The sequence below is a fragment of the Gramella sp. MT6 genome, assembly GCF_019357415.1.
Classification (GTDB): domain Bacteria; phylum Bacteroidota; class Bacteroidia; order Flavobacteriales; family Flavobacteriaceae; genus Christiangramia.
This window is the reverse complement of record NZ_CP048410.1, coordinates 1-57,671: the sequence shown is the minus strand read 5'-3', so window position 1 is coordinate 57,671 and position 57,671 is coordinate 1. Positions and strand designations below refer to the sequence as shown.

Here is a 57,671-nt window from a genome sequence, read left to right as displayed (position 1 = left end):
TTGGAGACCTTTCAAATTCAAAAGTTTTAGATCTTGGGTGTTACGCAGGGAATTCATTGTCTTATTACCTGGCAGAACATTCTAGTTCCTACCTGGGAATAGATCTTAGCGCACCGGCCATTGAAAATCTAAATAATCGAATTTCAAAATTACCTAATGCCGAAGCAAAAGCTATAGACTTTCTTTCTGAAAACTTTAAAGAAAAGGAATTTGATCTAATATATGCTTATGGAGTCCTGCACCATTTCAAGGATACTGATGAATTAATTTTAAAGTTAAAGGAGAAATTAAAGGCTGGTGGTAAAATCGTAAGTTATGATCCCCTTGAAACAAGTTTGCCAATAAAGTTAGCCCGTACCTTATACAGACCATTTCAATCTGATAGGGACTGGGAATGGCCATTTACCAAACGGGTATTCAATAAGTATGATAAAGAATTCGAGATTTTAGATAGAAGAGCGGTTTTTGGAAAATCTAAATGGATTTTTTTATTGAATTTTTTACCAATTTCAGAGGAAAGGAAAAATGAAATCGGGAGAAAATGGCATAATGATGACTGGGAAAGGTCCAGACATTCTGAAGCTCATCTATATAGGTGCATGCACCTAACCATGTTTATGCAGAAAAAAATTGAATAGCATGAGATTTTCAATATTTACCCATGCTGAGCATAAATGTTTTCGGGGGAGGCTGTATTCTTATGCTCCTTATGTAAAAGAAATGAATCTCTGGATTTCTCATTTTGATGAAATATGTGTTTTAGGTCCGGTTTCTAAGAAAGATCCAGCCTCGATCGATTCAGCCTACACCCATGATAATTTAAGGTTTAAACCTATCCCTGGGCTACATTTTAAGAATAAAAAATTATTTTCTAAGAGCGTTCTCAACTCGTTCAGGGTTATCCGCGAAATATTCCTGGAAATGAAAAAGGCAGATCATATTCATATACGCTGTCCCGGAAATATTGGACTTCTGGCATGTTTGATCCAGATATTTTTTTCATCAAAACCTAAAACGATCAAATATGCCGGGAACTGGGCCCCGGAGGCTGAACAGCCGAGAAGTTACCGGTTTCAGAAATGGCTTGTTTCAAACACCTTTTTGACCCGCAATGCCCATGTCCTTGTATATGGAGAATGGGGAAATCAAAGTAGAAATGTTATCCCATTTTTTACGGCTTCTTATTCGGAAGAGGAAAAGATAGAAATCCATAAGGAATTTCGATCTCCTTTTAAATTCGTTTTTGCTGGTTCCTTGGTGGAAGGGAAACGTCCGTTTTTCGCTTTAGATTTAATAAAAGCTTTAAAGAATAAAGGATTTGATGTGGAATTGGAAATGTATGGTAATGGTATTTTGAAAGTTTCCCTTGAGGAGTATATTGATGAAAATAAACTGGAAGATATAGTTACATTGCACGGTAACCAACCTCAGGAAACAGTTAAAAAGGCTTATTTGTCCGTCCATTTCTCAATTTTGCCCTCTAAAAGTGAAGGCTGGCCTAAAGCTATAGCAGAAGCCATGTATTTTGGATGTGTCCCGATAGCTACAGAAATTTCCTGTGTTCCCTGGATGCTTGGTGAGGGAACAAGAGGGATTTTAATTAAACCGGATATCGAATCTGCTGTAGGAAGAATTATAAGTATGTTAAAAAAGCCAGATTTACTTCAATCTATGTCTGAGGAATCGAAAAGCTGGTCTCAAAGTTATACCCTGGAAGGATTTGATCGGGAAATTGAAAAGCTTTTATGAATATACTTCAACTTATAGATACCTTGCATCCCGGAGGAGCTGAACGAGTTGCCTTGAATTATGCAAATTCCTTATTGCAATACGGAGTGCAATCCCATATTTGTGCAACTAGGGATAAAGGTATTCTGGTAGATAACATCCAGGAAGGAGTGGTGTTTCATTTTCTAGGAAAGAAAAATACCTTAGACCTATTGGCACTGAATAAATTACGAAATATAATTAGGGAAAATAAAATAGATGTTCTTCATGCCCACGGGACCTCTTGGTTTTTTGCTGTATTATGTAAAATTTCTGGAGCGAAATTCACATTGATCTGGCATGATCATTACGGAAACAGCGAATTTTTGGAGGATAGAGAAACCAGGCTCCTGAAATTTTTCTCTGCTAAGTTTGACGGAATTATATCGGTAAACAAAAAATTAAGAGACTGGGCGATAAACAAGCTAAAAGTTGAAAAGGTGATCTTTCTGAATAATTTTATAAAGATCAGGGAGGAATCAGATAAAATGCCTGTTAAACTCAAAGGTAATTCAGAAATTAAACTCATATGCGTTGCGAATTTGAGAGCACAAAAAGACCATCGAACTCTTTTAGAGGCTTTTCAGATCTTAACCAGTGAAGGTAATAGTATATCTCTGCATTTATTCGGTAAAGAATACAATGATCAATATTCAGAGGATATTAAAAGTTCAATTAAGGCTATGTCTTCAGTTTATTGGTATGGTGAGCAGAAAGAAGTCTTTTCCTATCTATGTCATGCCGATATAGGAATATTGTCTTCGGTTTCAGAAGGTTTACCTTTAGCTTTACTTGAATATGGGATGGCTAGATTGGCAGTAGTTAGCACAGATGTAGGAGAATGTAGAAACGTTATTGGAGATTACGGAATATTGACTAATCCCAATAACCCAGATGAAATAGCTAAAGCAATTAATATATATATTCAAAATCCTATAAAATTAAAGGATGATTCTGAAAACCTTCGAGTAACAATAAAACAATTATATTCGGAAGAGTACGTAATCCCTAAATATCTTTCTTTCTGTCGCGATCTATGTTAAGGAGTGATAAAATAAATAACCAGTTTTATATCAAAATGTTATTGCTTCATTTTGGTTATGGATTTATTATCTATTTAATGCCATCGCTATCTAAATTAATACTTTTAGGAATTATGGCTTCATTTATTTTTGTGATACTAGATCGCAAAAATAGGGGTAATGAAGCCTTAATGGCAGCAGCCTACATAGCAGGGGGTGAGGTTTTTTTTAGGCAAACCAGCGCAGTGATATTTTATGAAACAGGAAAATATGCCGTAATTATCTTTCTCTTAATCGGGATGTTTTTTAAAGGTGCTAGTTCTAAAACGATTCCATATTGGATTTATTTATTGATCCTATTCCCGGGAGTAATTGTTGCATCAATGACCATTAGTTATGAAGCGGATTTCAGGAAACTAGTTGCATTTAATATTACTGGTCCGGTTTGTCTTGGAGTTTCCGCCTTGTATTGCTATTATAAAAAAATAAAAAAAGAAGATTTCCAAAGGGTTTTATTGATGTTGTTAATGCCTCTTGTGGCACAAATGACTTATTTATATTTCTATACACCTAGTATGAGTGATGTAAGTATCAGTCTTTCTGGTAATTATGCGGCAACGGCAGGATTTGGTCCTAATCAAATATCAACAGTTTTTGGTCTTGGTTGCTTTTTAATTTGTACCAGGTTGTATACAATCAGGCATAAGATCATTAATATGATCGATATAATATTATTAATTCTAATGGGATACAGAGCTGTAATAACTTTTTCTAGAGGAGGAGTTATTACTGCCATTATTTGTATAATAAGCTTTTTAATATTCTATTATTATAAACAAGAAGCGAAGCGAATAGAAGGAACGAATCTTCGAATAATCGGGATGATACTAATCTTTGCAGTTGTGTGGTTTATTTCCTCTTCTCAATCCAGAGGTCTAATTGGAAACCGATATACTAATCGCGATGCAGCAGGGCAATTGAAGAAAGATATTTCTACCGGAAGAGTAGAGTTAATAGAAACGGAACTAACGGCATTTTATAAAAATCCAATTTTAGGAATTGGCGTTGGAAAGGGAAGGGAGTTTAGGGAGGAGAGTATGGGGATTGAAATAAATACGCATAATGAAATAAGTAGATTGTTATCTGAACACGGGATTCTAGGTATTTTTGCCTTAGCAATCCTTATATTTGTTCCTTTAGTTTTCTGGTTTAAGTTTAAAAATAATTTCTATTTTCTAGCTTTTGTAGCCTTTTGGTTTATGACCATTAATCATTCTGCCATGCGTATTGCCTTACCCGCTTTTATTTATGGACTTGCATTATTATATATAGTAGATGAAAAAAAGAATCCTATACATAGGAAACGACTTGCAGGTCAATAGTTTTACGGTTACCTATATTTCTTTTTTCAGTAAAATGTTAAGGAAGGAAGGATATAAAGTTAAAACAGCCTCAACCAGAAATAATAAAGCACTCCGGCTGGCAGAAATGATCGGCCTTATCGCAAAGTATAGAGAGGCCACAGACATCGTGCTTATAGATACTTATGGAGCGATGAATTTTTATTACGCCTATCTGGTTAGTAAGACCTGTAATTTGTTCGATTTGGAGTACATTCCTATTCTTCATGGGGGGAACCTTCCGGAAAGGCTTGAGAATTCTCGAAAATTAAGTGAAAGTTTATTCGGGAACGCAAAAGTCAATATAGCACCATCACGGTTCTTGCATGATATTTTCCAAAATCACGGGTTCGATAATACTGAGATCATCCCGAATGCTATAAAATCTGATAACTACCCTTTTAAAAAACGCTCTTCTTTCAGACCTAAACTTTTGTGGGTGAGACGTTTTCAGAAAAGATATAATCCATTTATGGCCTTAAAAGTGTTACGGATTTTAAAGCAATCATATCCTGATGCCAGTTTATGTATGGTAGGGCCAGAAAAGGATGGCACTATGGCAAGTTGTAAAATGCTGGCTGAAAAGTATGACCTGGATGTTCGTTTTACTGGTAAATTAAGAAAGAAACACTGGGCTGAGTTGTCCCGTAATTATGATTTCTTCATTAATACTACTTCTGTTGATAATACTCCAATAAGCGTGATTGAGGCGATGAGTCTGGGGCTTGCTATCGTCAGTACTGATGTAGGGGGAATGCCAATGTTAATTGAAAATGGTCATGATGGAATCCTGGTGCCAGAGGATGATGAAAAAACCATGGCAAATGAAATAATTAAAATTATTGAAGACCCGATAAAAGGAGAAAAAATATGTTTGAATGCCAGGAATAAAGTTGAACAATTCGACTGGGATCTGGTTAAGGAGCAATGGAATAGAGTTCTTAATTAATGAGGCGAATTCTTTATATAGGTAATAAGCTTGAAAAACATGGTGCAGCTCCTACCAGTGTGGATACGCTTCCTGCCTTAATCGAAAAAGAAGGATTCAAATTTAAAAGTGTTTCATCCGTTAAGAATAAGCCCTTAAGACTCCTGCATATGCTTTGGAGTGTTCTTATGAATATTCAAAAAAAGGACCTAGTATTAATAGATACCTATAGTACATTCAACTTTTGGTACTCAGTTTTGTGTGGTCAGGTCTGTTTTATATTTAATATCCCCTATATTTTTATTCTTCATGGAGGTAATCTTAAAAGCAGGTTTGATAGATCTTCCAATTCTATTTTGAAGATCTTCCGGAATGCAAATTTTTGTGTAGTTCCGTCAAATTTTTTAAAAGATGAACTAGCAATTTTTTCTTTCAAGAATCTTAAGTACATACCGAATTCTATCGATCTATCGTTTTACAGTCATAAATACAGAAAAAATTTAGATCCTAAACTAATATGGGTGCGTGCATTCGATGAGGTATATAATCCAGGGTTAGCTATTAGAGTTCTGGAGAGATTATTAAAGTCTTACCCGACGGCGGAATTATGCATGGTGGGACCTGAAAAGGATGGGAGCCGAGGGAGGTTGGAAAAAATAGTGAAAAAGAGAAATTTACCGGTAAAATTAACCGGAAAATTATCAAAAGAAGACTGGACTACCTTATCTAAGGGATACGATATTTTTCTGAACACCACATCAATAGATAATACACCTGTGAGTGTCATGGAAGCAATGGCGCTGGGTCTGCCGGTGGTTTCTACAAATGTTGGTGGAATTCCCTATTTGATTCAAAATGGCGTGAACGGACTTTTAGTTGAATCAAACGATTGTGAAGATATGGCTACTGCTGTTGAAGCTTTGATCTCAGACCCTGAATTAGCTCATAAACTTAGCAGTAATGGAAAAAAAAGCGTAGAATCTTTTGACTGGGAAAAGGTAAAACCACTTTGGTTAGAATTGCTTGCCTAAAAATTATATATTTATCCGGGAGGAAACTTAACCAGTAATGTCTCAAAAACCCCTGTTCCATTTTGAAATTTCCGAGCGTAAAGTGTTACTGCGGCTCTTCGATATGGTGGCGGTTCTACTTACTCTTTCCGTAGTCGGAATTATCTTCAGATTTGATTATTTCCAGATCGATGCAAATAACTGGAGCTGGACTCTAGTATTCCTAATCTATCTAAACCTCTTCGGAAATATTTTCGAACTTTATGATCTCCAAAAGGCCGATCGATTTGATAGTGTGGTCAAGAACGTGCTGTTAACTACCAGTCTTACTGTGCTATTCTATATGTTAACCCCGTTTTTCACGCCTAGCTTGCCCGAGAACAGACTGCAGATCCTATTCTTCTTTATCTCTGTTGCTGGAGCTCTGTTGGTATGGAGGTCATTATATATAAGCTTAATTTCATCACCGAGATTCTATAAAAGAGTTCTGGTCGTTGGAGATTCTTTCGATATCAAATTGATCGCCGAATCACTTCAGAAGTCAGATCCCAATTATTTTGTAGTGGGTTACATAAATACAGATCTAAAGATAAAAACAGAATTTGAAAGAGCAGATCTTATGCATTTTGAGGTAGAGGAACTTCAGGAAGCAATTAAAAAACATCATATCAATGAAGTGGTGGTTGCAAGCGCTTATCAAAAAGGTTTGATGCTCACCTTGTACAACCAGTTAAGTGAACTTCTTAAGAAGGGATTTCCTATTCGCGATTATACTCATGTTTATGAAGAAGTTACCCGTAGAATTCCGGTTCAGAATGTAGATAAGGATTTTTACAGATACTTTCCTTTCAGCCGAAGCAATCAGAATAAATTCTATATGCTAGTGTTTCGTGTTTTCGATATAATAGTAGCTATTGTTGGAATTTTTTTTGGAATACTAATTTCACCATTCATTCTTATTGGAAATTTAATAGGAAATCGTGGTAAATTATTTTATTCGCAGGAAAGAGTGGGTAAAAACGGGGAAGTTTTTAAAATTGTAAAGTTTAGAACCATGACCAAAGATGCTGAAGCATCGGGTCCGCAATATGCGCAAATTAACGATTACCGAATTACAAAATTCGGAAGATTCCTGAGGAGGTCAAGGCTGGACGAAATACCGCAGTTTTATAATGTTCTAAAAGGAGATATGAGTATGATAGGCCCAAGACCTGAAAGACCCGTATTCGTAAAGGAACTTTCCGAGCTTATTCCATTTTATGATACCAGGCATATCATAAAACCCGGGTTAACTGGCTGGGCACAAGTAATGGCCAATTATGGTGATTGTCACGATGATAGCCTGGAGAAATTACAGTATGACCTCTATTATATCAAGCACCGTGGCATTTTTTTAGATCTAAGTATTCTGTTAAAAACTCTAAGTACCGTATTATTCTTCAGAGGACAATAGAGTAAATCAAGGCCTTTTTCTTTTGAATTTCACTACTGAAAAAAGAAAAATGAACAAGGCAAGAAATTGTGCGATACGAGGTATATAATTTCCATATTTCACATAGAATGTTTTTTCATCGCTCAAGCCAACTTTGCCGGTTATTGTCCCTTGTTTTTCGTAACCTAAACTCTCAATAATATCACCCCTGGCATTTATGATTGCTGAAATCCCTGTATTAGCACTTCTTGCAACATATCTTCTTGTCTCCACTGCTCTTAATCTGGCATAGCTCAAATGTTGTTTATGCCCTTGTGTGTTACCCCACCAGGCATCATTAGTGATAATACTTAAAAAATCAGCGCCGTTATTCACATAACCTGTAACATACTCTCCGTAAACTGACTCATAGCAAATAATGGGCGCTGTACTTAAACTCTCATCTAATCGTAAAACCTCACGGTTTTCCTGGGTGGTTTTCATCGCTACGGTACCCCCAAGGTCTATCATAATATCCCCCAATATCGGTTTCAGTAAACTTTGATAGGGAAAATTCTCAACTCCTACTACAAGTTTGGATTTATGATATAACTGAGTACTATCTATGGTATTCCTTACCAAAAAAGCGGAATTATAATCATCATACCAGTCATTAACATTAGGTCTTATCTGATTACTTTGTTTCCGTACTTTTGCGGGATCCTGAAATCTTTCGAACATACTTACACCGCCAAGAAAACTAAGATCAGGCTTCATCCTGCTAATTTGTTGACCATAGAAAACTGCCTCAGATCTTTCGAAATTTGGTAATTGAGTTCCATCGGCAAAAACTGTTTCAGGAGCTAATACAAGATCGGTAGAGTCGGTAACCGATTGTTTGCTAAGCTGAAGTAGGAGTTCTCCAATTCGGGTATCTGTAGTATTATACTTTTCGGTATAAGGATTTATATTTGGCTGAAGGATCACCACGTTGATAGTTTTCTTCGGCTCTTCATAATTGTAAAACATGACCAGAGATATGGTGATCGGGATAAGAATAAGTAGTCCAACTTTTAATATGCCCCTATAAATAATTCCTTTATCCTTAAATTCCCTGAAAAGAAGAATCGCCTTGAAAATCGCAATGTTACATAGTAAGATCCAGAGGGTTCCTCCAAAAGTTCCGGTGTATTCATACCATTGTACCCAGCTAATGTATTCGGAAAATACATTTCCTAAGTTCAGCCAGGGCCACGAAAAATCCCAGTTGAGATGAATCTTTTCGAAGATCATCCATACACTTATGAAAAAGGCCGAAGCAGCACTAAAACCTGTTCTTGTAGCAACGATATGATATAGTAAAAATACTGTCGACATTAATAGTGAATTGGCAAGAATCGCAAAAACTCCTCCAAACGGCGTAGAGAAGTAGATCCAGTAAGTAGTGATCAAATTCCAGATAAAAAAGCTGAGATAGGCGTGACCAAAAACCTTTAATTTGATCCATTTACTAGAACTATTCCTTATCTGAAATTCACTAAATAGAAGTGGGACGAAAGCGAAAAAAATAAAAAGAGCAAACCCATAAGTTGGCCATGAAATGGCAAACAGGATTCCGCTTAAAATGGCAAATAAAATATTCTTCATAGAAATCTGGTCTGCCCAAAAATAGGAAACTTCTTTGTGAACTCTGTCAATAAAAAAGTTTGAGATCTTTATCAAATGGACAATAACATTATTTTTGGAGCTTTTTAAATTCAAAATAGTAGATTAGTAAATTCTAACTAAACTAGATACATGGGTATTAAAAGGCACATCCCGAATATTATAACACTTTTAAATCTTCTTTGCGGAAGTCTGGCCGTGATCTTTGCTGTAAAAGGCAATTTGGTACTGGCAGCTATATTTGTGGCTGGAGGGATATTTTTTGATTTTTTCGATGGTCTGGCTGCAAGAGCGCTAAACGTGAAAAGCGAAGTTGGCCTACAACTTGATTCCCTCGCAGATGTTGTTACCAGTGGGGTAGTACCTGGTATTGTGATGTACCAACTTATGACCAAAGCTTTACCAGCCAAAGGAGGCCTGGGGGCAGATTGGAATTCTTCGGTCTTTGATATTCAGATGAAACCTTTTGCTATTATAGGTTTGCTTATAATTCTTGCTTCAGCTTACAGGCTGGCAAAATTCAATGTGGACGATCGCCAAACAGATTCATTCATCGGTTTGCCAACACCGGCTAATGCTTTGCTTATTTTAAGCCTGCCTTTGATCTTAACATATCAGCCTGGGCCTTTTATTTCAGATCTACTGTTAAATGAATGGTTTTTGGTAGGGCTTACTCTGGTAAGTTGTTATTTGCTTAATGCAGGATTGCCGCTATTTGCTTTAAAATTTTCAGATTGGGGCTTTAAGGAAAATAAATTAAGATACTTTTTTATCTTCAGCTGTATCGTGCTAATAGTATTTTTGAAGTTTATCGCTATTCCGGTGATTTTGTTGCTATATGTAATTCTATCAATTGTTTCAAATAGATCAAGCTCTTACTCAGAATGATTTCTGATAAGGTCAATCTCGATATTTAAGGTTGCACCACTTATAATATCCATATTGGCAAATGGCCAGCTTACTAATTGTTTTCTCTTATTCGCTAGATTATAAAAAGTTTCAAAATAGTCTTGGGTTAGATGATTAACAGAATAGTATTCTTCTATATTTTTCAACATATCTTCTTGTTGATATACTTGTACCCAATTAATTGAATTTAATAACCTATATCTTTTATTCTTGTCTTTAGACTTCATAAGCCTACGTACAAGAAAGTCATCTATTTTAGATCTAATTCCCCAAATTGGTACTTTTAGAAAGTTAGGTGAATTTTGAGGTATTATTGGTATCTGACTAGTAGGAACCTTGTTGAATTGTTTTAAATCTGGGATTTTATCAAATAATTCATTAACAAATCTGTAATATAGCCTGTCATTTGGATGTATATTCGAAGTCATTCGCAACATTTGTAAAGACATGCCTGGGCTAAATGCATAAAATTTTTCGTTGCAAATATTTACCTGCCGAGATAATTCCATACGAGTGAAAGTAAACCAGGAAAATAATTCATCATATAATTCAGCAAATGGTAAATTATGTGATGAAATTCTGTCAAATATTTCGGTTAGATCTTTTATTGTGTCGCTTATGATGGTAGATTTATATTGCTCTAAATCTAATTTTTTAAACCAGTTGTCATCATGCCAGGAAAGAATTTGATCAGTTTTTATTTTTTTCCATAATTCAAAATTATCCTTAGTCGAAGCTGTAAATTCAAACTCTTCCTTCTTGATATAAAACTTGAAGAAGTTTTTGTTTCGAAAGTTACTTGAACTGAATCTTTTAATATTTCTAGCCGGTAGTCCTTCACATAATTCCCCTAGAAGAATGGGAGTTTTTATAGACGGAACCACATTTTCTAGGATTTCTAGCCAGGAATTGAGTTTGATAGATTCCGTTTGAATTGAATATTTACGAAAGGTTTTTTTATCTGGAAAATATTGGTCTGGATCAAAATAGGATTTCTGGAAGGCACCTTTGATTTTCGCCAACCTTGATGCAATCTTACTTTCATAATTAGAGGCTTTTCCGAAAGTATGGGCCTTAATCTTTAAATTTTTAGGAATGGCGGCAAGAGCTACACGACTATCAATACCACCACTTAGAGCAATATTTACCTCACAATGATCTTGAGTACATAATGAAACTTCCTTTTTGTATTGATTCCAATATTGCTGAAGGTGATCTTTTTTTATTCCTAAAGGTCTAATATTAGAATAGAGTGAGTTGTCATATCTTTTCTCTTTGATTTCACTTTCTAAATTTAATTTAATCCATTCTCCAGGCAACAGTCTTTTACAATTCTTTAAAATCGTTCTTGAGCCGGTATTAAAAAAATTAGGACCTACTGCTCTTTGAAATATTCCTGTATTATCAAATTCTGCATTTGAATATCGGCCTAATAGAATGATACTGTTTGAAATAAAAAAACAATTTTCTTTAAAAAGGTAATAGAGTGGGTAAATATTACAAAGATCTGTTGCTATAACTATCTCAGAAGTGTTTTTACCGAATATCACGGTAGAGAAACTACCGGTAAAATTATCAGCCACCGGCCATCGATCATAAACATGTTGAGCAGCTGATTCTTTTTGAAGGGTTAGTTTATCTATAGAATAATCTCTCAGGTATCCGTTGGTTACAGAAATAAGATTTTTTGTCTCTGTAATAGCAGATGAATCATTGATCAATAAGGAATTCTCGCCAAATTCTTTTAGTTCAATATTTTCAAAATCTTTTGCGAGGCTAAGGTCAATCTCTTTATTAGTAAAAAGGAATTTCATATATAGCCTTTAAATTAGCAATAATTCTGACTAATTAAACAACTTCTTCTTTCTCAATTCGAAGTTTTGCCCTAGATAAACTTTACGAACCATTTCATCCTCGGCTAGTTCTTCAGGGATTCCGTGCTTAAGGATACTACCCTCGAACATTAGGTAGGTCCTGTCTGTAATAGCCAGGGTTTCCTGAACGTTATGGTCGGTGATCAGGATACCGATATTCTTATCTTTTAACTGGGCTACAATGCGCTGAATGTCTTCCACCGCAACCGGGTCTACTCCGGCAAAAGGCTCATCCAGTAGAATAAAGCTTGGATCTGTAGCCAAAGCTCTGGCGATCTCGGTTCTTCGTCGCTCACCACCACTTAAAAGATCTCCCCGGTTCTTTCTGATATGATTTAGCCCAAACTCTTCAATAAGCGACTCCATTTTCATAAGCCTTTCTTTTTTGGAAAGTTTGGTGAGTTCAAGAACGCTCATGATATTATCTTCAATACTCAATTTTCTAAAAACAGAAGCTTCCTGGGCTAAATAACCAATCCCATGTTGAGCTCGCTTATACATGGGATATTTGGTTATGTTTATTTTATCGAGAATAATATTCCCGCTATTGGGCTTTATTAAACCTACGATCATATAAAAAGAAGTTGTTTTTCCCGCACCGTTGGGACCTAATAAACCAACGATCTCTCCCTGGTTCACCTCTACAGAAATGCCTTTTACAACATCCCTTCCTTTATAGGTCTTTACAAGTTTATCAGCACGTAATTTCATATCCTCTTTTTATATATCTGAAATTGCAGAAATTATACCGTAATTTATTTATTTTCTTCCAGAGCTTCCCAATACTCGAATGCTCTTCTTAAATGAGGTATCACAATAGTACCACCAATTAGTGTTCCTATACTAAGTGTTTCCATAATCTCCTCACGGGTAATTCCTTCTTTATGACTGGATTCCAAATGATATTTCACGCAATCATCGCATCTTAATACTGTAGAAGCCACCAGCCCTAAAAGTTCCTTGGTCTTTTTGTCTAATGCACCTTCAGTGAAGGCATTTGTATCTAAATTGAATATCCTTTTCAGGACCTTGTTATTTTCAGACAATATCTTGTCATTCATTTTTGCGCGGTACGAATTGAATTCGTCTACCTTATCGATCATAGCTTTATTTTTTTAATTTTTCTTCTTCTTTTTTATACATGATCTTGGAAATAATAATACTTACTTCATATAAGATCAAAACTGGTATAGCAACAATAATCTGACTCACTATGTCGGGTGGAGTAATGATAGCTGACAGAATCAAAACTATTACCAGGGCATATTTCCTGTAAGTCCTTAAAAAATCTGGGGTAACAATTCCAACTTTAGTTAGAAAATAAATTACGATAGGTAATTCGAAGATCAGTCCACTTGCCAGTACCGAAGCCCGAACCAGGCTTATATAACTACCTAAGTCAAATTCATTTAATACAATTTCACTTACCTGATATTTTCCGAGGAAATTAATGGAAAGCGGAGTTACTACATAATACCCAAACAGGACACCGATAAAGAAGAGTAGGGAAGTTATAAAAATGAAACCCCGGGCATATTTTCTTTCGTTGTTATGCATGGCAGGAGCAACAAACTTCCAGAATTCATAGATAACGTAAGGGAATGCGATAATAAATCCTGCGGTTATAGAGGTCCAGACATGGGCTGAAAATTGTCCTCCCATGGTTCTACTTTGAATCTTAAAAGGTAATTCGTCAAAACAGAAGCCTCCATCTATACCTATATATGTAGAAATGCGGCAAAGTATATCGTAGGAAAAGAAATCACCCCTGGAGGGTCCAAAAAGGAGCACGTCAAAAATAAAGCCTTTTAGCATAAAGGCAATTCCTCCAGCTATAACTACGGCCAGTACTGCTCTTATAAGATGCCATCTTAGTTCTTCGAGATGGTCTAAAAAAGACATTTCATTTTCCGGATCTTCCTGGGGGGCAATTCTTTCCATTATAAAATTCCTTCTCTTATTAAGTTATGCAGATGCACAACCCCTGTATATTTACCATTTTCGGTCGCGAGCAATTGAGATATCTGGTTTCTTTCCATTACTTCCAAAGCTTCCACCGCTAAGGTGTCCTGGTCTATGGTTTTGGGATTCTTGCTCATTATATCTCTCGCCTTTAATCCCTTGATATCTGTATGATCCTTTAGCATCCTACGAATATCTCCATCGGTAATAATACCAATGATCTTATTATTTTCCAAAACTGCGGTCACACCTAGCATCTTTTCAGAGATCTCAATTAGGGTATTGGCTACATCGGTATCTGGAGTAACCTGCGGAACCATATTCTGGGAAGTAATGTCACTTACCCTTAAATAAAGTTTCTTTCCAAGAGAACCTCCAGGATGGTATTTTGCAAAATCTTTACTACTGAAGCCTTTCAGATCTAAAAGACAAATGGCCAGTGCATCACCAATCACCATTTGCGCCGTAGTACTTGTAGTAGGGGCAAGGTTATTAGGGCAGGCTTCTTTCTCTACATAGCAATTCAAAATATAATCTGCTTCTTTACCCAGGAAAGATTCCTTATTAGCGGTAAGGCCTATTAGAGTATTATTGAAATTCTTAATTAGCGGGACCAAAACTTTAATTTCCGGGCTGTTACCACTTTTAGAAATACAGATGACCACATCGTTATCCTGAACAATACCAAGATCACCGTGAATGGCATCTGCGGCATGCATGAATATGGATGGAGTTCCCGTAGAGTTCAAAGTCGCTACGATCTTATTAGCTATGATCGCGCTTTTACCAATTCCCGTAACCACAACACGACCTTCAGAACGATAGATGATTTCCACCGCCTGGGTAAATTCTTCGTCTATATAATTTATGAGGTTCGCAATTGCTTCTGCTTCATTGGAAATGGTTTCTTTTGCAGTAGAAATGATTTGATCGCTAAGTTTCAAATTAGATTAAATTAAGAATTGCAGGTACTAAAGAAATATGTATATTTAGTAATGCAAATGTATGTAAAATTGTAACACAATTGAATGGCTTTGACCGAAATTGATTTACACAAAGAACTTAAGAGGTACTTTGGATTTAGTCAGTTTAAGGGGCTTCAGGAAGAAGTAATTACCAGCATAGTTAAAGGAAATGATACTTTCGTAGTTATGCCAACTGGCGGAGGGAAATCACTATGTTACCAACTCCCGGCACTTATATCAGACGGTACTGCAATTGTAGTATCGCCCCTTATAGCATTAATGAAGAATCAGGTAGATGCAATTCGTAGCATCTCCTCAGAGCATGGCGTAGCCCATGTTCTCAACTCCTCTTTAAATAAAACCGAGGTTGCCCGGGTAAAGGATGATATCAGGAATGGTATATGTAAATTGCTTTATGTGGCGCCAGAATCTCTTACCAAAGAAGATTATGTAGATTTTCTTAAAAATCAGACTATTTCTTTTCTTGCCGTGGATGAGGCTCACTGTATTAGTGAGTGGGGACACGACTTTAGACCAGAATACCGAAACCTTCGTCATATCCTGAAAAGAATAGGCGATAATATTCCAGTAATTGGCTTAACAGCTACGGCAACACCGAAGGTTCAGGAGGATATTCTGAAAAACCTGGGGATAACGGGGGCAAAAACTTTTAAAGCCAGCTTTAACAGGCCCAATCTTTATTACGAGGTAAGACCGAAAACAAAGAATATAGAGGCTGATATTACCAGGTTCGTGAAACAGAACGACGGTAAATCTGGTATAATCTATTGTCTTAGCCGTAAAAAGGTTGAAGAGTTAGCCCAGACGCTTCAGGTGAACGGTATCAAAGCAGTTCCATATCATGCAGGACTGGATGCCAAGACCAGGTCTAAACACCAGGATATGTTCCTGATGGAAGATATAGATGTTGTGGTAGCTACTATCGCTTTTGGTATGGGTATAGATAAGCCAGATGTTCGTTTCGTGATCCACCATGATATTCCTAAAAGTATTGAAAGCTACTATCAGGAGACCGGTCGAGCCGGTCGTGATGGCGGCGAGGGACATTGTCTTGCCTTCTATTCCTATAAGGACATTGAGAAACTCGAGAAATTCATGAGCGGTAAACCTGTTGCAGAACAGGAAATTGGTCATGCCTTGCTACAGGAGGTTGTGGCTTATGCTGAAACTTCCGTTTCCAGAAGAAAATTCATCTTGCATTATTTCGGGGAGGAATTTGATTCTGAAACCGGTGAAGGTGCGAGTATGGATGATAATGTTCGTAACCCCAAGAAACAGCACGAGGCTAAAGAAGATCTTGAATTGCTGCTAAGAACGGTTAAGGAAACCAATGAACTGTATAAGTCCAAAGAGGTTGTAAAAACTTTGATTGGTAAATCCAACGCTCTTATACTTTCTCATAAAACAGATGAACATCCTTTATTCGGAAAAGGAAAGCATCAGGAGAGTAGTTACTGGATGGCTCTTACCAGGCAGGCCCTGGTTGGTGGTTATCTGAAAAAGGATATTGAGACATATGGCGTGGTCAAGATCACCGAGAAGGGAAAGGAGTATCTAAAAAATCCAGTGTCATTTATGATGACCGAGGACCATATCTTCAATGATGCAACTGAGGATGTGATCAAAGCAGATAAAGGAGGTGCAGCCGTAGATGAACAATTGGTGAAAATGCTGAAAGAACTACGGAAGAAAGTTGCCAAGAAGAAGGACCTTCCACCGTTTGTTATTTTTCAGGATCCATCACTTGAAGATATGGCGCTTAAATATCCTATAAACATTGAGGAATTAAGCAACATTCATGGAGTAGGAGAGGGTAAAGCCAAGAAATATGGAAAGGATTTCGTTGAGCTTATCGCAAGATATGTAGAAGATAATGATATAATTAGGCCAGATGATTTTGTAGTAAAATCTACAGGTGCTAATAGTTCCTTGAAATTATATATCATACAGAGCGTAGACAGGAAATTGCCTTTAACAGATATCGCTTCAGCAAAAGGTATGGCAATGCCAGAGTTCATTAAAGAGATGGAAGCTATTGTTTATAGCGGAACCAAACTGAATATAGATTACTGGCTGGACGATATACTTGATGAAGATCAACAGGAAGAGATCCATGAATATTTCCTGGAAGCGGAATCTGATAAGATAGATGAAGCGATGGAGGAATTTGATGGAGATTATGACGATGAAGAACTTCGACTTTACAGGATAAAATTTATCAGTCAGGTCGCAAATTAAGACATAAAAAAACCCGGAACTTCCGGGTTTTTCATTTTTTATACTTTTCTAAAGTGCGTAAGAAACACTAAGTATCCACTGTGAAGGTCTTGAATCCAGAGTAAATTCTTCAGCTGCAGTCTCATTTAATCCGAAGGCTGTATTGTCAGAAAAGGCACCTTCATATCTCAGGTCGAAACCAAGTCTTCCCAGATCAATTCCTGCTCCAAGCTGATAGCCAACGGTAATATCATTCTCAACATCCTCAATTTGAATACTGCCACCTTCGGCTTTATTATCCAGTATATATTGGAAAGAAGGCCCGGCTTTAATATTAAGAGGTCCAAGGATATTTAACCCTACCAATACCGGAGCATCGATCTTACTTAGTTTATAATCGAAGGTAGAATATTCAGTATTTAATTGCGTGTATAATAATTCAGGCTGAATAAAAATACCCAGTAGTTCAAATTGCGCAAAAAGACCTGCATGGAAACCGGTCTTAGACTCACCATCCTCGAACGAGGCCATGAAATCTCCTGAGGCATCGCCAACGGATTCATATTCTCCTGTGGCTCCATAATTCAAACCTCCTTTAATTCCAAAACTGGCATTTTGGGCAGATAGGTTTAACCCTGCAAAAATAAAGGCCAGCAACATTAACTTTTTCATATTTTCCTATTTATGTTCAGCTAATATAACGTTGTTTAACGAATGTTTATTTCTATAAAACTAAAAAAGCCTTCCAGAAAAAACTCTGAAAGGCCTTTAGGATATTGATAATTAGAATTTTATTTACGTTTTAAAACTTTTTTAGTAGCTTTAATTATCGCCTCTGCATTTAAACCGTACTTATCCATTAATTGTTCTGGAGTTCCACTCTCACCAAAAGTATCTTTTGTAGCTACAAATTCCTGAGGAGTAGGATGATTCTCTGCCAGTGTTCTGGCAACGCTTTCTCCTAAACCACCAAGGAAGTTATGCTCTTCAGCAGTAACTACACATCCAGTCTTTTTTGCTGAGGTGATTATCGCTTCCTCATCTAAAGGTTTAATTGTATGAATATTGATCACTTCAGCGCTGATCCCTTTTTCATTAAGTTCAACCGCAGCCTGAATTGCTTCCCATACAAGATGTCCAGTCGCGATGATAGTAACATCTGTTCCTTCATATAATTTAATAGCCTTTCCAATTTCGAACTTCTGATCTTCAGGAGTGAAATTAGCTACTTTTGGTCTTCCAAATCTTAAGTAAACAGGTCCGTCATGCTCAGCGATAGCAATAGTAGCAGCTTTGGTCTGATTAAAATCACAAGTATTAATTACGGTCATTCCCGGAAGCATTTTCATAAGTCCGATATCTTCGAGAATCTGGTGAGTGGCTCCATCTTCCCCAAGAGTAACCCCAGAGTGTGAAGCACATATTTTTACATTTTTCCCTGAATAAGCAATACTTTGGCGAATTTGATCATAAACCCTTCCTGTTGCGAAATTAGCGAAAGTCCCAGCAAATGGAATTTTTCCACCAATGGTTAGGCCTGCAGCCATTCCCATCATATTAGCTTCTGCGATTCCCACCTGGAAAAATCTTTCAGGATTTTCATCGATAAAATCCTGCATTTTTAAAGAACCTATAAGGTCTGCACATAAAGCAACAACATTAGGGTTGGTTCTTCCTAACTCGGTAAGACCATCTCCAAATCCTGATCTTGTGTCTTTACTTCCTGTATTTTTATATTCTTTCATTGTGTTTTTTAATTTGAAATTAAGGGGATTAATAATCTCCAATGGTTTCTGGGTTTTGTGATAATGCTTTATCCAATTGTTCGTCATTTGGAGCTTTCCCATGCCATGCGTGGGTATGCATCATAAAATCTACACCGTGACCCATTACGGTATGCATAAGAATACAAACCGGCTTGCCTTTTCCGGTGCGTGACTTAGCTTCTTTTAAACCGTCAATGACTTGTTGTAAATCATTTCCATCCTTAATTTCCATAACATCCCAGCCAAACGCTTCGAATTTTGCCCTGAGATTTCCCATAGGTAAAACAGTTTCAGTGCTTCCGTCGATCTGTTGGCCGTTGAGATCTATTGTAGAAATAATATTATCTACATTATTTCCTGCAGCATACATGATCGCTTCCCAGTTCTGGCCTTCCTGAAGTTCACCATCACCATGAAGTGAATATACAATATGATCGTCATTGTTCAGTTTTTTAGCCTGTGCCGCTCCAAGCGCAACGCTCATTCCCTGTCCTAAAGATCCAGACGCGATTCTTATACCTGGCAAACCTTCATGAGTTGTAGGGTGTCCCTGAAGACGGGAGTCAATAAGTCTGAAAGTGTTTAATTCATCTACCGGAAAATATCCGCTACGGGCAAGTACACTATAGTATACAGGAGAAATATGGCCGTTAGAAAGGAAAAAAAGGTCTTCATCTTTTCCGTCCATGTTAAAATCTGTGTTGTGGTCCATAACAACCTGATACAGTGCAGTTAAAAATTCAGTACAGCCTAAAGAACCTCCCGGGTGACCGGAATTAACCTTATGAACCTGCCTTAAAATATCCCTGCGTACCTGGGTAGCAAAATCTTGTAATTCGTTGATGTCTGGCATTTTAAATTGTGTTGTTTTAATGCGGCAAAAATAACTTTTTAAAAAGCTTTGGCAAAGCAACTACAGCCCAGTTATTAACTTTTTCTTGAAAATACTAACAAGCTGCTTGCGATTCCCTATTCCATTTGATATTTAGTTGAGTATCTTTGCACCGATTAAACGGAACTATGAAATTTGAACTTTTAACTACCGATGCTGGTAGTAAAGCACGTGCAGGAAAAATAACTACAGATCACGGGGTAATTGAAACCCCTATTTTTATGCCGGTTGGAACGGTAGCATCTGTAAAAGGAGTACATCAAAGTGAACTTAAAGAGGATATTAATCCTGATATCATATTAGGTAATACTTACCATCTTTATTTAAGACCTCAGACCGAAATTTTGAAAAAAGCAGGAGGTCTGCATAAATTCATGAACTGGGATAGGAATATCCTGACCGATAGTGGAGGTTACCAGGTGTATTCACTTTCTGCCAGAAGAAAGATCAAGGAAGAAGGAGTAAAATTCAAATCACATATAGATGGTTCTTACCATACATTTACTCCGGAAAATGTTATGGAAATTCAGCGTGCTATTGGAGCAGATATCATAATGGCTTTCGATGAATGTACGCCTTATCCCTGTGACTACAATTACGCGAAAAGATCGATGCATATGACGCATCGCTGGCTGGACAGGTGTATTAATCACCTTGAAAAGACGCCAGAGATCTATGATTACAAACAAACCCTGTTTCCAATTGTTCAGGGAAGTACCTATAAGGACTTGCGTAAACAGTCTGCGGAATATATCGCTAATGCCGGGGCTGAAGGAAATGCTATCGGTGGACTTTCTGTAGGAGAGCCTGCAGAAGAAATGTATGCTATGACCGAGGTAGTTACTGAAATCCTTCCGGAAGACAAGCCAAGATATTTAATGGGTGTTGGTACTCCTATAAATATATTAGAGAATATTGCGTTGGGTGTGGATATGTTCGATTGTGTTATGCCCACCCGGAATGGTAGAAACGGAATGTTATTTACGTCTCATGGGACGATTAATATCAAGAACAAAAAGTGGGAAGCAGATTTTTCTCCTATAGATCCTGAAGGGGTAAGTTTTGTGGATTCCATGTATTCTAAGGCATATGTACGCCATTTGTTTTCGGTAAATGAAATGCTTGGCAGGCAAATTGCTAGTATTCATAACCTGAGCTTTTATCTTTGGTTGGTAAGAGAGGCAAGAAAACATATCTTAGCCGGAGATTTCCCGCAATGGAAAGATAAAATGGTAAAACAAATGGATAAACGCCTATAATCCTGTAATTTGAAGATCCTCGACTGGTACATACTTAAAAGGTATTTAGGAACCTTTACAATGATGCTGGTTCTCTTTATACCAATTGGTATCACTGTGAACCTGGCTGAAAAGATCGATAAGATCCTGGATAATGAAGTTCCCTTCATTGAGGTTGCTAATTATTACCTGGATTTCACTATTTATTTCGCGAATCTTCTTTTTCCTATTTTCCTTTTCCTTTCGGTGATCTGGTTTACCTCTAAACTGGCGATGAATACAGAGATCGTTGCTATTTTAAGTAGTGGTGTTTCTTTTTATAGATTTCTCCGCCCTTACCTTATAGGTGCGACTATCGTTTGTATCGGGGCTCTTATCCTGGCTATGTATCTGGCACCTCAGGCCAGTAAAGGTTTTAATGAATTCAAATATCAATACCTTAAAAGGAACGAGCAGACCCAGGAAACGAGTGATGTATACAGGCAGATCAATGATAATGAATTCATCTATGCCAGTCATTTTCAACCTAAGACCAAGTCTGCACGTAATTTTACTTTAGAACATTTTGAAGGTAATGAGCTGAAATTCAAAATAAGTGCTTCTAATTTAAGGTATAGCGAGGAAGACAGTCTTTACAAGTTAACCCGGGTTGATAAACGTATCATTGGCAAAGAAGAAGACAGTATCATGTATATGAGAACGGTTGATACCATTCTTCCATTCGAATTTGACGAACTTACTCCTGAATCGTATATCGCAGAAACTCTGAACTATACAGAACTTAATGATTTCATTGCCAAAGAAAGCCGAAGAGGTTCCGGGAATATTAACCGATACCTTGTAGTGGCTTATAAAAGGTGGAGTATTCCTATCTCCGCTTTTATTTTAACTATTATCGCGGTAGCTGTGGCTTCTTTTAAAAGAAGAGGAGGAATGGGAGTGAATCTTGCCGTTGGTATTTCCCTGGCTTTTATCTTTATTTTCTTTGACAAGGTATTTGGAACCATGGCCGAGCAATCTACATTCTCACCATTAATTGCGGTTTGGTTTCCTAATATCGTATTTGGGATACTGGCAGTTATTTTGCTATTCCGCGCCAAACGCTAGCTTAGAAATTCTATTCAAAATTTAAGCTTCATCGGGGATTTCTATCCTTTCAAAGTTGTTATATTTGTATGCTATAAAAAATAATTACCATAACCAATATGGAATATTTAGAATTCGAACAACCCATCAAAGAACTGGAAGATCAATATGCAAAAGCTTGCAATATTGGAGCAGAAAGTGAAGTTGATGTTACCGCTACCTGTAAGCAGATTGAAAAGAAACTTGTAGAAAAGAAGAAAGAGATCTACAAGAATTTAACGCCATGGCAGCGCGTTCAATTATCAAGACATCCCAACAGGCCCTACACTTTAGATTATATAAATGCTATTTGTGGAGATACCTTTTTAGAACTTCATGGTGATAGGAATGTAAAAGATGATAAAGCAATGATTGGAGGTCTTGGAAAGATCGATGATCAGAGTTTTATGTTCGTTGGTCAGCAAAAAGGATATAACACCAAGACCAGGCAGTATCGTAATTTCGGGATGGCAAATCCTGAAGGCTATCGTAAGGCTTTAAGACTTATGAAGTCTGCTGAAAAGTTTGGTGTACCTGTAGTTTGTTTTGTTGATACTCCGGGAGCATATCCAGGGCTTGAAGCTGAAGAAAGAGGACAGGGAGAGGCAATTGCCCGAAACATTCTTGAAATGACCAGGCTTAAAGTACCAATTATCGTCGTGATCATTGGAGAAGGAGCAAGCGGTGGAGCTTTAGGTATAGGTGTAGGAGATAAAGTTTTAATGCTAGAAAATACCTGGTATTCTGTGATCTCTCCAGAATCCTGTTCTTCGATCTTATGGAGAAGCTGGGAATATAAAGAGATTGCTGCTGAAGCCTTAAAACTTACTGCTATCGATATGAAAAAGCAGAAACTGATAGATGAGATAGTTAAAGAACCTCTTGGTGGAGCTCATAGTAATAGGGAAGAGATTTTTAATACGGTAAAAACTTCAATTACCCAAGCTTATTCTGAGTTCAAAAACTTATCACCAGAAGAATTGGTAGAAAAGAGGATGGATAAATATTTAGACATGGGAGTGTTTAAAGGATAAGTTCTTTATTTATATAACATCATTACAAAATCCGGGGAAATGCTTCCGGATTTTTTTATCTTATTAACAGAAAAATTTACTTATCAACATGTAAATTGTTCATTACCTGTTAAGTAACTAAGGGCAATTTCTTTAAGATTGTCTTAACAAATTAATTACTTTAGTTCTATGGAAAAAACCACCTCCCCCCAAAATATTACATATAAAAAAACTAATGTTGTAAGTCTGGAAAAAGGAAAAGTTCCGCCACAAGCTGTTGATTTAGAAGAAGTTGTGCTTGGAGCTATGATGATCGATAAGAAAGGAGTGGATGAAATCATTGATATATTACATCCCGAGGCTTTTTATAAAAATTCGCATAAGTTGATCTACGGTGCGATTAAGAAGCTTTTCGATAGCTCAGAGGCAATTGACTTATTAACCGTTTCTAATCAATTAAAAAAAGACGGTGTTTTTGATAAAGCTGGCGGGGATTATTACTTAATACAACTTACTCAGAAGGTTTCGAGTTCGGCGCACATTGAATTTCATGCACGTATCATACTGCAAAAATATATTCAACGAAGTCTGATCAAAATTTCAAATGAAATCATTGAAGAAGCGTTTGACGAAGGAGCCGATGTTTTTGATCTATTGGATAATGCAGAAGCAAAACTCTACGAGGTAACTCAGGGGAACATTAAACGTTCAACTGAAACTGCCCAGAGTTTGGTTATCCAGGCTAAGAAGAAGATCCAGGAAATTTCCAATAAAGAAGGTTTGAGCGGGGTGCCTTCGGGATTTGACAAACTGGATGAACTTACATCAGGTTGGCAGCCTTCAGATTTAATTATTGTGGCTGCACGTCCGGGTATGGGTAAAACCGCCCTTACACTTTCTATGGCTCGAAATATCGCCGTAGATCAGGGAATTCCTGTAGCCTTTTTCTCTCTGGAGATGTCCTCGGTACAGTTGATCACTCGTTTGATCTCTTCTGAAACCGGTCTGTCTTCAGAAAAACTAAGAACAGGTAAACTGGAACAACATGAATGGGAGCAGTTGAACGTGAAGGTGAAGGACCTGGAGAAAGCACCATTGTTTATCGATGATACACCGTCACTTTCAATTTTCGACCTTCGTGCGAAAGCCCGTCGACTGGCCTCACAACATGGGATACGAATGATTGTTATTGATTACCTTCAGTTAATGACCGCAGGAGGAAGCCAGAAAGGTGGAGGAAACAGGGAACAGGAAATTTCTACGATTTCCCGAAACCTGAAAGCTCTTGCAAAAGAATTGAACGTCCCGGTAATTGCGCTTTCGCAGCTATCTCGTGCAGTTGAAACTCGTGGAGGAAGTAAACGTCCTCTACTTTCTGATCTTAGGGAATCTGGGGCGATCGAGCAGGATGCCGATATTGTATCTTTTATTTACAGACCGGAATATTATAAGATAGAGGAATGGGATGATGAAGAAAGAACACCAACTGCAGGGCAGGGAGAATTTATCGTAGCGAAACACCGTAATGGTGGTTTAGAAAATATTAGGCTGAAATTCATTGGTGAACTCGGTAAATTTGATAATTTAGAAGACTTTAGTTTCCCATCTGAAATTCCTTCAAGCATGAACAGTGGCGAAGGAGATAGTGATTTTGGAAACTTCAATTTACCAAATCCTAGTGCCGATGAGGCCTTTGGAAGTTCAATGAACAGCAATTTTGATGATGATGATAATGACGTTCCTTTCTAAAACGATCAAGCTGACTTCAGCTAAAGGGACTTCTTATTTCAAAATATTTAAAAGCAGCAAAGTTTCGAAAGTTACTTTGCTGCTTTCTTTTTTTATTCTCTACAGTTTACAGATGTCTGCCTCTAAGATCCTTATTCCTATGGATGCAGATACGCAAAGCAATCATCTTAAAGCATATGGAATTGTATATTATTCACTTGAAAATCAACTAAGCGTAAATTGGCTTCTAAATTACAGGGGAGGTTCTTTTCTTATAGCAGATTCTGAAAAATTAAGAAAAGAATGCCAGATTAGGGGAGTAGATTTCGAATTGATCAGTGATAATATGGCGGTTTCGATCCTGGAAGAGATTAGTAGTCCTTCAAAAAATATGGAATCAGTCGCTTTGGAAAAAGCACCAAAGATCGCTGTTTATAGCCCAACCGGGAATAAACCCTGGGATGATGCAGTAACCATGGCATTGACCTATGCTGAGATTCCATATCAAACGATTTACGATAAGGAGGTTTTGAATGATGCGTTGCTACTTTATGACTGGTTGCATTTACATCATGAGGATTTCACAGGGCAGTATGGAAAATTTTACAGAGCATTTAGAACGGCTCCCTGGTATATTGAAGAAAAACAGGAAGCCGAGAGGCTGGCTTCAGAATTAGGTTACTCAAAAGTTTCAGAAGAAAAGCTAGCCGTTGCTTTGAAGATCAGGGACTACGTAATAGGCGGAGGTTTTATGTTCGCGATGTGCAGCGCCACAGATAGTTTTGATATTGCTCTGGCGGCTAAAGGAGTTGATATAGTTGAAGCCATGTTTGATGGTGATCCAAGTGAACCTGGATACCAGGCGAAGATCGATTTCAACAATACCTTTGCTTTCACTAACTTCGAATTAGAGAGAAATCCCATGGTGTATGAATTCTCCAGTATCGATATGACGGCCAAAAGACAGATCCAGAAAGAGACAGATTATTTTAGTTTGATGGATTATTCGGCCAAATGGGATGTAGTACCAACTATGTTAACTCAGAACCACACCAGGCTGGTGAAAGGATTTATGGGACAAACAACAAGTTATGATCCAGATACGGTTAAACCCGGAGTTCTAATTATGGGGGAAAGTAAACTGAATGGGGAAGCACGGTATATTCACGGTGTTAAAGGGAAAGGCTTCTTTACTTTTTATGGCGGTCATGATCCTGAAGATTATCAGCATAGAGTAGGGGATCCAAAAACCGAATTGGAGCTTCATCCTAATTCCCCGGGCTACAGACTTATTTTGAATAATGTGCTGTTTCCTGCGGCCAAAAAGAAAGAGCAAAAAACATAATTCTTTATGGAATTTTTTCAAACAGAAATACACCTGAGATCTCGAAGCAGAGGCTTTCATTTAATAACAGAGGAAATTGTAAATCAATTTTCTGAAATTAAAGGAATTGATACAGGACTTTTACATATTTTCATCAAACATACTTCGGCTGGTCTGGCAATAAACGAAAATGCAGATCCCACAGTAAGAGAAGATTTTGAGAGTCATTTTGATAGAATGGTACCGGAGAATCAGCCGTATTATAAACATACCCTGGAAGGATCAGATGATATGCCAGCACATATTAAATCCTCCCTGACCGGAACATCACTTCAAATCCCTATTACCGCAGGTCAACTGAATCTTGGAACCTGGCAAGGGATATATTTATGTGAACATAGAAATAATGGAGGCTCAAGAAAGCTGTTGCTAACAGCCTATGGAGAATAGAGGCCTTTTCAGGAACATATCTAAAACAAAAAATCCCGCCATATGGCAGGATTTTTTTATAAGAGAGTGTAATCGATTTATTTTACTTTTTCTACAATTGCTTTAAAAGCCTCTGGGTTGTTCATCGCCAAATCGGCAAGAACCTTACGGTTCAATCCAATTTCACTGGCTTTAAGTTTCCCCATGAATTGAGAATAAGATAATCCTTCTTGTCTGGCTGCAGCGTTAATACGCATAATCCATAAAGAACGGAAGTTGCGTTTTTTAGCTTTACGGTCTCTGTATGCATAAAGCATAGCTTTATCAACCGCATTTTTAGCAACAGTCCAAACGTTTTTACGACGTCCAAAATAACCTTTTGCTTGCTTTAAAACTTTTTTTCTACGTGCCCTTTTGGCAACTGAGTTTACTGATCTTGGCATATTTTACATTTTTTTGTAGCAGGCGGTCGAAAATCGACACTTTTAAAATTTTTAGATTTTGCCCAACTCCATGGTTAAATAAATTAATTAAACCTCAAGAGCTTCAATTTACTTTAAACGTAATTGAAGTTTGACATTGTCCTTATCTGCATCATGTACCAAAGTACTGTGAGTTAAGGCTAGCTTACGTTTTTTAGACTTCTTTGTTAAGATGTGACTCTTAAACGCGTGCTTTCTTTTAATCTTACCTGTACCTGTTAGCTTAAAACGCTTCTTGGCACTGGATTTAGTTTTCATCTTAGGCATTACTGTCCTCTTTTATAATTAACTCTCTTATTCTCTTTATTTCGATTTCTTAGTTGGAGATAAAAACATTGTCATACGTTTTCCCTCCAACTTCGGCATTTGTTCTACTTTACCGTATTCTTCAAGATCTTGAGCAAGTCTTAAAAGCAGGATCTCTCCCTTATCTTTAAAAACTATAGAACGACCTTTAAAGAATACAAAAGCCTTAAGCTTTGCACCGTCTTTTAGAAATTTTTCAGCATTTCGTTTTTTGAATTCGTAATCGTGGTCATCTGTATTAGGACCAAATCGAATTTCTTTAACAACCACTTTACTGGCTTTGGCTTTCATGGCTTTTTCCCGTTTCTTTTGCTCGTAAAGAAACTTTTTATAGTCCATGACCTTAACCACAGGTGGTTTGGCATTTGGAGAAATTTCTACCAGATCAAGCTCTTGTTCTTGTGCAATAGCAAGGGCTTTCCTGATTGGATATACATCCATTTCCACATTATCACCAACAAGGCGTACCTCGTCTGCTTTAATTTTCTCGTTGATTCGGTGTTGTTCTTCTTTCTGTCTTCCGAATCTGTTCGGTTTTTTTCTACGTATAGCTATGGCTTGTAATTTTAATTAAACTTCAGTTTTAAAAGGCTTTAAGGTACTATTGATTTCTGAATTTATCAAATTTGCAAAGTCTTCAATTTTCATCGTACCTAAATCTCCCTCACTATGTTTACGTACAGAAATCGTACCATCATTGGCTTCCTGCTCCCCGACAATAAGCATATAAGGGAATTTATTAACTTCTGCTTCCCTGATTTTCTTGCCTATCGTCTCGCTTCTGTTGTCAACAAGGGCGCGAATTTCGTTATTTTCAAGCAAAGTTAAAACTTTTTGTGAGTATTTTTCATATTTCTCGCTGAGCGAGAGAATAATAGCTTGCTCAGGCATTAACCATAGCGGGAAATTCCCACCGGTATGTTCCAGAAGGATCGCAATAAAGCGTTCCATGCTTCCAAAAGGAGCTCGGTGGATCATTACCGGGCGATGTGACTCATTGTCACTTCCTTTATATGTCAGGTCAAAACGCTCTGGTAAATTGTAGTCAACCTGGATAGTTCCAAGTTGCCAGCTTCTTCCCAGGGCATCCTTGACCATAAAGTCAAGTTTAGGTCCGTAGAATGCTGCTTCGCCGGTTTCAATTATATAATTTAAACCTTTTTCTTCCGCTGCATTTATAATAGCGCTTTCAGCCTTTTCCCATACGTCATCAGAACCGATATATTTTTCCTTATTTTCAGGATCTCTCAGAGAAACCTGTGCTGTAAAATCTTCAAAACCTAATGAAGAGAATACATATAAGGTAAGATCAATTACTTTTTTGAATTCTTCGTCAAGTTGTTCCGGCATACAGAAGATGTGCGCATCATCCTGGGTAAAACCTCTAACACGTGTTAATCCGTGTAATTCCCCACTTTGTTCATACCTGTATACGGTACCAAATTCTGCAAATCGCTTTGGAAGATCACGGTAGCTCCATGAAGATGCATTGTACATTTCGCAATGGTGCGGACAGTTCATAGGTTTTAGCATAAATTCCTCTCCTTCGTTGGGAGTAGTGATAGGCTGAAAACTGTCTTCACCATATTTTGCATAATGGCCTGAAGTAACATATAGTTCTTTACTACCAATATGTGGGCTCACTACCATTTCGTATCCCGCTTTCTTTTGGGCCTTCTTCAGGAAGTTCTCCAGTCTTTCTCTTAAAGCTGCTCCTTTAGGTAACCATAATGGAAGTCCCTGACCTACTTTTTGAGAGAAAGTAAATAGTTCCAGTTCTTTCCCAAGTTTTCTGTGGTCTCTTTTCTTTGCTTCCTCTAAAAGCTCCAGATATTCTTTTAATTCCTTTTGCTTCGGAAATGAAATACCGTAAACCCTTGTAAGCTGCGGATTTTTCTCATCACCTCTCCAGTATGCGCCGGCAACACTCATTAATTTAACTGCCTTAATAATTCCGGTGTTCGGAATATGGCCTCCTCGGCAAAGGTCGGTAAAAGTATCATGGTCGCAGAAGGTGATATCTCCATCCTGAAGATTTTCAATTAACTCTACTTTGAACTGGTTGTTCTCTCCTTTATAAAAATCAAGAGCTTCCTGCTTGGAAACTTCTCTCATTTGGAAATCATGTTTTCCACGAGCGATCTCCAGCATTCTATCTTCAATTTTTTTGAAGTCATTTTCAGAGATCTTTTGATCGCCGAAATCTATATCATAATAAAAGCCTCTTTCAATAGCTGGTCCTATGGTAAGTTTAGCACCGGGATAAAGATCCTGGATCGCCTGGGCCATAACGTGAGAAGTAGAATGCCAGAAAGCTTTCTTTCCTTCTTCGTTGCTCCAGGTGAATAAAACAAGATTGCCATCGGTATTTAATGGTGTGGAAACTTCCACCGTTTCATCATTGAATTTAGCCGAAATTACATTTCTGGCTAAGCCTTCACTAATACTTTTGGCCACCTCCATGGGAGTGGTGCCTTTTTCAAACTCTTTAATACTTCCGTCTGGCAGAGTAATCTTGATCATTATATTCATTTTTTGCGAAGCCACAAAGATAAGGTGTTGGATTTGGTTGCACAATACATATATGTATATAGGTGACTTTATTATTATATAAAAATATATAGTAGTTCATTTTTTGAAGTCATGTGGCTTACTGAAATAGAATTTTAATTTTTATTCTCTTTGAATTAATTGATGAGCAGCGGGTTAGAGGTTGAGTGTTGTTTTTCCTTAAAAAAACTTAAAATAATGTTTGGTTAGAAGAAATAAGTTGGTGTATATTTGCAGCCGCTTTGGGAGCAAGGCGTAAGTTCACTGAAAGTACTGATGATAGGGGATAGCGAGTAGATCGGCCTTCAAAAATTAAATAAAAAAGATTGTTTTTTATTTGGTTGGAGAAGAAAAGTCGTTCTATATTTGCAGCCGCTTTAAAAACGAAGCGATCGTTCATTAAGAGTACGTGGTATAAGGGATAGGCAGAAGAGGCTCCTTAAAAATTCGGATAAAAAAAGTTCATTTTTATTTGGTTGGAGAAGAAAAGTCGTTTTATATTTGCACCCGCTTTGAGAGTAAGCGATGTTCCTAGAGGTTGTAAAGAAGGTATCGAATTGATGCTGAAAGCTTTAAAAGAAACTAAAAATTTTATTAAAAAAGTTTTGGTGGATAAAGAAAAAGCGTTGTATATTTGCACCCGCTTTGAGACAGAGCAAGCGTTCACCAAAACAGACTGAAGTTAAGAGAAATCGCCGGATGGGGCGAGATTGAGAGGTTCGAATCCTTGGGTTTTAACAAGAGAAGATCGGGAAACTGGTCGAGTTCATTGAAATATTGAATTGACAAGGATTTTATTTAGCGATAGATAAAATCAAGTGTATAAGAATTAAGACTAGAAAAAGTCATACTGAGCAATTTCTTTAGTAGTTGTTGAATATATTTAAGATTTAACGATGAAGAGTTTGATCCTGGCTCAGGATGAACGCTAGCGGCAGGCCTAACACATGCAAGTCGAACGGTAACAGGGATTAGCTTGCTAATCCGCTGACGAGTGGCGCACGGGTGCGTAACGCGTATACAATCTGCCTTTAAGCGGGGAATAGCCCATGGAAACGTGGATTAATACCCCATAGTATATAGACACCTCCTGGTGATTATATTAAACATTTATGGCTTAAAGATGAGTATGCGTCCTATTAGTTAGTTGGTAAGGTAACGGCTTACCAAGACCGCGATAGGTAGGGGTCCTGAGAGGGAGATCCCCCCACACTGGTACTGAGACACGGACCAGACTCCTACGGGAGGCAGCAGTGAGGAATATTGGACAATGGAGGCAACTCTGATCCAGCCATGCCGCGTGCAGGAAGACGGCCCTATGGGTTGTAAACTGCTTTTATACGGGAAGAACCACATCTACGTGTAGATGCTTGACGGTACCGTATGAATAAGGACCGGCTAACTCCGTGCCAGCAGCCGCGGTAATACGGAGGGTCCAAGCGTTATCCGGAATCATTGGGTTTAAAGGGTCCGTAGGCGGAATAATAAGTCAGTGGTGAAAGTCTGCAGCTTAACTGTAGAATTGCCATTGATACTGTTGTTCTTGAATTATTATGAAGTGGTTGGAATGAGTAGTGTAGCGGTGAAATGCATAGATATTACTCAGAACACCTATTGCGAAGGCAGATCACTAATAATATATTGACGCTGAGGGACGAAAGCGTAGGTAGCGAACAGGATTAGATACCCTGGTAGTCTACGCCGTAAACGATGGTTACTAGCTGTCCGGCCTAATTGAGGGCTGGGTGGTTAAGCGAAAGTGATAAGTAACCCACCTGGGAGTACGTTCGCAAGAATGAAACTCAAAGGAATTGACGGGGGCCCGCACAAGCGGTGGAGCATGTGGTTTAATTCGATGATACGCGAGGAACCTTACCAGGGCTTAAATGCAGTCTGACAGGTCTGGAAACAGACCCTTCTTCGGACAGATTGCAAGGTGCTGCATGGTTGTCGTCAGCTCGTGCCGTGAGGTGTCAGGTTAAGTCCTATAACGAGCGCAACCCCTGTGGTTAGTTGCCAGCACGTAATGGTGGGAACTCTAGCCAGACTGCCGGTGCAAACCGCGAGGAAGGTGGGGATGACGTCAAATCATCACGGCCCTTACGTCCTGGGCCACACACGTGCTACAATGGTAGGGACAGAGGGCAGCTACCCCGCGAGGGGATGCGAATCTTCAAACCCTATCACAGTTCGGATCGCAGTCTGCAACTCGACTGCGTGAAGCTGGAATCGCTAGTAATCGCATATCAGCCATGATGCGGTGAATACGTTCCCGGGCCTTGTACACACCGCCCGTCAAGCCATGGAAGCCGGGGGTACCTGAAGTCCGTCACCGTAAGGAGCGGCCTAGGGTAAAACTGGTAACTGGGGCTAAGTCGTAACAAGGTAGCCGTACCGGAAGGTGCGGCTGGAACACCTCCTTTCTAGAGCTTTGTCACCTAGTGACAAGCGACAATTACGAAAGGGAAGTTCAGAGGCCAATTTGGTCTTGATTCTTATCGTCAATTCGATTATATATAGATGTGAGATCTTAAGATATAAGATGTTAGATTGTCTAACGCCTAAAGTCTGAAGACTGGTGTCTATTTATGGACAGTCTCATAGCTCAGCTGGTTAGAGCGCTACACTGATAATGTAGAGGTCGGCAGTTCGAGTCTGCCTGAGACTACTTTTTAATTAAAGTAAGCCATCAGGTTTATGAAGTTCATTGATTGAAATACTGAAGGAAATTCTAGAAGCTAAGGAATTCTAATTCTAAATTCTGAATTCTAAATTCTGAATTCATTATGGGGGATTAGCTCAGCTGGCTAGAGCGCCTGCCTTGCACGCAGGAGGTCATCGGTTCGACTCGATATTCTCCACGATTCCTTGAGGTATAATGGGTATAGTTTTTACAAACAACCAGGAAACATACGTTTTTAGTTTGTAGGATCATCGAAGTTATATCGCTAGATAAGGAAAAAGTTCATTGACATATTGAGAAACAAAGAATACGAGAACACTATTAGATAGAAATATTTAATATAAGTAATACATTATAATACTTCTAACTTGAGCAATCAAGTTAGATTAGAGCATTAAGCAAAGCGCATACAAGCTAGATAAGGGCGTATGGGGAATGCCTAGGCTCTCAGAGGCGATGAAGGACGTGATAAGCTGCGAAAAGTCGTGGGGATTGGCACATACAAATTGATCGCGAATATCCGAATGGGGCAACCCGGCATATTGAAGATATGTCATCCGCAAGGAAGCGAACCCGGAGAACTGAAACATCTAAGTACCCGGAGGAAGAGAAAACAATAGTGATTGCGCTAGTAGCGGCGAGCGAACGCGCAGTAGCCCAACCAATGAGTTTACGGACTTATTGGGGTTGTAGGACCACGATATTGTTTGTACAAGGAATTAGAACAGGTTGGAAAGCCTGGCCATAGACGGTGACAGCCCGGTATAAGCAACTTCGTATAAAACATAGTGGTATCCTGAGTAGTGCGGGGCACGTGAAACCCTGTATGAATCCGGCGGGACCATCCGCCAAGGCTAAATACTCCTGAGAGACCGATAGTGAACCAGTACCGTGAGGGAAAGGTGAAAAGAACCCTGAACAAGGGAGTGAAATAGATCCTGAAACCATACGCTTACAAGCGGTCGGAGCCCCTTCGTGGGGTGACGGCGTGCCTTTTGCATAATGAGCCTACGAGTTACCGTTGCCAGCAAGGTTAAGCAGTTCAGCTGTGGAGCCGTAGCGAAAGCGAGTCTGAATAGGGCGTTTTAGTTGGTAGTGGTAGACGCGAAACCGTGTGATCTACCCTTGGGCAGGTTGAAGCTGTGGTAACACATAGTGGAGGACCGAACCCGTTGACGTTGAAAAGTCTTGGGATGACCTGAGGGTAGGGGTGAAAGGCCAATCAAACTCGGAAATAGCTCGTACTCCCCGAAATGCATTTAGGTGCAGCGATATAGTTAGTTTTATAGAGGTAGAGCTACTGATTGGATGCGGGGGCTTCACCGCCTACCAATTCCTGACAAACTCCGAATGCTATAAAATGATGCATATCAGTGAGGGCATGGGTGCTAAGGTCCATGTCCGAGAGGGAAAGAACCCAGACCATCAGCTAAGGTCCCCAAATGTATGTTAAGTTGAAAAAACGCGGTTGAACTGCCCAGACAGCTAGGATGTTGGCTTGGAAGCAGCCATTCATTTAAAGAGTGCGTAACAGCTCACTAGTCGAGCGGTTCGGCATGGATAATAATCGGGCATAAACATACTACCGAAGCTATGGACTATAGTTTACTATAGTGGTAGGGGAGCATTGTAACAGAGATGAAGGTGAGTCGCGAGGCTTTGGATCGGTTACAAAAGAAAATGTAGGCATAAGTAACGATAATGCAGGCGAGAAACCTGCACACCGAAAGACTAAGGTTTCCCCAGCTATGCTAATCAGCTGGGGGTTAGTCGGGACCTAAGGCGAACCCGAAAGGGGTAGTCGATGGACAAGCAGTTAATATTCTGCTACTTGCCCCACGTTAAAGCGGACGGAGGCGTAAATTTGGTGCGTACTGACGGAATAGTACGTTGAAGGGAGTGGTAACACCCCGATAGTACACAAAAGCTACGGCCGGAGTGATAATCCAGAGGAGCGACTTCCAAGAAAAGCGAGTGGAGGCAACCCGTACCCTAAACCGACACAGGTAGTTGGGATGAGAATTCTAAGGTGCTCGAGAGATTCATGGCTAAGGAACTAGGCAAAATTGGCCCGTAACTTCGGGAGAAGGGTCGCCCCCTTATGGGGGCCGCAGTGAAAAGATCCAGGCGACTGTTTATCAAAAACACAGGGCTCTGCTAAATCGAAAGATGACGTATAGGGCCTGACACCTGCCCGGTGCTGGAAGGTTAAGGGGAGATGTTAGCTTCGGCGAAGCATTGAACTGAAGCCCCAGTAAACGGCGGCCGTAACTATAACGGTCCTAAGGTAGCGAAATTCCTTGTCGGGTAAGTTCCGACCTGCACGAATGGTGCAACGATCGGATACTGTCTCAGCCATGAGCTCGGTGAAATTGTAGTATCGGTGAAGATGCCGATTACCCGCTGTGGGACGAAAAGACCCCGTGCACCTTTACTATAGCTTAGTATTGACTTTGAACAAGTGATGTGTAGGATAGGTAGGAGACTTTGAAGCGGTATCGCCAGGTATCGTGGAGTCGTTGTTGAAATACTACCCTTTACTTGTTTAGAGCCTAACTTCCAATGGAAGGACAGTGCTTGGTGGGTAGTTTGACTGGGGTGGTCGCCTCCAAAAGAGTAACGGAGGCTTCTAAAGGTTCCCTCAGCACGCTTGGTAACCGTGCGTAGAGTGCAATGGCAAAGGGAGCTTGACTGAGAGACATACAGGTCGATCAGGTACGAAAGTAGAGCATAGTGATCCGGTGACACCGCATGGAAGGGTCATCGCTCAAAGGATAAAAGGTACGCCGGGGATAACAGGCTCGATCTCCCCAAGAGCTCACATCGACGGGGGGGTTTGGCACCTCGATGTCGGCTCGTCACATCCTGGGGCTGGAGAAGGTCCCAAGGGTTGGGCTGTTCGCCCATTAAAGTGGCACGCGAGCTGGGTTCAGAACGTCGTGAGACAGTTCGGTCTCTATCTACAGTGGGCGTTAGAAATTTGAGTGGACCTGATCCTAGTACGAGAGGACCGGATTGGACGAACCTCTGGTGTATCTGTTGTTCCGCCAGGAGCACTGCAGAGTAGCTACGTTCGGAAGGGATAAGCGCTGAAAGCATATAAGCGCGAAACCCACCACAAGATGAGATTTCTTTAAAGGACCGTGGGAGACTACCACGTTGATAGGCTACAGGTGTAAAGGCAGTAATGTCATAGCCGAGTAGTACTAATAATCCGTAAAGCTTGATGCGCGATGGCTCTGAGGCCGCAAAACCTCAGAGCCGCCAAATGCTTACCATTATAAGTGTATCACATGAGTTCTTCGTTAATTTTTTGTTTCTTAAGTATGTCAACGATATTAGTGTCTAGATGACACAGTTTTAAGCTCGAGGCTTATAACTTACCTTTTAAGGTGGCTATAGCAACGGGGCTCACCTCTTCCCATCCCGAACAGAGTAGTTAAGCCCGTTAGCGCAGATGGTACTGCTTTTTTGTGGGAGAGTATGTCGCCGCCTTCTTCTTGAAAACCCCTTCAGATCTCTGAAGGGGTTTTTTTATGCCCAAAAATGAAAAGTTCTACGCAACCTATTTCAATTTTTACATCTATAGGATATAAGAACTAATCTATTGATGTTATGAAATCTCAATTTCTCCTATTACTTAGTATTTTAATCCTGTCTTCATGTTCCGGTAATTCTGATGAATTAGAAATTCAGGATCTTTCCGTTGATAAATTTCCACAGAAGTGGAGTTTATATAAAATGACAGGAAGTATTCAAGGATCGGAAAGTACCGGGGATGATATGGAGTACCAGGAGTTCTATATTTTTAATGCTGACAATACCTTTATAAAGTCCAGGAGTACCGATGTTGATGTAATTACCTCAACAGGTTCTTACGTATTGCAAACCAATGATGATGGAGTAGCTTTTTTATTGAAATTTCCAGAAGAGAGTAGCCTCATTGGTAACTGCAGTGGCAATAATGAAGAGTATCTATATTTAGATGCAGCTAAAACTACTATGCTAAGCAGCTGGTGGAGTTGTGACGGACCCGGTCTTTTTTATGAGCATGTTACTTTGGACTAATAGCGCTAAGCTCTCATATAGATGTTCTTAATCGAACATAGCCTTCATTATGGTCATAATTCCCTTGAACATAAGAAAGATGGAGCCTATCGTAGCTAATATCCCCACGATCAAGACGGGAATATACCAAGGATGGCCCTGATTATTAAAAGCATTGTATAGAATTGAAGGGCCTATAAAAGCTAAAGGTAAGGCTCCTGCCAGAAATTTTAATCCTTTAAAAAGTACTTCTTTATTGGTATGTTTCATTATTCTACGCTATAAAATGTTGAATCGGCTTCAGATAATCTAAAATAACCAAAAGGATAATTTTCTTTATTGGTCTCGTTAATGATATTACCCTTTACCGTTGCCGGCATAGTTTCAAAAGGACCGCCATCGCTGGATCCTACCTGAGATCTCAGTATAAAAAGATATTCATAATATCTTTTTGAAATTCCCTGGATCTCGATCCCAATCACGTCATTCGTTTCAATATCTTCATTCGAGAAATATCCAAAGATCTGGTTGCCATTGGTGAATTCATCTTCATAGAATTCCAGGTTTACACCATCATTTCTGAATTTAAATAAATAATAATTTTCCTCCTCTACAGGATCTGTATAATATGCTTTGATTTCGATATCCTCACCTGAGAATCCGCCAGATTCGGTTTGTTCGACATAATCTATTGGCGAAACCGGAATCAATGTTTCTGAAGCACGGTATAGTTGCCCTTCATAGTTAATTTCCAATTCATAGGATTGATTTAATTCCGGCTGAAATTCTGTGTTTACATAATATCCTTCTCCTTCATTGGTGAATTCAAATTCATCACCATTTTCAGAAATTATAAAGACCGATGCATTTTCAACCGGAGTAAGCTCTTCTTCATAAAAAGGAGATGTTTCTGAAAGTTCTATGCTTTGCTGATTTCCTGAAGTGCCTTTATACCAGACTATCGAAGCTTCAATAACCAATCTTGGTTCGCTTTCTTCAAGATCTACCTCTACTACTTCTTCACAAGAAGCAAAGAAGAGAAGTAGGAAAACCGGAATATATTGAATATACTTTTTCATTTAGAACTTAAAATTATAGGTTATCGAAGGTATTATTCCGAAAAGGGATAATCTTACCGCTTCATTTACCCCTGTATCTGAATTTTCCCTGAAACTAATAGAATAGGCATTTTGCCGGTTATACACATTATAAAGTCCGAAAGTCCAGAAAGACTCGATCTTTTTATCTTTTTTTATCCCAGGCTCGTAGGTTGCCGAAAGGTCAAGACGATGATAAGATGGCAACCTATCACCATTTCTTTCGCCGTAAACAGGAATGGTGATACCTTCATATTCATATTGTGCATTTGGATACGTCGTCGCCAGGCCGGTTTGGAAAATGAAATTCGCATTGAATTGCCATTTTTTATTAAGCTCATAACTACTAGTAATACTTAGATCGTGGGTTTTATCATAATTGGTATTATACCAATTCCCATTATTAATTCCCGGTTCGATTGGTGTTCTTCCAGGTGTGCGCTGCGCAGACCTGGAAAGTGTGTAAGCAAGCCAACCGGTTAGTCTTCCGGTATTTTTCCTTAATAGGAGTTCCATACCATAAGCTCTTGATTCACCATTAAGAACAACTCTTTCAATGGCATTATTAGCGATCAGGTTGGCTCCATCTATATAATCTATCCGGTTATCTATATCCTTATAAAAACCTTCTACCTCAAGCGAGTACTCATTTTCTTTAAAATTCCTGAAATATCCCACCGCATATTGATCCAGAACCTGTGGTTTAATAAATGATCCACTGGGAGCCCACACATCTAATGGAGTAGGGGAACTTGTGTTCGAAATAAGGTGCAGGTACTGAGCCATTCTGTTATAACTGGCCTTGATAGATTGATTATCATTAAGAGTATAAGCCAGGGCGATACGAGGTTCAAAATTATTGTATCCCTTTAAGACTTCACTTTTTGAAGATTCAGTAGTCTCTATAATATCTGCTTCTCTGTAAATATCCCTTTCGGCGTCATATTCAACGGGATTATTATTTTCATAAACATTTATTTCATCCTGTCCTAATCTCAGGAATGTACTTAGACGCAATCCATATTCTGCAGAGAAATTCTCACTCAATCGATGCTCTGCCGAAAGATAAACCGCATTTTCAAAAGCATACTTATTCGTTAGTTTGAAATAATTGATACCTGAATCTTCATCGATAGGTTTGATCTCTCCTGGATTGAATTCATAGTAAGTATTCTGCATACCGTATTTCAGCTGCAGGTTATCATTGATATAATGGTTGAAGTCGTATTTAATATTTAGGTTCTTAATACCGCTATCCCAGTTGAAACCTACAAAATTCAAATTCAGGCCGTAATAGTAATCACTATAAATTACTGATAGGTTGGTGAAAATATTGTCTGAGAAAATATGATTCCATCTCAGGTTTAGAACGGCATTTCCGTAGGTGTTCTCAAAATTCTGGCTGATGTTGAAAACATCTCTTCCAAAGTATCCAGATAAAAGAAGTTTGTTCCTGTCATCCAGGTTATAGCTTAGTTTAGTATTGAGATCATAGAAATAGGCAGAGTTCTCGTTATCGGTTAATTTCAGGAATAAATGGGCGTAAGAACTACGTCCACCAATAAGAAATGAACCTTTATTTTTTACGATGGGACCTTCAGCAAGTAAGCGGCTGGAAATTGCACCAATTCCACCCTGCATTTTAAATTCCTTACTATTCCCGTCACGCTGATAAATATCCAGGACAGATGATACTCTTCCGCCGTATTTCGCAGGAATACCTCCTTTATATAATTTAAGGTCTTTGATAGCATCGGGATTAAATACGGAAAACAGACCGAAAAGATGCGAAGAGTTATAGATCGTAGCTTCATCCAAAAGAATAAGATTCTGATCTACCGCGCCTCCCCGCACATTGAAACCAGAAGATCCTTCCCCGGCGTTAGAAACACCCGGAAGTAATAAAAGGGATTTTACAACATCTACTTCACCAAAAACAACAGGTAATTTCTGAATGGTACCAATGGAGAGTTTATTCACACTCATCTCTGGCTTCCTTATGTTCAAACCTTCTATATCGCTGGTGATGATAACTTCGTCAAGATTTTCTGAGGCTTCGATTAATTGAAAATCTACTTTTTTATCTGAATCCAGGTCTATGGTTTTCTGTACACTTTGGTAGCCCAGGTATGAAATTTCAATTTCATATGTACCTTGTGGCAATTTTATGGAGTAAAATCCATAATCGTTCGTGACCACTCCCGTGTTGGCCTCGGGTACTAAAAGATTTACACCAATTAGGGTTTCATTGCTGGAAGCGTCAGTAATCACACCATTTAAAGTATATAATTGCTGAGCGAATACGGAACCATTACATATAAGAAATGTAAGTAATAGGGCTAAATAGCGGAACTTCAATTTTTTATTTCAAAAATAGAATTAAGTATTCTAATAAAAAAGTTTAAACCTCACTAAGCTGAAGCCGTTGCTTTTCCTTTTTCGAAAAGCGGAATAATAGTAGGAAGCTTATAAATAGGCAGCTTAAAAGTATGACCGCAAGCGGAACTGAACTTGAGGTGTGAAATAAACTTATGAGGAAGGAAGTGAAAGCACCCAGGATCATTTTGAGACTACCGATCAATGCCGACGCTCGCCCTGCTTTCTTTTCAAAAGGTTCTAAAGATAAAGCCGTAGTGTTCGGATTTTGAAAGCCTAACAGGAACAACATTAAAAACAAAAGTGTTGCAGTTGCAAGGAAGCCCAATTCCAATAAAGAATTCAATAGAAAAAGTGAGGATAGAACTACGAGGACCACGCTATTGAATAATGTGATCTGGAGTGTTGTAAATTTCCTTAGAAAAAGCCGGTTAACCTGACTTCCCAAGATCAAACCACCCGCGTTGAGCCCGAATAAAAGACCGAATTCCTTTTGGGAAAGGTCAAAATTGCCCATAAAAAGTTTAGGTGCATCAGAGATATAAGCGAACATGGCACCTATCGCAAAGCTACCGGCCAAAGCAAAGCTCCAGAATTTTGAGTGAGTTAGAATTCCGAAATATTTTATGGCTACCTGTTTAGGCTTTAGATCAACCATTTTATCTGGTACAATACTTTCCGGTAAAAACCTGGTGACACTTATTATCATTAAAAGGCAAAATGCGGCCAGAAATGCAAAGATCATCTCCCATCCAAAGAAGTCGATAATAAAACTTCCCACGGTAGGAGCGATTATAGGTGCGCCACCCATAATTAACATTAATACAGAGATGGCTCCGGCAACTTCATGTACAGGAAAAATATCTCTAACAATAGCTTTTGCTGCCACCATTCCCGCTGCAGCCCCTACGGCCAAAAAGAACCGGGACACGATCAACCACTCAAGGTTAGGAGAATACATGCAACTTAATGCCGATAAAAAGTAGATGGCTAAACCTATCAATAACGGTTTTTTTCTTCCGAATTTATCCATTATCGGCCCGTAAGCGAGCTGTCCTAAAGATATACCAATAAAATAACTGGTAAGCGTAAGGCCTATCCGGCTGATGGACGTATTGAAATCTTTGGCTATACTATCAAATCCAGGTAGGTATGCATCAATAGAAAATGGACCAAGAGCAATTAGAGTCCCCAGAACCAGTAGAATAATATATTCCTGTTTTTTATTTCTTTCTGCAGAATTTGGAAGCATTTTGCAAATTTCAGGAAAGCGCCTTTTATGTTCTAATTTCCGGCAGTGTTTAACGAAAGATTAAACTATTTCGATTTAGTTTCAGCGGGCTTATCAAAATTTAAAGTCGGACATTTGCATAGAACAATTCTGTGAACTCTCGAAGTGGAGGCGGAATCATCAAATTTGAAAAATTATTATGTCGTTCAAAAAATTAAATCCACCACTAAAGGAAGCTATTGAACGTTTAGGGTTTGAAAACCCTACTGCATTTCAGAAAAATATCTTACCTAAAATTAAAAGTGGAGCAGATCTTTACTGTTTAGCTCCTGAAGGTAGCGGAAAGACAACTGCGATGATCATAAGTGTGATCCAGAAGTTGAATTCTGAAGCATTTGAGGATTCGCCCAGAGCACTTATTTATGTGAAGGATAAAGAATCTGCTTTAGAACTTGAACAAAAATTTAAAGAATTCACGAGGGAAATGGACCTGCGTATTTATTGCGCTTATGAAGAGCAAAATATCGATGATCAAAAGGACGATATCTACTACGGAGTAGATATTGTAATTGCTACCCCAAGGAGGTTGGGGAAATTATTCTCCATGACCGGTATTCATTTAGGTCAATTGCAACTTTTTATTCTTGAGGATGCTGAATTCCTTTCTAAACCTGGAAATATAGATGAAATTGTAAGAATACCTATGAGTATCAGTAAATGTCAGTATCTGGTTTTTGCTGAAAAAATGGAACCCAAGATGGAAAGATTAAAGGATACCTTCATGGAACGCGCCCGGATAGTAAAAATGTCTAAATAATAAAAAAGCCTCCGTTTTAGTGGAGGCTTTTTTTACTTAATATGAATTCGATTAGGCGTCGGTAGCCAGGATCTCATTTAATTTTGCACTAGGACGCATAGCTTTTTTGGTTAGCTCTTCGTCTGGTTCGTAATATCCTCCGATATCTACCGGTGATCCCTGAGCATCCAGAAGATCCTGAAGGATTTTTTCCTGATTATCTTCCATCATCTTCGCGATTCTTCCAAAATAGATATTCAGGTCTTTATTACTTGTTTGAGTAGAAAGTGCTTCAGCCCAATATAATGCAAGGTAGAAGTGACTTCCGCGATTATCAAGTTCATTAACTTTTCTTGATGGAGACCTACCTTCGTTAAGGAATCTTTCAGTAGCCTCATCTAAAGCTTCAGAAAGAGTTAGAGCTTTCGAGTTGTCATATTTATTACCTAAATGTTCCAGAGAAACGGCCAAAGCAAGGAATTCTCCAAGAGAGTCCCATCTTAAGTGACCTTCCTCTAAAAATTGCTGCACGTGTTTTGGAGCAGAACCACCAGCACCAGTTTCAAATAATCCACCGCCATTCATCAAAGGTACAATAGAAAGCATTTTTGCACTTGTACCTAATTCCAGAATAGGGAAGAGGTCTGTAAGGTAATCTCTAAGCACATTTCCGGTTACCGAAATAGTGTCTTTACCTGCTTTTACTCTTTCCAGGGTATAATTAGTAGCTTCTACAGGAGCCATGATCTTGATCTCTAAACCTTCAGTATCATGCTCTGGTAAATATTTATTTACCTTCTTGATCAATTCCGCATCATGAGCTCTATTTTTATCCAGCCAGAATACTGCCGGCATCTTAGTAGCTCGTGCTCTTGAAATGGCTAGTTTGATCCAATCCTGGATTGGTGCGTCTTTTACCTGGCACATTCTCCAGATATCTCCTTTTTCTACTGTATGCTCAAGAACGGTTTCTCCTTTAGAATTGATCACTTTTACTTTTCCGTTAGCGGGAATCTCAAAAGTCTTATCATGAGAACCATATTCCTCAGCTTTTTGAGCCATTAAACCTACGTTTGGAACAGTACCCATAGTAGTTGGATCAAAGGCACCGTGTTTCTTACAGAAGTCAATAGTTGCCTGATATAATCCTGCATAGCTGCTGTCTGGAATTACCGCCTTGGTATCTTGGGTTTTTCCTTCAGCATTCCACATCTGTCCAGAAGTTCTAATCATTGCCGGCATAGATGCATCAATGATAATATCACTTGGGACATGTAAATTGGTTATACCTTTATCTGAATTTACCATCGCGATATCTGGTCCTTCTTCAAGGTCCTTTTCGATCGCTGCTTTGATCTCTTGTTTTTTATCTGAAGGCAGGCTATCTATAGCATTTAAGACATCTCCAAGACCGGAGTTTGGATCTGCGCCTGCTTTTTCAAGTTCTGCACCATATTTTTCAAATACATCTTCAAAGAAAACCTCTACCGCATGCCCAAAAATGATAGGGTCTGAAACCTTCATCATGGTGGCTTTCATATGAAGAGAGAAAAGAACATCTTTCTCTTTTGCGTCCTTCACTTCTTTGCGAAGGAAGTCCAGAAGGGCTTTTTTGCTCATTACCGTAGCATCTACCACTTCTCCTTTTAATACTTTAAGATTGTCTTTTAAAGTCTTTTTATCGCCGCTTTCTGAAATGAATTCTATTTTAAGAGTATCATCATCTGCAAGCGTAATGGATTTTTCATTAGACCTGAAATCTCCTTCGCTCATAGTAGCGACGTGAGTTTTAGAGTCCTTGCTCCATTCACCCATTGAGTGAGGATTTTTCTTTGCGAAATTCTTAACTGCTTTTGGAGCGCGTCTGTCTGAATTCCCTTCTCTAAGAACAGGATTTACAGCACTACCTTTTACTTTATCATAGCGTGCCTGTATTTCTTTTTCTTTATCGTTAGAAGGCTCGTCCGGGTAATCTGGAATGGCAAAGCCTTTAGATTGTAATTCTGCGATCGCATTTTTCAGCTGAGGAATAGAAGCACTGATATTTGGTAATTTAATGATGTTAGCTTCTGGCTTTTTTGCCAATTCTCCTAATTCAGCAAGATCATCTGAAACTTTCTGATCTTCATTTAGATAATCTGGAAACTGAGAAAGGATTCTACCAGCTAATGAAATATCACGGGTTTCTAAACTTACCCCTGCAGCTTTTGTGAAAGCCTCTATAATTGGCAAGAACGAATAAGTTGCCAGCATTGGAGCTTCATCAGTTTTAGTATAAATTATTTTTTCTTTCTGCGACATTTTATATGTTTTTGGTTGAAATATATTCAAAGAAAACCCCGGGAAAAAGCCAGGGTATTATCGTACGCGCAATATACAGTATTTAGGTCTTATATCCTAAGTTTAAAGGGGTTCTCACCTGTTAAGAAATCATAAATAATGCAATAAAAAAGCCATTTCATCTTAATTGCTAAAATGAAATGGCTTCAAATGGAACAGCTTTTTATCACTCTGATGATATAAAGCATTTTAAGCTTTTTATGGATGCTGTTCCAAATAAGATTCAATTTTAAAGGAATTAAAACCGAATCAATTTCGCTTTTACCTTTCAAACTGATTTTGTAGGTACAAAATATTGATGTTATATAGAAGGTAAAAACTATATGTAAAGAACTTGCTTTACAGGAAAATCGTCATCACTAAAAATTCTTTTGTCATTTTAATTCCGCCGAATTTTCACTTTTAAAGATAAGAATAAACGATTTTTAATTGAAGGTTTTTAACATTTTAATCAGGAATATTTCAGTGAATTTTAACCATAAAAAAAGCCCCGGATTTTCGGGGCTTTTCTAGGTTAGTAATAGTTAAAAATTATTCGGTAACAGCTCTTAAGGCGTTGATTCGTCCCTTACCTAAATAAAGACTTTGACCATTGCCATCAACTTTATCTGAGGTATTTTCTAAATGCTTCTGTAGATCCATTGGATTCATTTTACCGTTTTTAGCGATAACAAGTGCAGCAACGCCAGAAACATGAGGTGCAGCCATACTAGTACCGGAACTCCAGTAAAAAGAATTATTATTTCCGGCGCTCAAGATACCGTCAGCTCCATATGTAGGTGCATCAAAATCTCCTCCTGGAGCAGCAACATCGATCAAAGATCTACCGTAGTTGGTATAGCTTGAAGGAATATCATAAGAACCAGTATATGGTACACCTGGATAATATGCCTGCGTAGCTGTAGCTGAAACAGTGATCACATTATTTAAGCTTCCTGGAAGTTTTACATAAGATTGAAGTCCGTCAAAATTTAAATAATCGTTACCGGCTGAAGCAATAACGGTAGTTCCTCTACTAACAGCAAAGTCTACAGCTCTTTGTTGAGCCTGGATAACAGCCTGGATGTTTACTGCTGGAATATGGAATTCATTTCCATCAGCATCGGTAAGAGTTCCATTCTTCTGTAGAGTTGCACCTAAACTCATGTTTACTACATCGGCACCATTTAAACCGGCATAAACAAGTCCGTTGTTTATCGCGCTAAAAGGGCCACTTCCAGTTACTTCGCTTAATACTTTTACAGCGACTAACTCAGCTCCAGGAGCAACACCAATTATACCATAATCTGTATCTGCCGCTGCAATGGTTCCGGCAACATGAGTTCCATGGTTAAAGCCTACGTTTTCCCCTACGATCCAACTTTCACCCGGGATAAAAGAAATAGATAGTTCTGAGTTTACATTAGGCGCAAGGTCACTATGATCTGGGTCTATACCAGAATCAAGAACATAAACACTAGCACCTTTCCCAGTGAATCCAAGCTCCCATGCTTCTGGAGCGCTAATAGCATCCATTCCCCATAGATAGTCGATATCATAAAAATACTCTCCATCACCAATGCTTTGCTCCTTAACCTCAGGAGTTGGAATCCATTTTATTTCATAATCAGGAACTATGGTAAGGTCTTCAGATTCAGCTTTCTTTAATAACTTTAAATCTTTAGCACTAATCACAGTAATTCCTATTTCAGGAGTACTATTAATTATTTTAACCCCTTTTACGCTTTTAAGGTAACTTTCTGCAGCCTTTGTAGAACCAGAATTTAAATTGTTAATCACAAGGTAATTTTTGAAAGGTGGTTCTTTTAATTCTGTAGATACCTGTTCTTCATTTTGAATTGGATTTTCTTCTTTTTCACAGGAGGTAAAAACAGCTCCCATAATAAATACTGCCGCAAACAGTTTCCAAAATTCAGTAATCGATTTTCTCATAAATGTATTTAGTTAATTTTTGAAGGCGGAAAATAGGTTTATTTAAAAAGTTAACGGGAAGTTAAATGTTAAAATTTAGTATCTAATTTTAATAATGGCAGTATTTGTTAGTATGGAGTTAAAACAATTGTTAAAAGAGTGACAGATCTATTCTACTTTATCAAGCGGTCTAAAAAATAGGGCATAAAAAAAGCCCCGAAAGTTCGGGGCTCTTATATATCTGTCTTAAAGAATTATGATTTTCTAATCGCTTCTTTAATACGGGCTTTCTTACCGGTAAGACCTCTAAAGTAGAAAATTCTAGCTCTTCTAACTTTACCTTTCTTGTTGATCTCGATCTTCTGGATGGCAGGAAGATTTACTGGGAAAATTCTTTCCACTCCTACAGTACCACTCATCTTTCTAATAGTGAAAGTTTGAGAAGCGCCTGTTCCTCTTTTCTGAATTACGACACCTCTAAAGAACTGAGTTCTTGTCTTCTGTCCCTCTTTAATTTCGTAATACACAGTGATCGTATCACCTGCTGCAAATTCTGGTAGATCTTTTCTTTCTACGAATTCGTCCTGAACGTATTTTACTAACGATTCCATCTTTATTTTTTTAAAAGTAAAATCCAAAACAACATTCACGGTTATCGCCAGAGGTTATTCTAGAATGAGTGCAAAATTAATCAATTTATATTATTCTACAAGCCTGTTGTAGAAAAAATTAGTCTTCTTCTAAAAGGTCTGGTCTAAGGCGTTTGGTTCTCTCATATGCCTCATTTTCTCTCCAGGCTTCTATCTTCGGGAAATTTCCTGAGGTGAGTATCTCTGGCACTTCCCAGCCTTTATATTCTGCGGGACGTGTATATACCGGTGGAGCCAGTAGATTATCCTGGAAAGAGTCGGTAAGGGCAGAGGTTTCATTTCCCAGTACTCCCGGGATAAGCCTGATAATAGAATCACAAAGAACTGCCGCTCCAAGTTCACCTCCAGAAAGCACATAATCCCCAATAGAGATCTCTTTGGTAATGAACTGGTCTCTTACTCTCTGGTCTACACCTTTATAATGTCCACAAAGAATAATAATATTCTCATGCATAGAAAGCCTGTTCGCCATTTTTTGCTGAAGTCGTTCTCCATCAGGAGTCATATATATAACCTCCTGATATTCTCTTTCAGATTTTAGCTTAGAGATACACTTGTCTATAGGCTCTATCATCATTACCATTCCTGCGCCACCACCAAATTGATAATCATCAACCTGCTTATAATTATCTGTAGTATAATCCCTGAGATTATGTAAATGGATCTCTACAAGACCTTTCTTTATTGCTCTCTGAAGTATTGAGGCTTCGAAAGGACTTTTAAGGATATCTGGTACTACCGTAATTATATCTATGCGCATGCGTAGGGTTTGTATTTGATTTTTGAGACTGAAATGTGTTTAAGAAGTTCCGCTGGCTTTGTTGCGTTCATCCTGAAGCATTCTGCCAAGACGTTGTTCTTTTTCCAAAGCTTTGGTTCTGTATGCGTCAAATTCCTTCTCGGTCTCGTCGAGCTTTTGCTGAGCGTCTTTGGTGGCAGCATTAGAACTTTTATATCTAAAGAAAAGGATAAGAAGAATTGCTACCAGCGCCGCAACGATTCCCCACATCATTCCTTTATATCCACCTTTACTAAAAGGCATCCCCAGGAACATTAAAGCATCTTTTTCTTCAGAAACTCTTTTGAGATCTTCCTTCGTAGACTCCAACTCACTTTTAAGCTTGGAAATTTCTTCTTTTTGTTGATCTAAAGTATTCTTATGTACAATGATCTCTTCCTTTAACTCTGTAATGTAGTTTCTGGTGGTATTTCTTAATTCGATCAACTTGTCATAATCCACAACCTTATAGCCCTGGTAGTTGTTAGATTCCTGGATTAATGCGGAAAATTCGTCCTGGATCGGGGTCTCGGTTTTAAGGCTATCTGTCTGGGCATTCATCTGAAATACACTAGCAATAACAAAAGCAGCTACAATGTAAAATTTGTTACTCATTTCTTTGGGGATTGATTTTTGGTTCATAAAAAAACAACGAGCGAATAGGTAGATTAGTATATTTCAGATTTTCGGGAAAGGATTCGCTTCTTTTGAATTTTAAATTGTTTTGAATCAGTTTTTTAATGTTTTTTAAGTGGTGCAAAAATAAAAAAACCCCGACAATGGCGGGGTCTTTTTTGCAAAAATTATATGATACTAATAATAAGTATATCGTCTTACCTTGGCGATATATTTTGCAAGTCTTATCACCTGATGGCTATAGCCATATTCGTTATCATACCATATATACAGGATCACATTTTTCCCGTCTGCAGAAACGATCGTCGCGTTACTATCATAGATCGCAGGAGCAGAAGAACCAATAATGTCTGAAGATACCAATTCGTTATCTACAGAATATTGAATTTGTTCTACTAGTTCACCTTCCAGCGCGTATTTCTTAAGTATCTTATTAACATCATCCAGGTTAGTATCTTTTTCCACCTCAAGATTAAGGATGGCCAAAGAACCATTAGGAACAGGAACTCTAATCGCGTTGGAGGTAAGTTTACCTTCAAAAACCGGCAAAGCTTTTGAAACTGCTTTTCCAGCTCCTGTTTCAGTGATTACCATATTAAGTCCCGCAGCACGGCCTCTCCTGTACTTACTATGCATATTATCTACCAGATTCTGGTCATTGGTATAAGCGTGAATAGTTTCAAGATGCCCATGCACAACACCCAGGGAATTCTGGATCGCTTTTAATACCGGTGTGATCGCATTGGTAGTGCAGGAAGCTGCTGAAAAAATATCGATCTCATCTGGATTGTGTTCTTTCTGATTAACTCCATGAACAATATTTGGTACTCCTTTTCCCGGAGCTGTAAGCAGAACTTTAGCTGCGCCTTTTGAAACAAGATGCCTGCTAAGGGCCTCTTTATCTCTAAAAGCACCCGTATTATCAATAATAAGGGCATCCTTAATACCGTATTTTGTGTAGTCTATATCTTCCGGTTGATTTGCTGAGATCATATGGACTGTTGTACCGTTGACGATCAATGCAGAATTTTTTTCATCAATATTCACCGTTCCGCTGAAAGGACCGTGAACAGAATCGCTTTTTAAAAGAGAAGCTCTTTTTTCTAAAACGCTACCATCCACTTTTCCACGGGTAACAATTGCCCTTAATCTAAGCTGGTTTCCTTTACCTGTTCTGGTCATTAATTCTCGTGCAACCAACCGGCCTATTCTTCCAAATCCATAAAGAACTACATCTTTAGGAGTTACGGTTTCGGTTTCTTTTGCATCATTTAGTTTGTTCGAAACAAACGCCATGGCATTGCTATGAGGCTGTCCATCCGAATGAAATTCGTAAGTAAGTTTACCAATGTCAAGTTTTGCCGGTGGAAGATTAAGGTCCTGGATGGCTTTGGCAATTTCAACCGAATCGAAGATAGAAATTGGTTTACCTACAAATTCTCCGGCATATTCGTGCAGATCCAGAATATCACTAACATTTCTATTTATTAGTTGATTTCTGAAAAGTACCAGTTCTATAGATTTATCATACCAAAGGTCGCTCACAATGTTTATGAATTCTACGGTAGCTTTACGGCGATCTGCCTGGAAAGAAAGTTCTTTTTCGTAAACTTTATTAAAGTCCATGTTGAGTTATGTTGTTATAAATTTCCGGCAAAAGTATATATTTCAAACGTTTTCGTAAAAACTTTTCTTAATAAAAAACCCTTCCAGGTAGGAAGGGTTGGTTAATGCTGTGATCTTGGAAATTATTTCCAGATCATACGCTGTTTTTCTCCTTGCTTAGTGTAAAAAACGATCACTATTGGATTGGCCCTGGTACGACTTTGCATGATCTCTTCAACATCTCTAACCGAAGAGACTTTCTGTCCATTGATTTCTGAAATTATTCCGCCTACGAGGTCTGCCGATGGCAAGTCTTCAGTTAACATCCGGTTAATTCTTACTCCGTTCGGAGCCTTATATGCTTCAAGCTCTTCGGGTGAAGCATTCGCAACCTCGATACCTAAAGCCGGAATAGGATATGTGTCCAGTTTGGTAAGCAGAACGTCTACTTCTCTTTCTTTCCCGTCCCGCATCAATTTAACCAGCACTTTATCCCCGGGTCTTTTAGAATTGATATAACCGGTTAGATCTGAGAATTTGTTGATCTCGATATTATCTATTTTCTTAATGATATCCTTTTGACGAATTCCTGATTTTTCAGCGCCACTGCCAGGGGTAACTTCAGCAACTATAACTCCCTGGGTCGTGGAAAGGTCGAATTCTCTTATGATATCATTATTAATACTGGTTCCACGAATACCTAATATTCCTTGCTGAACATCACCAAATTCCATGATGTCTTCAACGATCTTTCTGGCATTATTAGATGGTACTGCAAATGCATACCCAATATAACTTCCACTTGGGGAGCTAATGGCGGTATTTATCCCTATAAGTTCACCATTGATATTAACCAGGGCTCCACCACTGTTACCTGGATTGATCGCCGCATCGGTTTGGATAAAAGACTGAGGAGAATTATCTCTCATGTTAAGGTCTCTGGCTTTTGCACTTATGATCCCTGCAGTCACCGTAGATTTTAAATTGAAGGGGTTACCAACGGCAAGGACCCATTCTCCTAATTGTGTGTTATCTGAATTTCCGAAAGGGATATAATCCAGTTCATCATCAGCATCCACCTTTATCAGGGCGATATCTGAAATTGGATCGCTTCCTATTAGCTCAGCTTTATAAGTTTTGTTATTATTAAGGGTAACTTCGATCTCGCTGGCACCATCTATTACATGGTTATTCGTAACTATGTATCCATCTGGAGTAATGATAACACCTGAGCCTGCTCCCTGCAAAGCTCTTCCTCCATTGTTATTATAAGGATAATATTCCCAGATACTTCGTGGTCCATTTTTAAAAACTGCTACGTTCTTAACATGAACTACTGCATGAACAGTTTTCTCTGCAGCTTCGGTAAAGTCAGCATTCGTGCCATATGCACGATTATTATTGGTTACCGGGATGAATGAATTTTGATTTGAATTATCCTGGGGCAGAAACTGAACGGTATCTTCATCAAAGAAGATCTTGTAGCTTCCTAAGGTTAGAACGCCTCCAAGGATGGAAACAAATAGTAATGTTGCTATTTTTTTCATTTTCGGCTTTTATTATTTTGAATTAAACTTTTATGGTTCTCTAATTATTATGGTCAAACCCTAAATTTAACGACCATTTAACAACCCCGAATTCCTGTTCAAAATTGTATATTTGTGCCACTTTCAAAATGACTTATGAAGCTGACATTCTATAAATATCAGGGTACGGGTAACGATTTCGTAATGATCGATAATCGGGAACTTATAGTATCCAAAAATGATACCAAATTGATAAATCGTCTGTGTGACCGTAAATTCGGAATAGGGGCTGACGGCCTGATCCTGCTGGAAAAACCGGACAATGACGTGGACGATTTCAAAATGGTCTATTTCAATGCTGATGGGAATGAAAGCAGTATGTGTGGTAATGGAGGAAGGTGCCTTGTGGCGTTTGCCAGATTCCTCGGTATCATTGAAAATACTGCCAGATTTACAGCTGTAGATGGTGCTCACGAGGCTACTGTAAAAAATGGGATAGTTAGTTTAAAAATGCAGGATGTTGCCAAAATTTCTAGTCATGATGAATTTCTTTTTCTCGATACTGGTTCTCCACATCATGTGATATTCTCAGAAAATATAGGCTTAAGGGATATAAAGAAAGATGGAGCTGCGATAAGGTATTCCGAACGATATGGCAAGGCAGGTACTAATGTGAATTTCGTAGAGCCAGTTTCTGATAAATCATTTTCCGTTAGAACTTATGAAAGGGGAGTAGAGGATGAAACTCTTTCCTGTGGAACCGGGGTGACTGCTGTTGCTATAGCGGCATACGAAGCTGGCAAGACAACTTCAGAAAAGGTAAGTCTAATAACCCTGGGAGGAGACCTAAGTGTTAGTTTTAAGAAGTCTGAAAATGGCTATTCTGACGTCTGGCTATCCGGACCGGCAGAACAGGTTTTTAAAGGCGAAATCGTATGTTAACACTACAGGGACAAAAAGTATATTTAAGAGCACTGGAGCCTGAAGACCTTGATTTTGTTCATAAGATAGAAAACGATGAAAATTTTTGGGAAATTAGTTCTACTCAGGCGCCCTATTCAAAATTCCTGATAAGGCAATATATAGAAAACGCCCATCGTGATATCTACGATATTAAGCAACTAAGACTGGTAATTTGCACCAAAAGTGGCCGTCCCATAGGTTTAATTGATGTTTATGATCTTGAACCTAGAGATAAAAGGGCAGCCATAGGGATTTTGATAGCTGATAAAAAAGATCGGAAAAAAGGTTTTGGATCAGAAAGTTTAGCCTTGCTTTGCGACTATTGTTTTACCCATTTGGGCCTTCATCAGGTATACGCGAATGTTGCTTCCAGTAATGAAGAAAGTATGCGGATATTTGAAAATAACGGATTTAGAAAAGTAGGTTTAAAAAAAGACTGGACGCTGTTCAACGGAAAATATAAGGATGAATGGCTCTATCAATTGATAAATAATGTACATTAAAAAAATAATTTTAGCTGTCGCCATTCTTGGGATGATAGCTTTTGGGATCTTCGGTTATTACATCTATAACAGTATATTTTCTTCCAATACGAGTTTTGAAGCAAAAGAAGAAGTCGTTTATATTCCTTCAAATGCTAATTTCCAGACAGTAATTGATTCATTAAAACCGTTTGTTAAGGACCTGGAGTCTTTTAGCCTGGTGGCGCAAAAGAAGGGATATGCAGATAATGTAAGGCCGGGAAGATATTTTCTGAAAAAGGGCATGAATAATAACGAATTGGTGAACACCTTGAGAAGTGGGAATAAACCGGTGAAGGTTATTTTTAATAACCAGGAGCGACTTGAGAATCTTGCTGGAAGGATCTCTGAGCAGATCGAAGCAGACAGTGTCTCTTTGCTTAAAACATTCAAAGATTCTGAATTTCTTTCAGAAAATGACCTTAATGATAAAACGGCTTTAGGGATGTACATTCCTAATCAATATGAGTTTTACTGGAATACTTCAGCAGAAGAATTCCGGAGTAGAATGAAAAAGGAATACGATAGATTCTGGAATGAAGAAAGATTAAAAAAGGCTGAACAAATTGGATTATCCCCGAAAGAAGTGATAACTCTGGCTTCCATTGTTCAAAAGGAAACTGCCAAAGTGGACGAACGTCCTAAGGTAGCTGGTGTGTATATGAATCGATATAAAAATGGCTGGAAACTGGATGCCGATCCTACTGTGATATATGCCATAAAAGAAACCACCGGGAATTTTGATACTATCATTAAAAGGGTTCTTTATAAAGATCTTGAGCTGGAATCGCCTTATAATACTTATAAATACAGGCAAATTCCTCCCGGACCTATCTGGATGCCAGATATTTCTTCTATAGATGCAGTGCTGAATTATGAGGACCATGATTTCTACTATTTTGTGGCCGATGTGGAAAATTTCGGCTATCATAAATTCGCTAAAAACCTGGCGCAGCATAATCGAAATAAGCAGGAATATATACGCTGGATCAATAAACAGGGAATAAAAAGATAAAAAAGGTTTTATTTAGGATTCTTTAAGTTTTTGATTCCTTGAGAGTTATAGTTTTATTAAAGGCTTCTGAACTTTATAATACCTTTAACAGCCTGTAAGTCAAATTATTAAAATTTGTTATACATTTGCCGGGCGAATATGAAAGGGGCATAACTTATGATATAGGTTTGCCAGTAACCTTTCAAAAACCAAAGTAATGAGAAAGAAAATTGCAAAATTTTCAATCTTGCCTCTTGCAGCGGGCTCCATTTTTTTTAGTTTTTCAACTAAAGATGCTGCAAAACTGGATCTGGAAAATTATTCCACTTACGATCTGGACCTGAATTACACAGTGCCAGACCTGCGGGATGAGATAATTCCAGAATTCGAAATCTCTCACACTTCACCGTATCTTGGTAAATCCTATGTTGGTTTTAAAGAGGCTCTGGCTTTTAAAGAATCACGAGGAGATTACAAAAGCATTAACGAATACGGTTATCTTGGTAAATACCAGTTTGGAAAGGGGACTTTAAAACTTGTTGGTATTTATGATACTGTTGGATTCCTTAATTCTCCTGCTTTGCAAGAAGCGGCATTCTATGCGAATGCTTCGAGGAATAAATGGATTTTGCAAAGAGATATCAAGCGTTTTGTTGGCAAGACTATCAATGGGGTTGAAATTACCGAGTCTGGTATTTTGGCTGCAGCCCATTTAGCCGGGCCTGGTAGTGTGAAGAAATATCTTCGTAGTTGGGGAGCTCAGGCTTTCAGCGATGCATTTGGGACAACGATCAAAACCTATATGAAGCGTTTTGGTGGTTATGATACTTCCTTTGTAAAAACTGAAAAGAATGCCAGGGTAGACTTCGACAAAATATCGGTCTAAATATCTTTTTGAATAATAAATATAGCCGGTCTTTTATGAAGGTCGGCTTTAATATTTTTCCATTCTGAAGTAGTGGCGGTCCTGATGAATTCTGTTTCCAGGGTAAGGTCACATGCTACACAAATTCTGGTGGCCGGATGAAGATTCTGAATAAGGTCTTCCAGGAATTTCTCATTACGATAAGGCGTCTCAATAAATATCTGGGCCTGATTACGCTCAAGGGAAATACGTTCCAGTTGCTTAATCTCGTTCTTCCGTTCCTTTTTATCTATTGGGAGGTAGCCGTGAAAGGTAAAGCTCTGCCCGTTCATCCCGCTAGCCATCATGGCTAAAAGGATAGAGGAGGGTCCAATTAAAGGAACCACCTGAATATTGAATCGATGTGCCAGTTTAACAACCTCTGCACCCGGGTCTGCTACTCCAGGGCATCCAGCTTCACTTAAAAGACCTATATTTCTTCCTTCTTTAGCGGCGTCCAGAAATCCTGGAATATCTGAAGCTTCGGTGAATTTATTTAGGCCATGAAGCCTAAGATCTGGTTGTGATTTTTCCGGTAATATTTGTTTGATGAACCTTCTGGCAGATTTTTCATTTTCAACGATGAAATCATTTATTCCTTCGATGATAATTTTATTAAGGGGAGGAAAAACCTTATCGGGATTGGACTCACCCAGGTTAACAGGAATTAGATAAAGTTTGCCATATTCCTGATTTTTTGAATTCATAAGGTACCGTTATTCAATTTCTTCGCAATTTCCTCGCAGGCTTCATTAAGCATTTGATATACATTTTCAAAGCCCTGTTCTCCTCCGTGATATGGATCTGGTACATCTACATTTTCTGAAGGAAATATCTCCTCAAGGATCAAATGCACTTTTTGTCGATCTTCATCTGTTTTTGCCATAGACATGATATCCTTAAAATTAGAGTTATCCATGGCGAATATATGGTCAAAATCTTCAAAGTCGTCTTCAGAGAATTGCCTACCTCTTTGATCGGTAATATCCAATCCATATCTTTTTGCAGTGGCAATAGATCTTCTGTCTGGTTCAGAACCAATATGCCAGCTACCAGTACCCGCAGAATCTACGAATACTTTGTTTGGATCTACTTTGGATTTAAGAATACCTTCGGCCAGTGGTGATCTGCAAATATTGCCGAGGCACACCATCAATACCCTGGTTTTCATAAATAATATTTTATAATGTGAGCTTCTTGTTGAGGTCTTCAACAAATTTTTTGAATTGCTTATCTGTAGAAGCAAGGTTATCTACCGTTTTACATGCATGCAACACAGTAGCATGATCGCGACTTCCAATTTGAGACCCAATACTGGCTAAAGATGCTTTTGTAAACTTCTTTGCAAAGAACATGGCGATCTGCCTGGCCTGTACAATATGTCTCTTTCTGGTCTTAGATTGAAGGGTATCTACATCCATCTGGAAATAATCGCTTACAACTTTCTGGATATAATCTATAGATACTTCACGTTTAGTATTCTTAACGTAGTTATCAACAATCTTTTTAGCAAGTTCCAGGGTTATATCTTTCTTATTGAAAGAAGAATGAGCGATAAGTGAAATAATAGCTCCTTCAAGTTCCCTGATGTTAGTTTTGATGTTGTTTGCAAGGAATTCAACAATATCTTCAGGCATTTCAACACCATCGCGGTACAGTTTGCTCTTGATGATAGAAACACGTGTTTCGAAATCTGGATGTTGAAGTTCGGCTGAAAGTCCCCATTTAAATCTTGAGAGCAGGCGTTGTTCGATGTCCTGCATATCAACCGGAGCCTTGTCACTGGTTAGGATAACCTGTTTTCCATTCTGATGTAAGTGGTTGAAGATGTGGAAAAATACATCCTGTGTTCCTGCCTTACCAGATAGTAACTGAATATCATCTACCACCAGTACATCTATGATCTGGTAAAAATGAATAAAATCGTTACGGTTATTTTTCTTTACAGATTCAATATACTGTTGCGTGAATTTTTCCGCAGAAATATAAAGAACTGTTTTTTCTGGGTATTTGTCTTTTATTTCAACACCTATAGCATGCGCCAAATGTGTTTTACCTAGTCCAACACCACCAAAGATCAATAGTGGGTTGAATGATGTTCCTCCGGGCTTGTTTGCTACAGCCAGCCCTGCTGATCTTGCCAGCCGGTTGGATTCACCTTCCAGGAAATTCTCGAAATTATAATTAGGATTAAGCTGAGATTCGATCTTAACATTCCTTATTCCTGGAATGATAAAAGGGTTTTTCAGCTCTGGACTTTTATTCTTGATTGGAACGTCAACTTCCTGTGAAGCCATATGGGACCTTTGAGTGCTGGGGATCTTTTCGGTAAAAGGTAGTTTGTTACCGTAAGTATTCTCCATCTTGATCACGTATACCAGTTTAGCTTTATCTCCAAGTTCACGAGTCAATGAAACTTTTAGAAGCTTTACATAGTGCTCCTCTAACCATTCGTAGAAAAACTTAGAAGGTACCTGTATACTTAAGGCACAATCTGTAAGTTTCACTGCTTGGATAGGTTCAAACCAGGTTTTGTAAGCTTGAGGGGTAATGTTATCCTGAATAAATGACAGACAGTTATTCCAAACCGATTGCGCAGTTTTTGACAT

Annotated in this window: 49 protein-coding genes, 2 tRNA genes and 3 rRNA genes (1 of these 54 running past the window's edge); 27 read left to right on the top strand and 27 right to left on the bottom strand. The window is 38.5% G+C overall.

Features of this window, described 5'->3' with window-relative positions:
- The 7 genes in view from G3I01_RS00270 to G3I01_RS00240 are tightly spaced (at most 37 nt apart) and all read left to right on the top strand, a layout consistent with a single transcriptional unit that may run on beyond the window.
- On the top strand, window positions 1–638 hold the 3' portion of the coding sequence (locus G3I01_RS00270) for a class I SAM-dependent methyltransferase (RefSeq protein WP_257710667.1). The gene continues 163 nt to the left of window position 1, outside the view; 638 of the gene's 801 nt are visible here — the last part of the coding sequence; its start codon lies beyond the left edge, outside the window; the stop codon is at window positions 636–638.
- A gap of 1 nt (window position 639) precedes the next feature.
- Complete coding sequence (locus tag G3I01_RS00265) at window positions 640–1,749, top strand: glycosyltransferase (RefSeq protein ID WP_219550046.1); 1,110 nt, start codon at window positions 640–642, stop codon at window positions 1,747–1,749.
- Window positions 1,746–2,810 carry a glycosyltransferase gene (locus G3I01_RS00260; RefSeq protein ID WP_219550044.1) on the top strand — a complete coding sequence of 355 codons (1,065 nt, stop codon included), beginning with the start codon at window positions 1,746–1,748 and terminating at the stop codon, window positions 2,808–2,810. Before G3I01_RS00265 ends, G3I01_RS00260 begins: the two co-directional genes overlap by 4 nt.
- 35 nt (window positions 2,811–2,845) lie before the next feature.
- Window positions 2,846–4,171, top strand: coding sequence for an O-antigen ligase family protein (locus G3I01_RS00255; protein ID WP_257710666.1), 1,326 nt, complete (start codon window positions 2,846–2,848; stop codon window positions 4,169–4,171).
- Window positions 4,125–5,138, top strand: a complete 1,014-nt coding sequence (locus G3I01_RS00250) for a glycosyltransferase family 4 protein (RefSeq protein ID WP_219550040.1) — start codon at window positions 4,125–4,127, stop codon at window positions 5,136–5,138. The genes G3I01_RS00255 and G3I01_RS00250 overlap by 47 nt, the downstream gene beginning before the upstream one ends.
- Window positions 5,138–6,148: a glycosyltransferase family 4 protein gene (locus G3I01_RS00245; protein ID WP_219550038.1), complete on the top strand. Its 1,011-nt coding sequence runs from the start codon at window positions 5,138–5,140 to the stop codon at window positions 6,146–6,148. The genes G3I01_RS00250 and G3I01_RS00245 overlap by 1 nt, the downstream gene beginning before the upstream one ends.
- A 37-nt stretch (window positions 6,149–6,185) precedes the next feature.
- Window positions 6,186–7,580 (top strand): sugar transferase, encoded by a 1,395-nt coding sequence (locus G3I01_RS00240; protein ID WP_219550036.1) that lies wholly within the window; start codon window positions 6,186–6,188, stop codon window positions 7,578–7,580.
- Between the two features lie 6 nt (window positions 7,581–7,586).
- Here the strand turns inward: G3I01_RS00240 and lnt are convergent, their stop codons facing one another.
- On the bottom strand, window positions 7,587–9,185 hold the full coding sequence (lnt, locus tag G3I01_RS00235; RefSeq protein ID WP_219550034.1) for an apolipoprotein N-acyltransferase: 1,599 nt from the start codon (window positions 9,183–9,185) through the stop codon (window positions 7,587–7,589).
- Window positions 9,186–9,335: 150 nt separating this feature from the next.
- Between lnt and G3I01_RS00230 the strand changes: the two genes are divergently transcribed.
- A complete protein-coding gene (locus tag G3I01_RS00230; RefSeq protein ID WP_219550032.1) occupies window positions 9,336–10,091 on the top strand; it encodes a CDP-alcohol phosphatidyltransferase family protein in 756 nt (251 codons plus the stop codon).
- Here G3I01_RS00230 and G3I01_RS00225 read toward each other — a convergent pair.
- The 5 genes from G3I01_RS00225 to G3I01_RS00205 are packed head-to-tail and all read right to left on the bottom strand — an operon-like array spanning window position 10,079 to window position 14,892.
- On the bottom strand, window positions 10,079–11,926 hold the full coding sequence (locus tag G3I01_RS00225; protein WP_219550030.1) for a hypothetical protein: 1,848 nt from the start codon (window positions 11,924–11,926) through the stop codon (window positions 10,079–10,081). The genes G3I01_RS00230 and G3I01_RS00225 overlap by 13 nt on opposite strands.
- A gap of 30 nt (window positions 11,927–11,956) precedes the next feature.
- On the bottom strand, window positions 11,957–12,697 hold the full coding sequence (gene lptB, locus G3I01_RS00220; RefSeq protein WP_219550029.1) for an LPS export ABC transporter ATP-binding protein: 741 nt from the start codon (window positions 12,695–12,697) through the stop codon (window positions 11,957–11,959).
- 44 nt (window positions 12,698–12,741) lie between these two features.
- Entirely contained in the window at window positions 12,742–13,089 is a 348-nt protein-coding gene (locus G3I01_RS00215) for a carboxymuconolactone decarboxylase family protein (protein ID WP_108170029.1), read from the bottom strand.
- Between the two features lie 4 nt (window positions 13,090–13,093).
- Window positions 13,094–13,927 (bottom strand): twin-arginine translocase subunit TatC, encoded by an 834-nt coding sequence (tatC, locus tag G3I01_RS00210; protein ID WP_219550027.1) that lies wholly within the window; start codon window positions 13,925–13,927, stop codon window positions 13,094–13,096.
- Window positions 13,927–14,892, bottom strand: coding sequence for a KpsF/GutQ family sugar-phosphate isomerase (locus G3I01_RS00205; protein ID WP_219550025.1), 966 nt, complete (start codon window positions 14,890–14,892; stop codon window positions 13,927–13,929). Before G3I01_RS00205 ends, tatC begins: the two co-directional genes overlap by 1 nt.
- A gap of 84 nt (window positions 14,893–14,976) precedes the next feature.
- On the opposite strand from G3I01_RS00205, the gene recQ reads away from it, so the two are divergent.
- Window positions 14,977–17,172, top strand: a complete 2,196-nt coding sequence (gene recQ / locus G3I01_RS00200; protein ID WP_219550023.1) for a DNA helicase RecQ — start codon at window positions 14,977–14,979, stop codon at window positions 17,170–17,172.
- Between the two features lie 48 nt (window positions 17,173–17,220).
- Here recQ and G3I01_RS00195 read toward each other — a convergent pair whose 3' ends face one another.
- The 3 genes from G3I01_RS00195 to G3I01_RS00185 all read right to left on the bottom strand — a co-directional run bounded on the left by G3I01_RS00195 (window position 17,221) and on the right by G3I01_RS00185 (window position 19,770).
- Window positions 17,221–17,823 carry an outer membrane beta-barrel protein gene (locus G3I01_RS00195; RefSeq protein WP_219550021.1) on the bottom strand — a complete coding sequence of 201 codons (603 nt, stop codon included), beginning with the start codon at window positions 17,821–17,823 and terminating at the stop codon, window positions 17,221–17,223.
- A gap of 119 nt (window positions 17,824–17,942) precedes the next feature.
- Complete coding sequence (locus G3I01_RS00190; RefSeq protein ID WP_219550019.1) at window positions 17,943–18,896, bottom strand: transketolase family protein; 954 nt, start codon at window positions 18,894–18,896, stop codon at window positions 17,943–17,945.
- 28 nt (window positions 18,897–18,924) lie between these two features.
- A complete protein-coding gene (locus tag G3I01_RS00185; RefSeq protein WP_219550017.1) occupies window positions 18,925–19,770 on the bottom strand; it encodes a transketolase in 846 nt (281 codons plus the stop codon).
- Window positions 19,771–19,937: 167 nt separating this feature from the next.
- On the opposite strand from G3I01_RS00185, the gene tgt reads away from it, so the two are divergent.
- The 6 genes from tgt to G3I01_RS00155 all read left to right on the top strand — a co-directional run bounded on the left by tgt (window position 19,938) and on the right by G3I01_RS00155 (window position 26,687).
- Window positions 19,938–21,068 carry a tRNA guanosine(34) transglycosylase Tgt gene (gene tgt, locus G3I01_RS00180; RefSeq protein WP_219550015.1) on the top strand — a complete coding sequence of 377 codons (1,131 nt, stop codon included), beginning with the start codon at window positions 19,938–19,940 and terminating at the stop codon, window positions 21,066–21,068.
- A 9-nt stretch (window positions 21,069–21,077) separates the two neighbouring features.
- Complete coding sequence (locus G3I01_RS00175; protein WP_219550013.1) at window positions 21,078–22,154, top strand: LptF/LptG family permease; 1,077 nt, start codon at window positions 21,078–21,080, stop codon at window positions 22,152–22,154.
- A 98-nt stretch (window positions 22,155–22,252) separates the two neighbouring features.
- Window positions 22,253–23,206 (top strand): acetyl-CoA carboxylase carboxyltransferase subunit alpha, encoded by a 954-nt coding sequence (locus G3I01_RS00170; protein WP_219550012.1) that lies wholly within the window; start codon window positions 22,253–22,255, stop codon window positions 23,204–23,206.
- Between the two features lie 168 nt (window positions 23,207–23,374).
- Window positions 23,375–24,934 carry a replicative DNA helicase gene (dnaB, locus tag G3I01_RS00165; RefSeq protein ID WP_219550010.1) on the top strand — a complete coding sequence of 520 codons (1,560 nt, stop codon included), beginning with the start codon at window positions 23,375–23,377 and terminating at the stop codon, window positions 24,932–24,934.
- 112 nt (window positions 24,935–25,046) lie between these two features.
- The gene (locus G3I01_RS00160) at window positions 25,047–26,258 is read left to right on the top strand and encodes an asparagine synthetase B (RefSeq protein ID WP_219550008.1); all 1,212 of its coding nucleotides are present in this window, start codon (window positions 25,047–25,049) and stop codon (window positions 26,256–26,258) included.
- Window positions 26,259–26,264: 6 nt separating this feature from the next.
- On the top strand, window positions 26,265–26,687 hold the full coding sequence (locus G3I01_RS00155) for a secondary thiamine-phosphate synthase enzyme YjbQ (protein ID WP_219550006.1): 423 nt from the start codon (window positions 26,265–26,267) through the stop codon (window positions 26,685–26,687).
- Between the two features lie 77 nt (window positions 26,688–26,764).
- On the opposite strand, the gene rplT is transcribed toward G3I01_RS00155, so the two are convergent.
- The 4 genes from rplT to thrS form a co-directional block, all read right to left on the bottom strand.
- Window positions 26,765–27,109 (bottom strand): 50S ribosomal protein L20, encoded by a 345-nt coding sequence (gene rplT, locus G3I01_RS00150; protein ID WP_108170017.1) that lies wholly within the window; start codon window positions 27,107–27,109, stop codon window positions 26,765–26,767.
- Between the two features lie 108 nt (window positions 27,110–27,217).
- Window positions 27,218–27,415 (bottom strand): 50S ribosomal protein L35, encoded by a 198-nt coding sequence (gene rpmI / locus G3I01_RS00145; protein WP_011708523.1) that lies wholly within the window; start codon window positions 27,413–27,415, stop codon window positions 27,218–27,220.
- Between the two features lie 36 nt (window positions 27,416–27,451).
- Window positions 27,452–28,003, bottom strand: coding sequence for a translation initiation factor IF-3 (infC, locus tag G3I01_RS00140; RefSeq protein WP_257710846.1), 552 nt, complete (start codon window positions 28,001–28,003; stop codon window positions 27,452–27,454).
- Between the two features lie 21 nt (window positions 28,004–28,024).
- A complete protein-coding gene (thrS, locus tag G3I01_RS00135) occupies window positions 28,025–29,977 on the bottom strand; it encodes a threonine--tRNA ligase (protein WP_219550004.1) in 1,953 nt (650 codons plus the stop codon).
- A 503-nt stretch (window positions 29,978–30,480) separates the two neighbouring features.
- Here thrS and G3I01_RS00130 point away from each other — a divergent pair.
- The 7 genes from G3I01_RS00130 to G3I01_RS00100 all read left to right on the top strand — a co-directional run bounded on the left by G3I01_RS00130 (window position 30,481) and on the right by G3I01_RS00100 (window position 36,755).
- The gene (locus tag G3I01_RS00130) at window positions 30,481–30,684 is read left to right on the top strand and encodes a hypothetical protein (RefSeq protein WP_219550002.1); all 204 of its coding nucleotides are present in this window, start codon (window positions 30,481–30,483) and stop codon (window positions 30,682–30,684) included.
- A 213-nt stretch (window positions 30,685–30,897) separates the two neighbouring features.
- A 16S ribosomal RNA gene (locus G3I01_RS00125) occupies window positions 30,898–32,427 on the top strand.
- Window positions 32,428–32,598: 171 nt separating this feature from the next.
- Window positions 32,599–32,672: transfer RNA gene (locus G3I01_RS00120), tRNA-Ile, on the top strand.
- A gap of 120 nt (window positions 32,673–32,792) precedes the next feature.
- A tRNA-Ala gene (locus tag G3I01_RS00115) sits at window positions 32,793–32,865 on the top strand.
- Window positions 32,866–33,093: 228 nt separating this feature from the next.
- Window positions 33,094–35,918, top strand: a 23S ribosomal RNA gene (locus G3I01_RS00110).
- Between the two features lie 157 nt (window positions 35,919–36,075).
- A 5S ribosomal RNA gene (gene rrf, locus G3I01_RS00105) occupies window positions 36,076–36,185 on the top strand.
- The 16S, 23S and 5S rRNA genes sit together here with 2 tRNA genes alongside, the layout of an rRNA operon.
- Before the next feature lie 117 nt (window positions 36,186–36,302).
- On the top strand, window positions 36,303–36,755 hold the full coding sequence (locus tag G3I01_RS00100; protein WP_219550000.1) for a hypothetical protein: 453 nt from the start codon (window positions 36,303–36,305) through the stop codon (window positions 36,753–36,755).
- 27 nt (window positions 36,756–36,782) lie between these two features.
- Here the strand turns inward: G3I01_RS00100 and G3I01_RS00095 are convergent, their stop codons facing one another.
- The 4 genes from G3I01_RS00095 to G3I01_RS00080 are packed head-to-tail and all read right to left on the bottom strand — an operon-like array spanning window position 36,783 to window position 41,459.
- Window positions 36,783–37,004, bottom strand: coding sequence for a DUF6095 family protein (locus G3I01_RS00095; protein ID WP_219549998.1), 222 nt, complete (start codon window positions 37,002–37,004; stop codon window positions 36,783–36,785).
- Window positions 37,004–37,813: a DUF4249 domain-containing protein gene (locus G3I01_RS00090; RefSeq protein WP_219549996.1), complete on the bottom strand. Its 810-nt coding sequence runs from the start codon at window positions 37,811–37,813 to the stop codon at window positions 37,004–37,006. The genes G3I01_RS00095 and G3I01_RS00090 overlap by 1 nt, the downstream gene beginning before the upstream one ends.
- A complete protein-coding gene (locus G3I01_RS00085) occupies window positions 37,814–40,189 on the bottom strand; it encodes a TonB-dependent receptor (RefSeq protein WP_257710665.1) in 2,376 nt (791 codons plus the stop codon).
- Between the two features lie 43 nt (window positions 40,190–40,232).
- Complete coding sequence (locus G3I01_RS00080; RefSeq protein ID WP_219549994.1) at window positions 40,233–41,459, bottom strand: multidrug effflux MFS transporter; 1,227 nt, start codon at window positions 41,457–41,459, stop codon at window positions 40,233–40,235.
- A gap of 178 nt (window positions 41,460–41,637) precedes the next feature.
- Here G3I01_RS00080 and G3I01_RS00075 point away from each other — a divergent pair, with 178 nt between their 5' ends.
- Window positions 41,638–42,255 (top strand): DEAD/DEAH box helicase, encoded by a 618-nt coding sequence (locus G3I01_RS00075; protein ID WP_219549992.1) that lies wholly within the window; start codon window positions 41,638–41,640, stop codon window positions 42,253–42,255.
- 51 nt (window positions 42,256–42,306) lie between these two features.
- On the opposite strand, the gene G3I01_RS00070 is transcribed toward G3I01_RS00075, so the two are convergent.
- The 7 genes from G3I01_RS00070 to G3I01_RS00040 all read right to left on the bottom strand — a co-directional run bounded on the left by G3I01_RS00070 (window position 42,307) and on the right by G3I01_RS00040 (window position 51,701).
- Window positions 42,307–44,535: an NADP-dependent isocitrate dehydrogenase gene (locus G3I01_RS00070; RefSeq protein WP_219549990.1), complete on the bottom strand. Its 2,229-nt coding sequence runs from the start codon at window positions 44,533–44,535 to the stop codon at window positions 42,307–42,309.
- 570 nt (window positions 44,536–45,105) lie between these two features.
- Window positions 45,106–46,506 carry a S8 family serine peptidase gene (locus G3I01_RS00065; RefSeq protein ID WP_219549988.1) on the bottom strand — a complete coding sequence of 467 codons (1,401 nt, stop codon included), beginning with the start codon at window positions 46,504–46,506 and terminating at the stop codon, window positions 45,106–45,108.
- A gap of 233 nt (window positions 46,507–46,739) precedes the next feature.
- Entirely contained in the window at window positions 46,740–47,096 is a 357-nt protein-coding gene (gene rplS / locus G3I01_RS00060) for a 50S ribosomal protein L19 (RefSeq protein WP_108172245.1), read from the bottom strand.
- A gap of 118 nt (window positions 47,097–47,214) precedes the next feature.
- Window positions 47,215–47,895 carry a tRNA (guanosine(37)-N1)-methyltransferase TrmD gene (gene trmD, locus G3I01_RS00055; RefSeq protein ID WP_219549986.1) on the bottom strand — a complete coding sequence of 227 codons (681 nt, stop codon included), beginning with the start codon at window positions 47,893–47,895 and terminating at the stop codon, window positions 47,215–47,217.
- 39 nt (window positions 47,896–47,934) lie between these two features.
- The gene (locus G3I01_RS00050; RefSeq protein WP_219549984.1) at window positions 47,935–48,528 is read right to left on the bottom strand and encodes a hypothetical protein; all 594 of its coding nucleotides are present in this window, start codon (window positions 48,526–48,528) and stop codon (window positions 47,935–47,937) included.
- 198 nt (window positions 48,529–48,726) lie between these two features.
- On the bottom strand, window positions 48,727–50,175 hold the full coding sequence (locus G3I01_RS00045) for a glyceraldehyde-3-phosphate dehydrogenase (RefSeq protein WP_219549982.1): 1,449 nt from the start codon (window positions 50,173–50,175) through the stop codon (window positions 48,727–48,729).
- A 122-nt stretch (window positions 50,176–50,297) separates the two neighbouring features.
- Window positions 50,298–51,701 (bottom strand): trypsin-like peptidase domain-containing protein, encoded by a 1,404-nt coding sequence (locus G3I01_RS00040; RefSeq protein WP_219549980.1) that lies wholly within the window; start codon window positions 51,699–51,701, stop codon window positions 50,298–50,300.
- Between the two features lie 135 nt (window positions 51,702–51,836).
- On the opposite strand from G3I01_RS00040, the gene dapF reads away from it, so the two are divergent.
- The 4 genes from dapF to G3I01_RS00020 all read left to right on the top strand — a co-directional run bounded on the left by dapF (window position 51,837) and on the right by G3I01_RS00020 (window position 55,044).
- Window positions 51,837–52,622 carry a diaminopimelate epimerase gene (dapF, locus tag G3I01_RS00035; protein ID WP_219549978.1) on the top strand — a complete coding sequence of 262 codons (786 nt, stop codon included), beginning with the start codon at window positions 51,837–51,839 and terminating at the stop codon, window positions 52,620–52,622.
- Window positions 52,616–53,146: a GNAT family N-acetyltransferase gene (locus G3I01_RS00030; RefSeq protein WP_219549976.1), complete on the top strand. Its 531-nt coding sequence runs from the start codon at window positions 52,616–52,618 to the stop codon at window positions 53,144–53,146. Before dapF ends, G3I01_RS00030 begins: the two co-directional genes overlap by 7 nt.
- Window positions 53,136–54,179, top strand: coding sequence for an endolytic transglycosylase MltG (mltG, locus tag G3I01_RS00025; RefSeq protein ID WP_219549974.1), 1,044 nt, complete (start codon window positions 53,136–53,138; stop codon window positions 54,177–54,179). The genes G3I01_RS00030 and mltG overlap by 11 nt, the downstream gene beginning before the upstream one ends.
- A 196-nt stretch (window positions 54,180–54,375) precedes the next feature.
- Window positions 54,376–55,044, top strand: a complete 669-nt coding sequence (locus tag G3I01_RS00020) for a DUF2184 domain-containing protein (RefSeq protein ID WP_219549972.1) — start codon at window positions 54,376–54,378, stop codon at window positions 55,042–55,044.
- On the opposite strand, the gene G3I01_RS00015 is transcribed toward G3I01_RS00020, so the two are convergent.
- From G3I01_RS00015 to dnaA, 3 genes are read right to left on the bottom strand one after another with little or no spacing between them, the layout of a single operon-like run.
- On the bottom strand, window positions 55,041–55,769 hold the full coding sequence (locus G3I01_RS00015) for an SAM-dependent methyltransferase (RefSeq protein ID WP_219549970.1): 729 nt from the start codon (window positions 55,767–55,769) through the stop codon (window positions 55,041–55,043). The two genes, G3I01_RS00020 and G3I01_RS00015, sit on opposite strands and share 4 nt — an antisense overlap.
- Window positions 55,766–56,233 carry a low molecular weight protein-tyrosine-phosphatase gene (locus G3I01_RS00010; RefSeq protein WP_219549968.1) on the bottom strand — a complete coding sequence of 156 codons (468 nt, stop codon included), beginning with the start codon at window positions 56,231–56,233 and terminating at the stop codon, window positions 55,766–55,768. Before G3I01_RS00010 ends, G3I01_RS00015 begins: the two co-directional genes overlap by 4 nt.
- Window positions 56,234–56,243: 10 nt before the next feature.
- A complete protein-coding gene (gene dnaA, locus G3I01_RS00005) occupies window positions 56,244–57,671 on the bottom strand; it encodes a chromosomal replication initiator protein DnaA (RefSeq protein WP_219549966.1) in 1,428 nt (475 codons plus the stop codon).

What these genes read in the sequence shown, in the direction of transcription:
- G3I01_RS00185 (WP_219550017.1), bottom strand. Translation starts at nt 19,770, where the DNA reads ATGCCAGACATCAACGAATTACAAGATTTTGCTACCCAGGTACGCAGG.
- G3I01_RS00020 (WP_219549972.1), top strand. Translation starts at nt 54,376, where the DNA reads ATGAGAAAGAAAATTGCAAAATTTTCAATCTTGCCTCTTGCAGCGGGC.
- tatC (WP_219550027.1), bottom strand. Translation starts at nt 13,927, where the DNA reads ATGGAAAGAATTGCCCCCCAGGAAGATCCGGAAAATGAAATGTCTTTT.
- G3I01_RS00050 (WP_219549984.1), bottom strand. Translation starts at nt 48,528, where the DNA reads ATGAGTAACAAATTTTACATTGTAGCTGCTTTTGTTATTGCTAGTGTA.
- G3I01_RS00030 (WP_219549976.1), top strand. Translation starts at nt 52,616, where the DNA reads ATGTTAACACTACAGGGACAAAAAGTATATTTAAGAGCACTGGAGCCT.
- G3I01_RS00080 (WP_219549994.1), bottom strand. Translation starts at nt 41,459, where the DNA reads ATGCTTCCAAATTCTGCAGAAAGAAATAAAAAACAGGAATATATTATT.
- dnaA (WP_219549966.1), bottom strand. Translation starts at nt 57,671, where the DNA reads ATGTCAAAAACTGCGCAATCGGTTTGGAATAACTGTCTGTCATTTATT.
- tgt (WP_219550015.1), top strand. Translation starts at nt 19,938, where the DNA reads ATGAAATTTGAACTTTTAACTACCGATGCTGGTAGTAAAGCACGTGCA.
- G3I01_RS00015 (WP_219549970.1), bottom strand. Translation starts at nt 55,769, where the DNA reads ATGAATTCAAAAAATCAGGAATATGGCAAACTTTATCTAATTCCTGTT.
- G3I01_RS00070 (WP_219549990.1), bottom strand. Translation starts at nt 44,535, where the DNA reads ATGTCGCAGAAAGAAAAAATAATTTATACTAAAACTGATGAAGCTCCA.
- thrS (WP_219550004.1), bottom strand. Translation starts at nt 29,977, where the DNA reads ATGATCAAGATTACTCTGCCAGACGGAAGTATTAAAGAGTTTGAAAAA.
- G3I01_RS00155 (WP_219550006.1), top strand. Translation starts at nt 26,265, where the DNA reads ATGGAATTTTTTCAAACAGAAATACACCTGAGATCTCGAAGCAGAGGC.
- trmD (WP_219549986.1), bottom strand. Translation starts at nt 47,895, where the DNA reads ATGCGCATAGATATAATTACGGTAGTACCAGATATCCTTAAAAGTCCT.
- G3I01_RS00240 (WP_219550036.1), top strand. Translation starts at nt 6,186, where the DNA reads ATGTCTCAAAAACCCCTGTTCCATTTTGAAATTTCCGAGCGTAAAGTG.
- rplS (WP_108172245.1), bottom strand. Translation starts at nt 47,096, where the DNA reads ATGGAATCGTTAGTAAAATACGTTCAGGACGAATTCGTAGAAAGAAAA.
- G3I01_RS00170 (WP_219550012.1), top strand. Translation starts at nt 22,253, where the DNA reads ATGGAATATTTAGAATTCGAACAACCCATCAAAGAACTGGAAGATCAA.
- G3I01_RS00195 (WP_219550021.1), bottom strand. Translation starts at nt 17,823, where the DNA reads ATGAAAAAGTTAATGTTGCTGGCCTTTATTTTTGCAGGGTTAAACCTA.
- dnaB (WP_219550010.1), top strand. Translation starts at nt 23,375, where the DNA reads ATGGAAAAAACCACCTCCCCCCAAAATATTACATATAAAAAAACTAAT.
- G3I01_RS00090 (WP_219549996.1), bottom strand. Translation starts at nt 37,813, where the DNA reads ATGAAAAAGTATATTCAATATATTCCGGTTTTCCTACTTCTCTTCTTT.
- G3I01_RS00230 (WP_219550032.1), top strand. Translation starts at nt 9,336, where the DNA reads ATGGGTATTAAAAGGCACATCCCGAATATTATAACACTTTTAAATCTT.
- G3I01_RS00040 (WP_219549980.1), bottom strand. Translation starts at nt 51,701, where the DNA reads ATGAAAAAAATAGCAACATTACTATTTGTTTCCATCCTTGGAGGCGTT.
- G3I01_RS00045 (WP_219549982.1), bottom strand. Translation starts at nt 50,175, where the DNA reads ATGGACTTTAATAAAGTTTACGAAAAAGAACTTTCTTTCCAGGCAGAT.
- rplT (WP_108170017.1), bottom strand. Translation starts at nt 27,109, where the DNA reads ATGCCAAGATCAGTAAACTCAGTTGCCAAAAGGGCACGTAGAAAAAAA.
- G3I01_RS00075 (WP_219549992.1), top strand. Translation starts at nt 41,638, where the DNA reads ATGTCGTTCAAAAAATTAAATCCACCACTAAAGGAAGCTATTGAACGT.
- G3I01_RS00215 (WP_108170029.1), bottom strand. Translation starts at nt 13,089, where the DNA reads ATGATCGATAAGGTAGACGAATTCAATTCGTACCGCGCAAAAATGAAT.
- G3I01_RS00095 (WP_219549998.1), bottom strand. Translation starts at nt 37,004, where the DNA reads ATGAAACATACCAATAAAGAAGTACTTTTTAAAGGATTAAAATTTCTG.
- rpmI (WP_011708523.1), bottom strand. Translation starts at nt 27,415, where the DNA reads ATGCCTAAGATGAAAACTAAATCCAGTGCCAAGAAGCGTTTTAAGCTA.
- G3I01_RS00065 (WP_219549988.1), bottom strand. Translation starts at nt 46,506, where the DNA reads ATGAGAAAATCGATTACTGAATTTTGGAAACTGTTTGCGGCAGTATTT.
- G3I01_RS00260 (WP_219550044.1), top strand. Translation starts at nt 1,746, where the DNA reads ATGAATATACTTCAACTTATAGATACCTTGCATCCCGGAGGAGCTGAA.
- G3I01_RS00190 (WP_219550019.1), bottom strand. Translation starts at nt 18,896, where the DNA reads ATGAAAGAATATAAAAATACAGGAAGTAAAGACACAAGATCAGGATTT.
- dapF (WP_219549978.1), top strand. Translation starts at nt 51,837, where the DNA reads ATGAAGCTGACATTCTATAAATATCAGGGTACGGGTAACGATTTCGTA.
- G3I01_RS00245 (WP_219550038.1), top strand. Translation starts at nt 5,138, where the DNA reads ATGAGGCGAATTCTTTATATAGGTAATAAGCTTGAAAAACATGGTGCA.
- G3I01_RS00160 (WP_219550008.1), top strand. Translation starts at nt 25,047, where the DNA reads ATGTCTGCCTCTAAGATCCTTATTCCTATGGATGCAGATACGCAAAGC.
- G3I01_RS00255 (WP_257710666.1), top strand. Translation starts at nt 2,846, where the DNA reads ATGTTATTGCTTCATTTTGGTTATGGATTTATTATCTATTTAATGCCA.
- G3I01_RS00250 (WP_219550040.1), top strand. Translation starts at nt 4,125, where the DNA reads ATGAAAAAAAGAATCCTATACATAGGAAACGACTTGCAGGTCAATAGT.
- G3I01_RS00100 (WP_219550000.1), top strand. Translation starts at nt 36,303, where the DNA reads ATGAAATCTCAATTTCTCCTATTACTTAGTATTTTAATCCTGTCTTCA.
- G3I01_RS00265 (WP_219550046.1), top strand. Translation starts at nt 640, where the DNA reads ATGAGATTTTCAATATTTACCCATGCTGAGCATAAATGTTTTCGGGGG.
- mltG (WP_219549974.1), top strand. Translation starts at nt 53,136, where the DNA reads ATGTACATTAAAAAAATAATTTTAGCTGTCGCCATTCTTGGGATGATA.
- lptB (WP_219550029.1), bottom strand. Translation starts at nt 12,697, where the DNA reads ATGAAATTACGTGCTGATAAACTTGTAAAGACCTATAAAGGAAGGGAT.
- lnt (WP_219550034.1), bottom strand. Translation starts at nt 9,185, where the DNA reads ATGAAGAATATTTTATTTGCCATTTTAAGCGGAATCCTGTTTGCCATT.
- G3I01_RS00010 (WP_219549968.1), bottom strand. Translation starts at nt 56,233, where the DNA reads ATGAAAACCAGGGTATTGATGGTGTGCCTCGGCAATATTTGCAGATCA.
- G3I01_RS00225 (WP_219550030.1), bottom strand. Translation starts at nt 11,926, where the DNA reads ATGAAATTCCTTTTTACTAATAAAGAGATTGACCTTAGCCTCGCAAAA.
- recQ (WP_219550023.1), top strand. Translation starts at nt 14,977, where the DNA reads ATGGCTTTGACCGAAATTGATTTACACAAAGAACTTAAGAGGTACTTT.